Source organism: Pseudomonas sp. 05N433 (genome assembly GCF_056396925.1).
This window is the reverse complement of record NZ_JBFTML010000019.1, coordinates 1-57,671: the sequence shown is the minus strand read 5'-3', so window position 1 is coordinate 57,671 and position 57,671 is coordinate 1. Positions and strand designations below refer to the sequence as shown.

Sequence of the window (57,671 nt, the reverse complement as noted above, 5' to 3'; positions counted from 1 at the left end):
TTGAAATGACTTCTGTTCAGTCCTCGACCCGGTTGCCTTGCGGCAACCGGGTTCTTGATTTGGCCCAGACGCATGTCATGGGCATTCTCAATGTCACTCCCGATTCCTTTTCCGATGGCGGCCGATACAGCCAGCTGGACGCGGCCCTGCGCCACGCCGAGGCGATGGTGGCGGCCGGTGCGACGCTGATCGACGTCGGTGGTGAATCGACCCGGCCCGGTGCCAGGGCCGTTTCGCCGCTTGAAGAGCTAGAGCGCGTAGCGCCTATCGTTGAGCGCATCAGTCGCGAACTGGATGTGATTATCTCGGTCGATACCTCCACGCCTGCCGTCATGCGTGAAACCGCAAGGCTGGGGGCGGGGTTGATCAATGACGTACGCTCGTTGCGTCGAGATGGTGCTCTGGATGCAGCGGCGGCCACCGGTTTGCCGGTGTGCCTGATGCATATGCTCGGCGAGCCGGGCGACATGCAGGACAACCCTCAGTACCAGGATGTTACGAAAGAGGTCGGCGAGTTTCTTGCCGAGCGCATGGTTCAGTGTGCCTCGGTAGGTATCCCTGCTGAGCGGATCATTCTTGATCCGGGCTTCGGCTTCGCGAAAACCCTGCAGCACAATCTAAGTTTGTTTAAGCATATGGAGGCCCTGCATGCTTTGGGGCGGCCTCTGTTGGTCGGTGTTTCGCGAAAGAGCATGATCGGCCAGGCCTTGAATCGACCTGTGGGAGAGCGTCTGCATGGTGGTCTGGCACTTGCGGCGCTGGCTTCGGTCAAAGGTGCGCGTATATTGCGCGTCCATGATGTAGCGGAAACGGTCGACGTGGTGCGGATGATTGCCGCCGTAGAATCAGCTGAATAAGAAAGATGGAGTACTTATGAGTAAGAAATACTTTGGCACCGACGGCATTCGTGGTCGGGTCGGTCAATACCCTATCACTCCTGATTTCATGCTCAAGCTTGGCTGGGCGGCAGGCATGGCATTTCGCAGCATGGGCGCCTGCAAGGTGCTCGTGGGCAAGGACACCCGTATCTCCGGTTACATGTTCGAGTCGGCGCTTGAGGCTGGGCTGACCTCGGCCGGTGCTGATGTGATGCTGTTGGGGCCAATGCCGACTCCGGCCATCGCCTATTTGACGCGGACCTTTCACGCCGAAGCCGGCATCGTGATCAGCGCTTCGCATAACCCTCATGACGACAACGGTATCAAGTTTTTCTCTGGTAAGGGCACCAAGCTCCCGGATGAAGTCGAGCTGATGATCGAAGAGCTGCTGGACACCCCGATGACCGTGGTTGAGTCGAGCAAGATCGGCAAAGTGTCGCGAATCAACGATGCCTCGGGCCGTTATATCGAATYCTGCAAGAGTAGCGTTCCCACCGGCACCAGTTTTGCCGGCCTGAAGATCGTGCTCGATTGTGCTCACGGCGCGACTTATAAAGTGGCGCCTAGCGTGTTCCGTGAGTTGGGGGCTGATGTCGTTGTGCTTTCTGCTCATCCCAACGGCCTGAACATCAATGATAATTGCGGTTCGACCCATATGGCGCCGCTGCAAGCGGCCGTGCTGGCCGAGCGCGCCGATTTGGGTATCGCCTTCGACGGTGACGGTGATCGGGTGCAGATGGTTGATCACACCGGTGCTGTCGTCGATGGTGACGAGCTGCTGTTCATCATCGCTCGCGATCTGCAAGAGCGTGGCAAGTTGCAGGGCGGTGTGGTCGGTACGCTGATGAGTAACCTGGGGCTGGAGTTGGCCCTGGCGGATCTGGCGATTCCTTTTGTGCGGGCCAACGTTGGTGACCGTTACGTCATCTCCGAGTTGCTGGAGCGCGATTGGCTGGTGGGCGGTGAAAACTCGGGGCACATTGTCTGCTTCAGTCACACCACTACCGGGGATGCGATCATTGCTGCGTTGCAGGTCTTGATGGCGCTGAAACGGCGCGCAGAAGGCCTGGCTCAGTCGCGTCAGGCGTTGCGCAAGTGCCCTCAGGTGTTGATCAATGTGCGGTTTGGCGGTGGTGTGAGCCCGCTCGAGCATCCGACCGTCAAGGAGGCCAGTGATCGTGTCACTCAAGCGATGGCGGGCCGCGGGCGCGTGTTGTTGCGCAAGTCCGGGACAGAGCCGCTGGTGCGTGTCATGGTCGAAGGCGAGGACGAAACGCAGGTTCGCGATTACGCCGAAGAGCTGGCAAAACTGGTAACTGAAGTTTCTGCCTGATTTCGGCTTGCCARCCATGATTGTGTTGGGTAACATCTGCGCCCACTTTGACCGACGAGGTACAGCATGCGTCGCCCTATGGTAGCTGGTAACTGGAAGATGCACGGTACCCGCGCCAGCGTCGCTGAGCTGATCGACGGCCTTCGTCATCTGGCCTTGCCGAGCGGTGTTGATGTCGCGGTGTTCCCGCCTTGCTTGTATATCAATCAAGTGATTGATGGTTTGCAAGGGAAGTCGATTTCGGTCGGCGCGCAGAACTCTGCGATTGAATCCGGGCAGGGTGCGTTGACAGGTGAAATTTCACCGAGTCAGTTGGTGGATGCAGGTTGTTCCCTGGTGCTTGTCGGGCACTCTGAGCGCCGCCAGATAATGGGCGAGCTCGACGGGACGCTGAATCGCAAATTTGCGGCAGCACAGGCATGTGGCTTGATTCCGGTGTTGTGTGTAGGGGAAACCCTCGAGCAGCGCGAAGCTGGAAAAACTCTTGAGGTTGTCGGGCGTCAGCTGGGCAGCATCATCGAGGAGCTGGGTGTTGGTGCTTTTGCAAAGGCAGTAATCGCTTACGAGCCGGTCTGGGCCATTGGTACCGGGCTGACTGCTTCGCCGCAACAGGCGCAGGATGTGCATGCAGCCATTCGCGCCCAGTTGGCGGCAGAGAATTCTGAAGTCGCACAAGGTGTGCGGCTTCTATACGGCGGCAGCGTGAAGGCGGCCAATGCGGCCGAACTGTTCGGCATGCCGGATATCGATGGGGGGCTCATTGGTGGGGCTTCCCTGAATGCAGATGAGTTCGGTGCGATTTGTCGCGCCGCGGGAAACTGAAAAAATGCTGGAAACAGTCGTAGTCGTTTTTCATCTGCTGGGTGCGTTGGGCGTAGTTGCTCTGGTATTGCTGCAGCAGGGTAAAGGTGCGGACGCTGGTGCATCTTTCGGAGCAGGTGCTTCAAATACTGTGTTCGGAAGCCAAGGTACCTCTACCTTTCTTAGTAAGTTTACTGCTATACTTGCCGCCGGTTTCTTCATGACCAGCTTGGGGTTAGGTTACTTTGCTAAAGAGAAAGCTCACCAGCTGACTCAAGTAGGTTTGCCAAACCCAGCAGTGTTGGAAGTTCCAAAGCAAAAACCGGCTTCTGATGATGTCCCGGTGCTTCAAGAGCAAAAGTCGGCTACTCCAGCGACTGGCGTGCCTCCAGCTCAAGAGCAGAAGTAAGAAGAGTTTCAAACGTAGTATTGCCGAGGTGGTGGAATTGGTAGACACGCAACCTTGAGGTGGTTGTGCCCATAGGGTGTAGGGGTTCGAGTCCCCTTCTCGGTACCAATTATCAGGAGAGCCCGCTGTTGCGGGCTTTCTTGTAGGTGGAAGGTTACATTGACCCTGTCAGGGATCGGTCGTATACTTCCGCCCCAGCTTTGTCGCGGGGTGGAGCAGTCTGGTAGCTCGTCGGGCTCATAACCCGAAGGTCGTCGGTTCAAATCCGGCCCCCGCAACCAGTTTAAGGAGCCCCTTTTCAGGGGCTTTTTGTTAGCTGGACACTTTCAACGCCGCTATTCGGCGGCGTTTCAAGGATGGGCGTTTCGCCCATTTTTTTATTTTGCATAGCATGCACATACATGCACGAGGGGGTTCAGGTGTCGAGCAAGCTAGAAGAGTTGCAGGCCTTGCTGGCCCCGGTGGTCGTGGCCCTAGGCTATGAATGCTGGGGTATTGAGTTTTCGGCTCAAGGTCGCCACTCAATGTTGCGCGTTTATATCGATAAAGAAGGCGGCGTGCTGGTGGACGATTGTGCCATCGTCAGTCGCCAGATCAGCGGTGTGCTGGATGTTGAAGATCCAATCTCCGTTGAGTACACCCTTGAAGTTTCCTCGCCTGGCATGGAACGCCCACTGTTCACTCTTGAGCAGTTTGCAAAATTTGCCGGTGAACAAGTGAAGATCAAGCTGCGCTCGCCTTTTGAAGGTCGACGCAACTTTCAGGGCCTTCTGCGCGGTGTAGAAGAGCAGGACGTCGTGGTGCAGGTTGAAGACCATGAGTTCCTGTTGCCGATCGATATGATCGACAAGGCCAACATTATTCCCAGTTTTGACTGAGACGCGGATCCCGCGGATCCAATGGCTTGCGAAAGGCGAGGCGTACGATGAGCAAAGAAGTACTGCTGGTTGTTGAGTCGGTATCCAATGAAAAGGGCGTACCGGCAAACGTAATTTTTGAAGCGCTGGAGCTGGCTCTGGCCACTGCTACCAAAAAACGTTTCGAGGACGAAGTCGATCTGCGTGTGGAAATCAATCGCCACACCGGTGCTTATGAGACATTCCGTCGCTGGACGGTCGTCGAAGAAGCAGACCTGGACGATCCGGCTATCGAAACCTGGCCAAGCAAGGTTGCGCAAACGCATCCTGGCGCCAAGGTCGGTGACGTTGTCGAAGAAAAAATCGAATCCATCGAGTTCGGCCGCATTGCTGCACAGACTGCCAAGCAAGTCATCGTGCAGAAAGTTCGCGAAGCCGAGCGTGCTCAAGTCGTTGATGCCTATCGCGAGCGTCTGGGGGAAATCATCTCCGGCACCGTGAAGAAAGTCACCCGCGACAATGTGATCGTCGACCTGGGCAATAACGCAGAAGCGTTGCTGGCCCGTGAAGACATCATCTCTCGCGAAACCTTCCGGGTTGGCGTGCGTCTGCGTGCGCTGCTCAAGGAAATCCGCACCGAGAACCGCGGCCCGCAGCTGATCCTGTCGCGTACCGCGCCGGAAATGCTGATCGAGTTGTTCCGCATCGAAGTGCCGGAAATCGCTGAAGGCCTGATCGAAGTAATGGCTGCATCCCGTGACCCGGGTTCGCGTGCCAAGATCGCGGTCCGCTCCAAAGACAAACGCATCGATCCGCAAGGCGCTTGCATCGGTATGCGCGGTTCGCGCGTCCAGGCAGTGTCCGGCGAGTTGGGCGGTGAGCGTGTGGACATCGTCCTGTGGGACGATAACCCTGCTCAGTTCGTGATCAATGCAATGTCGCCGGCTGAAGTGGCGGCAATTATCGTTGACGAAGATGCCCACGCAATGGACATCGCCGTTGGCGCAGACAATCTGGCTCAGGCCATCGGTCGCGGTGGTCAGAACGTGCGTCTGGCTAGCCAGTTGACTGGCTGGACCCTGAACGTGATGACCGAATCGGACATCCAGGCTAAGCAACAAGCAGAAACTGGCGACATCCTGCGCAACTTTATCGACGAGCTGGAAGTCGACGAAGACCTGGCACAGGTGCTGGTAGATGAAGGTTTCACCAGCCTGGAAGAGATTGCCTACGTACCGTTGGAAGAAATGCTCAACATCGACGGCTTTGACGAAGAAACCGTCAACGAGCTTCGCGCTCGCGCCAAGGATCGTTTGTTGACCAAAGCCATCGCTACTGAGGAAAAGCTGGCAGACGCCCATCCGGCCGAAGACCTGCTCTCGCTTGAGGGCATGGACAAGGATTTGGCGATGGAACTGGCGGTGCGCGGCGTAATTACCCGCGAAGACCTGGCCGAGCAGTCTATTGACGACCTGCTCGACATCGACGGCATTGACGATGATCGTGCCGGCAAGTTGATCATGGCCGCCCGAGCCCACTGGTTCGAGTAATTAGGCGCGGCCTGAGGAGAGAAGTGCATGACGCAAGTCACGGTGAAACAACTGGCCGATGAGGTCAAAACACCGGTAGAGCGCCTGTTGCAGCAGATGCGTGAGGCAGGTCTGCCGCACACCGCCGCCGAAGAACATGTGACTGACAGTGAGAAGCAATCTTTGCTGACTCACTTGAAAAGCAGCCACAAGGCGAAAGTGGAAGAACCACGCAAGATCACGCTGCAGCGTAAAACCACCAGCACCCTGCGTGTTGCTGGCAGCAAAAGCATCAGCGTTGAAGTACGCAAGAAGAAAGTCTTCGTGCAGCGCAGCCCGGAAGAAATCGAAGCCGAGCGCAAACGCGAACTGGAAGAACGTCGCGCAGTAGAAAATGCTGCACGTCAGAAGGCTGAAGAAGAAGCCAAGCGTCGCGCCGAAGAAGAAGCGCGTCGCCAGCCTGCTGCTGCGCAAACCGCTCCTGTCGAAGCTGTCGCAGCGCCTGTTGCAGTTGCCGAACCTGTGCGTGAAAGCGCCCCGGTCGTGGCCGCTGCACCTGCACCGGCAGCCGACACTCGCAAGCGCGACGAGCAGCGTCGTCCGGACAAACCACGTGCCGACGATAGCAATCGTCGTGGCAGTGGTGATGGCGAGCGCAAAAACGCTCCACATCGTGCTTCGGTCAAGGAAAAGGCGCCTGCTCCACGCGTTGCCCCACGTACTACCGACGAAGAAAGCGATGGCTTCCGTCGTGGTGGTCGCGGCAAGGCCAAGCTGAAGAAACGCAACGCCCACGGTTTCCAGAGCCCAACCGGCCCTGTTGTGCGCGAAGTGAAGATCGGCGAGACCATCACTGTTGGCGATCTCGCCCAGCAGATGTCGGTCAAGGCTGCTGAAATCATCAAGTTCATGTTCAAACTGGGTACCCCAGCGACCATCAACCAGGTACTGGATCAGGAAACTGCCCAACTGGTTGCCGAAGAGCTGGGCCACAAAGTGACCCTGGTCAGCGACACCGCCCTGGAAGATTCCCTGGCCGAGTCCCTGAAGTTTGAAGGTGAGACGTTCTCCCGTGCACCGGTTGTGACCGTAATGGGTCACGTTGACCACGGTAAGACCTCGCTGCTCGACTACATCCGTCGTGCCAAGGTAGCTGCTGGCGAAGCCGGTGGTATCACCCAGCACATCGGTGCGTACCACGTTGAAACCGAACGCGGCATGGTCACCTTCCTCGACACCCCTGGTCACGCCGCGTTTACCGCCATGCGTGCCCGTGGTGCCAAGGCGACCGACATCGTGATCCTGGTGGTTGCAGCGGACGACGGCGTAATGCCGCAGACCGTTGAAGCTGTTCAGCACGCTCAGGCGGCTGGCGTACCTCTGGTTGTTGCAGTGAACAAAATCGACAAGCCGGGCGCCGATCTCGATCGCATCCGTAGCGAATTGTCGGTTCACGGCGTGACTTCGGAAGAGTGGGGCGGCGACACCCCGTTCGTATCGGTTTCGGCGAAAGTCGGTACCGGCGTGGACGAGTTGCTCGAAGCTGTTCTGCTGCAAGCTGAAGTTCTCGAACTGAAAGCAACCCCATCGGCCCCTGGTCGTGGTGTTGTGGTTGAATCGCGTCTCGACAAAGGTCGTGGCCCGGTTGCAACCGTTCTGGTTCAAGACGGTACCCTGCGCCAGGGCGACATGGTGCTGGTCGGTTCGAACTATGGCCGCGTTCGCGCCATGCTCGACGAGAACGGCAAGCCAATCAAGGAAGCCGGTCCTTCCATCCCTGTCGAGATCCTCGGCCTGGACGGTACTCCGGACGCTGGCGACGAGATGAGCGTAGTTGCTGACGAGAAGAAAGCCCGTGAAGTGGCTCTGTTCCGTCAAGGCAAGTTCCGCGAAGTCAAACTGGCCCGTGCTCACGCCGGCAAGCTTGAAAACATCTTCGAGAACATGGGTCAGGAAGAGAAGAAGACGCTCAACATCGTCCTCAAATCCGACGTCCGTGGTTCGCTGGAAGCGTTGAACGGTGCCTTGAATGGCCTGGGTAACGACGAAGTGCAAGTGCGTGTGGTCGGTGGCGGTGTCGGTGGTATCACCGAATCCGACGCCAACCTGGCACTGGCCTCCAACGCTGTACTGTTCGGCTTCAACGTGCGTGCCGATGCCGGCGCTCGCAAGATCGTCGAGCAGGAAGGTCTGGATATGCGTTACTACAACGTGATCTATGACATCATCGAAGACGTCAAGAAAGCTCTTACCGGTATGCTGGGCAGCGATGTTCGCGAGAACATCCTGGGTACCGCTGAAGTGCGTGACGTGTTCCGTTCGCCGAAGTTTGGCGCGATCGCCGGTTGCATGGTTATCGAAGGTGTTGTTCACCGTAACCGTCCAATCCGTGTACTGCGTGAAGACATCGTTATCTTCGAAGGCGAGCTGGAATCCCTGCGCCGCTTCAAGGATGACGCTTCCGAAGTACGTGCCGGCATGGAATGCGGTATCGGCGTGAAGAGCTACAACGACGTCAAAGTCGGTGACAAGATCGAAGTCTTCGAGAAGGTTCAGGTTGCTCGCAGCCTCTAACTCGCGCACTTCAAGAGCCGTGATGGCCAGCCGCATGCAATTGCGCGGTGCATCAGTCGGACTCTAAACGCAACGCCCGGTCTGGCTTTTGTCAGGCCGGGCGTTTGCCGCTTTCAGACCCTTCGGGTTTCACCGTGGGGCAGTAACAGGTAACAAGACATGGCAAAAGAATATAGCCGTACCCAACGTATCGGCGATCAGATGCAGCGTGAGCTGGCACAGCTGATCCGTCGTGAAGTCAAAGACCCGCGCGTCGGGCTGGTCACCATTACCGCTGTTGAAGTCAGCCGTGATGTCGGTCACGCCAAGATCTTCATCACCGTGATGGGGCAGGACAGCCGCGACGATATCGCGCAAAGCATCAAGGTGCTCAACTCCGCCGCCGGTTTCCTGCGCATGCAGTTGGCTCGCGAGATGAAATTGCGCAGCGTTCCACAGTTGCACTTCCATTACGACGAAAGTGTCGTGCGTGGTGCGCACCTGTCGGCCCTGATCGAACGCGCGGTGGCTGAAGACAATCAGCACCCGGTAGCGGCTGAACCCGAAGACGCCAAGGAGTAATCGGTGGCTCAGGTCAAACGTATCCGTCGTAACGTCAGCGGTATCATCCTGCTCGACAAGCCGTTGGGGTTCACTTCCAACGCGGCGTTGCAGAAGGTCCGCTGGTTGCTCAATGCCGAGAAGGCCGGGCATACCGGCAGTCTCGATCCGCTGGCCACTGGCGTGTTGCCGTTGTGCTTCGGCGAGGCCACCAAGTTCTCGCAATACCTGCTCGATTCCGACAAAGGTTATGAAACCCTGGCGCAACTGGGCAAGACCACCACCACGGCGGATGCCGAAGGTGAGGTTTTGCTGGAACGTCCGGTGACCGTTGGTCGTGCCGATATCGAAGCTGTGTTGCCGAAATTTCGTGGGCAAATCAGTCAGATACCGCCGATGTACTCGGCACTCAAGCGCGATGGGCAGCCGCTGTACAAGCTGGCCCGTGCAGGTGAAGTAGTGGAGCGCGAACCGCGTTCTGTTACTATTGCGCGCTTGGAATTACTGGCCTTTGAGGGTGATACTGCGCGGCTTGCGGTGGATTGCAGCAAAGGCACCTATATCCGTACCCTGGTGGAGGATATCGGTGAGCAACTCGGTTGTGGCGCTTACGTGGCTGAATTGCGACGTACCCAGGCCGGGCCTTTCACGCTTGCACAGACCGTCACTCTGGAAGAGCTGGAAGCGGTACATGCCGAAGGCGGCAACGAAGCGGTCGACCGCTTCCTGATGCCATCGGACAGCGGCCTGCTGGATTGGCCACTGTTGCAGTTCTCGGAAGCGAGCGCGTTCTACTGGCTCAACGGCCAGCCGGTACGTGCCCCGGATGCACCGAAATTTGGCATGGTACGGGTACAGGATCACAATGGTCGCTTCATCGGTATCGGTGAAGTGAGCGAAGACGGGCGCATCGCGCCACGTCGACTGATTCGGTCAGAATGACCGAACGAGGGTGGCTGTTAACAGGCACGGTCACTACTCATTTTTAGATACAGGGATTTGTCCCTGGCCTGTTGAAACTGTTTTTCTGAAACGGTTTCCTGATAAAAGGATTGCCTCATGGCTCTCGACGTTCAAGAAAAAGCTCAAATCGTAGCTGACTACCAGCAAGCTGTTGGTGACACTGGTTCGCCAGAAGTGCAAGTTGCACTGCTGACCGCCAACATCAACAAACTGCAAGGTCACTTCAAGGCCAACGGTAAAGATCACCACTCCCGTCGTGGTCTGATCCGCATGGTTAACCAGCGTCGTAAGCTGCTGGACTACCTGAAAGGCAAGGACGTGAGCCGTTACAGCGCTCTGATCGCTCGCCTGGGTCTGCGTCGCTAATAAGCGATTGCGCTAGAGGTTGGTTGTTTGCTGTGTGCCAGCGGGTTTCCCGCAGGTACATGGCAGGCTCCCAGCCTCAAGTTTTATCTGGACAATAGTTTTACCCTGGACAATGACAGTCGGGCCGATTCCCGGCGTTGCCCACGAATTTCGCAAGAAGACAAGTTCCCCCAAGAGCCACAAAGAAGGTAGGACACCGTGAACCCGGTAATCAAAAAATTCCAGTTCGGTCAGTCGACCGTTACCCTCGAGACTGGCCGTATCGCCCGTCAGGCCTCCGGCGCAGTATTGGTCACCGTTGACGACGACGTCAGCGTATTGGTGACCGTAGTCGGTGCCAAACAAGCTGATCCAGGCAAGGGCTTCTTCCCTCTGTCTGTTCACTACCAGGAAAAGACTTACGCCGCCGGTAAGATCCCTGGCGGTTTCTTCAAGCGTGAAGGCCGTCCTTCCGAGAAAGAAACCCTGACTTCCCGACTGATCGACCGTCCGATCCGTCCACTGTTCCCTGAAGGTTTCATGAACGAAGTGCAGGTTGTCTGCACCGTCGTTTCCACCAGCAAGAAGACCGATCCGGACATCGCTGCGATGATCGGTACCTCGGCTGCGCTGGCTATCTCCGGCATTCCTTTCGATGGCCCGATCGGCGCTGCCCGCGTTGCGTTCCACGAAAGCACCGGTTACCTGCTGAACCCGACTTACGAACAACTGAAAGCTTCGAGCCTGGACATGGTCGTTGCCGGTACTTCGGAAGCCGTGTTGATGGTTGAATCGGAAGCCAAAGAGCTGACCGAAGACCAGATGCTGGGCGCAGTACTGTTTGCTCACGACGAGTTCCAGGTGGTGATCAACGCCGTTAAAGAACTGGCCGCTGAAGCTGCCAAGCCGACCTGGGCCTGGGCTCCTCAGCCAGAAGCCACTGCTCTGCTGGGTGCTATCCGTGCCGAGTTCGGCGAAGCGATCTCCCAGGCTTACACCATCACCATCAAGGCCGACCGTTACGCTCGTCTGGGCGAACTGAAAGACCAAGTGGTTGCCAAGCTGTCCGGTGAAGAAGGCCAGCCTTCCGCTGCTGACGTCAAAGCTGCTTTCGGCGAAATCGAATACCGCACCGTTCGCGAAAACATCGTTAACGGCAAGCCACGTATCGACGGCCGCGACACCCGCACCGTACGTCCGCTGAACATCGAAGTGGGTGTTCTGCCGAAGACCCACGGTTCGGCACTGTTCACCCGTGGCGAAACCCAGGCTCTGGTCGTCGCGACACTGGGCACCGCCCGTGACGCACAGCTGCTGGACACCCTGGAAGGCGAGAAAAAAGACCCGTTCATGCTGCACTACAACTTCCCTCCGTTCTCGGTGGGCGAGTGTGGTCGCATGGGTGGCGCTGGTCGTCGTGAAATCGGTCACGGCCGTCTGGCTCGTCGTTCGGTTCAGGCCATGCTGCCTGCTGCCGACGTGTTCCCGTACACCATCCGTGTCGTGTCGGAAATCACCGAGTCCAACGGTTCGAGCTCCATGGCTTCGGTCTGCGGCGCTTCCCTGGCTCTGATGGACGCTGGTGTACCGATGAAGGCACCGGTTGCTGGTATCGCCATGGGTCTGGTTAAAGAAGGCGAGAAATTCGCCGTCCTGACTGACATCCTGGGTGACGAAGAYCACCTGGGCGACATGGACTTCAAAGTAGCCGGTACCGCCAAAGGTGTTACCGCGCTGCAGATGGACATCAAGATCAAGGGCATCACCGAAGAAATCATGGAAATCGCTCTGGGCCAAGCCCTGGAAGCGCGCCTGAATATCCTCGGTCAGATGAACCAGATCATTGGCCAGTCGCGTACCGAGCTGTCGGAAAACGCTCCGACCATGATCGCGATGAAAATCGACACCGACAAAATCCGTGATGTCATCGGTAAAGGCGGCGCGACCATTCGTGCGATCTGTGAAGAGACCAAGGCTTCGATCGACATCGAAGACGACGGCTCGATCAAGATCTTCGGCGAAACCAAGGAAGCGGCTGAAGCTGCACGCCAGCGCGTTCTGGGCATCACCGCTGAAGCTGAAATCGGCAAGATCTACGTCGGTAAGGTTGAGCGCATCGTCGACTTCGGCGCATTCGTCAACATCCTGCCGGGCAAGGACGGTCTGGTTCACATCTCGATGCTGAGCGACGCTCGCGTTGAGAAAGTGACCGACATCCTGAAAGAAGGCCAGGAAGTGGAAGTTCTGGTACTGGACGTGGACAACCGCGGCCGTATCAAGCTGTCCATCAAAGACGTAGCAGCGGCCAAGGCTTCGGGCGTTTAATTACCCCCGCGCCTGACCGTTGAACAGCAAAACGCCCCGACTGGTTCGGGGCGTTTTGCTGTGTGCAGGAAAAAGCTGAGCGTGGAATTTGGTGTGGCGAGGGAGCTTGCTCCCTCGCCACAAGTTGCCGGACCTCGAGACCGGTGCTAGGTTTAGCCCACAGCCCGTGTAGCTCAGCCGGTAGAGCAGCGCACTCGTAACGCGAAGGTCGCAGGTTCGATTCCTGTCTCGGGCACCATTTTCCCCGCTTACTTCACCTTTCTGCTCAGCTCCTCGACGGTGCGCTTGAGCTGATCCATCGCGCGATCCTGATCGCTGATTTCCCGTTTAAGACTGGAGATCTCGCTGTTGTTCGAGCTGGAGCTGGAACCGCTGTTGCGCTTGAGCTCTTCCACTTGTTTGGTGAGAGTGTTCAGGTCGCGTTCCTGTTCATTGACCGTGCGCTTGAGATCATCAATCTCCTTGCTGCTGGAGCTGGTGCTGGAACCACTGTTGCGTTTGAGTTCTTCGATCTGACGGGCCTGTTCGCTGATAGTGCGCTTCTGGCTTTCGAGATCGCTGGCATTGGCCTTCACGGTTTTTTGCAGGTTTTCCAGATCATCGATGCTGACACTGGTTCTGACGAGCGTGTCCTTGCCGTATGAATTGTGGAGGGCAGAGATTTTGTCGGAGTACAGCGAAGGGTCAGAGGCGACTTCGACAGCCGCTTGAGCTGCACTGGCCAATGTCAGGCTGCCGAGCAGCAGGGTAGCAGCGGCAAGACGGGTAGACGAAAGCTTCGAAAAACTGCGCATCACTGGGGTTCCTTGTGAAGTGCCGATATGGCACATCGCTATGACTTGGGATTTGAATTTATGTTCCCCGAGGTCTCCAGCGTCTCTTGCACACAGCTTTTTGCGGGATAGATGTAAAGAGCCGTGTAAATCGTCGGCAAAACGTCCTATATTCGTTGCCTGCATGAGCATCGCCCAGCAGTTTTCAGATGATCCCGAATGGTTCTGAAGGCCAGACAAACCGGGCTTCAAACGGTTTTTTTGCGTCAGAGAGATCCTTGATGATCCAGATCCATCTTCCATTCCCCAGATCAGCGAGAACGCCATGACCGTTAAAGAATTGACCCAAGAAGCCAGACACGAAGAAGCCCTGAAAAAGTACGTACTGGATGCACCCCAGTTACTGGAAGAGATCAAGGACTTGCCTGCCGACGATCAGAAGGACCAGATCCAGTGGGCGTTCGAGGATGAGGCAGAAGCCCAGGGCTTGCAGCCGTGGGAGCTGACGCTCAAGTACACCTCAACCCCGGAAGAGTTCGAGGCTGCGCGCCTGGCGCTGCACAAGGAAGCGGCCGAGGTATTGGGTGTCGAGTGGGAAGAGTACTGCGAGATGAACAATCTGGTGGTCTGATACAAAAACGCCAGCCTCATCGGGGCTGGCGTTTTTCTTTATGCGAAGAACTCAGAGGCTCAGTCGCATCGACAGATCCACCGCCTTCACATCCTTGGTCATCGCACCAATCGAAATGTAATCCACCCCGGTTTGCGCAATCGGCAGCAACGTACTTTCGTTGATGCCGCCACTGGCCTCCAGTTTTGCCTTGCCGGCATTCAGGCGCACGGCTTCACGCATGTCATCCAGGCTCAGTTCATCGAGCATGATGATGTCGGCCCCCGCCGCCAGGGCTTCTTTGAGCTCCGTCAGGTTCTCCACTTCGATCTCCACCGGTTTGCCCGGAGCGATCTTGTGCGCGGCAGCAATAGCCTCAGGGATGCCACCGCAGGCGGCGATATGGTTTTCCTTGATCAGGAAGGCGTCATACAGGCCGATGCGGTGGTTGTAGCAGCCGCCGCAGGTCACGGCGTATTTCTGGGCCAGACGCAGCCCCGGCAGGGTTTTGCGGGTATCGAGCAACTTCACTTGGGTTTGGGCGACGAAATCCGCCAGGTACTGCGCGCGCGTGGCCACGCCCGAAAGCAGCTGCAGGAAGTTCAGCGCGCTGCGTTCGCCGGTGAGCAGCGAGCGTGCCGGGCCTTCGAGGTGGAACAGCGCCTGATTGGGTTTCACCCGCTCGCCATCGCTCACCTGCCAGTGCACGGCGACCCGCGGATCCAGCTGCCGAAACACGGCATCGACCCATGCAGTGCCGCTGATGACGGCCGCGTCGCGGGTGATGATGGTGGCTTTGGCCAGACGTTCGGCCGGGATCAGTTGCGCGGTGATGTCGCCGCTGCCGATGTCCTCGAGCAACGCACGGCGCACGTTGGCTTCGATTTCGGCGGTCAAATCGGCGAGACGTAGATTCGGCATAACGGGCTCCACAAACAAAGTGGCCCGATTATAGGGCCATGGCGCGAGGCAACCCAAGGCATCAACAACCATCCCGTCGTTCACGAACCTGCATTTGGTCGATTCGCGTGAGCAATTGACTCTAAGCAAGGGTCTTTCATAAACGTCTGTTTCTTTGGGAGCGCAGAGTCTGCTGGCACAAGAGAGGTCTTTTGCAGATAATTCTGCCTTGCATTTGACGTCATAGCTTTGACGTACCTTTGGATTCCCGATTATTGAATGACAGCGGGTGTGCAATGTTCTCCGCTGAACGCCGGCTGTGTGGCCGGCGTGCTCGATCTTTCTTACCGAACCGAAGAATCACCGTTTCAGGAGGCTTGGATGCACAACGACGGGAATGTAGTGCCTTTGCACAAGGCGACTACCGATCAGGCGACTCATTCGCTGCTCGCCCGCCTGCCCGTGATTCTGCTTCAGGTTCGCGACAAAGCTGCCCAACAGCTCAAGCAGGGTTTGCAGGAGCTGTTCGATAACGCCGACGACACCTTGTTCGAAATGGCCGACCGGGCCCGAAACGATGTCGAGCAAAACATTTTCTTCGAAGCCATGCGCGATTTGCGCCTCAAGCGCAAAAGTATCGAGCGCGGTTTTCTCGAGCAGTTCCTCGAGGCTTTCCTCAGACTCACGCAGTGCGACACCTCACAGGCTGCCTTGCCCCGGGCATTGGCTTTCGATACCTCGGCGTCGCTATCCCATGACGACATGGAGCGTAATGTGGCGGTGGAGATCATGGTCGGCAAAGTGCTGAACCGCGATGGCTTCGCCCTCGACCAACTCACCGCCCGACTGAGCACCCTGTTGGGCAAGAAACTGGTCGAACAGCACAACCCCCTGGGGCCGACGCTGCTCTGCGAGTATTTCCTGCAGGCGGGTCGCAACCTGGGGATGGAGATCAAGGTCAAGCTGATCATCCTCAAGCTGTTTGAGCGCTATGTGCTCAGCAACGCCGATCAGCTCTACGCCGAAGCCAATCAATTGCTGATCGCCACCGGTGTGCTGCCGGACCTCAAGCCCGCCCCGGCGCGGCGTGCCACTGATCGAGCGGCTGCCAGTGCTCACGCCGACCCTGTCGAGGCAGGGAGTCGCAGCAGCAATCCACAGATTGACGAGGGGGTGCAGGAAGTTTTCGCCGCCTTGCAGGAGTTGCTGCTCCATGTGCGCGGCAGCGTTGCGCCGACCCTGGAGGTCAGTGCCCAGACCCAGCCCATTTCCACCCGCGACCTGCTGCGACTGCTCTCGCACTTGCAGCAATATGTGCCGGCGCTGGCGGTTCAGGACGACTTCGACCTGCGTAACCAGCTCGAACTGCTGCTGACCCGGGTCAGCGTCAAAAGTGGCAGGTCGCGGGTGGTCGGGGTGGCTGATGAAGACGTGATCAACCTGATCGCCATGCTCTTCGAATGCATTCTCGATGACCGCAACCTGCCGGACTCCCTCAAGGCGCTGATTGGCCGCTTGCAGATTCCGATGCTGAAAGTCGCAGTGCTCGACAAGAGTTTTTTCAGCCGCAGCAGCCATCCCGCCCGGCGCTTGCTCAACGAAATCGCCGCGGCGGCCATGGGCTGGGGCGAGTGCGATGACCATCAGCGCGACAGTCTGTACCTGCGCATTGAGCAGGTGGTGCAGCGCTTGTTGAACGACTTTGTCGATGACCCGGCGATCTTTTCCGAACTGCTGGCGGATTTCCTCGCCTTCACCCATGACGAGCGTCGTCGCAGTGAATTGCTGGAGCAGCGCACCCGAGACGCCGAAGAAGGACGCGCCAGGACCGAACTGGCCCGTCAGCGCGTCGAGCAGGTGTTGAATCAGGTGTTGGTGGGCAAGGTTTTGCCGCACAGCGTGGTGGTGTTTGTTCAGGAGGCCTGGAGCAAAGTGCTGTTGCTGACCGGCCTCAAGCACGGTGATCAGTCCGCCGAATGGCACGCCGATGTGCAGACCATGGAGCAGTTGATCTGGAGCGTGCAGCGCCATGACGAACCCGATGCGAGCCTGCGCTTGTTGGCGCTGGTGCCAGGGTTGCTCAAGTCATTGCGCGATGGGCTGAACAGCTCGGCATTCGACCCGTTTGCTACCAGCGAGTTTTTCAGCGAGCTGGAAGCCCTGCACGTTCAACTGTTTGAACGTCCGAGCCTGAACAGCACGCCTGTCGAGGGGCCGATAATGGTCGAAGTGCAGGAGGAAATCGTGCTTCGCACTGCTGACGAAGGCCCGGTCGAAACGGCCTCGGTGCGTTTGCCGGAGGATGATGCCGCGCTACTGCAAGTCGATCAACTGCGCCCGGGGGGCTGGGTCGAGTTTCAGGAAGACGAGGAAAACACCCTGCGTTGTAAATTGACGGCAATCATTGAATCCACCGGCAAGTACATCTTTGTCGACCGTACCGGAATGAAAGTGCTGGAGCGCAACCGTACCGGCCTGGCCCTGGAGTTTCGGCGTGGCGCGGTGCGCACGCTGGACGACACCTTGCTGTTCGATCGGGCGCTGGAATCGGTGCTGGGCAACCTGCGGCGTCTCAATCGCGGCAAGTGATCGCGCGCCGAGGGTCTATCGCGGCATACTGGGCGCCAACACAGTCGTCGTTGAAGGAGCCTGTATGCAGTTGGACCCCGCGAGTGGTTGGTGTCAGGGTGTGCGTTTATGCCCTTCGCCCAACTTCAATGCGCGCCCCGAGGGCGAGATTTCCCTGCTGGTGATCCACAACATCAGTCTGCCGCCCGCGCAGTTTCTGACCGGCAAGGTGCAGGAATTTTTCCAGAATCGTCTGGATGTCACGGAACATCCCTACTTTGCAGGGATCGCCGACCTGCGGGTGTCTGCGCACTTTCTGATTGAACGTGACGGCACCGTCACTCAGTTTGTCTCTTGTCTTGAGCGCGCCTGGCACGCCGGCGTTTCGTGTTTTGAGGGACGGGAAACCTGTAACGATTTTTCCGTGGGCATCGAGCTTGAAGGCACGGATGATCTACCGTTTACCGATGCGCAGTATCAGGCGTTGACGACTCTGACCCGACAGCTGCAAAGCGCCTTCACGGGCATCACCGCGCAACGTATCTGTGGGCATAGCGACATTGCACCCGGGCGCAAGACTGATCCGGGACCGGCGTTTGACTGGGCGCGCTATCGTGCGGACCTGGCAAAAGCCGCTCAGGAAGAAGAGGAGCAACAATGAGTTTTCTGGTGCTGCTGTTAGCGGTCTGGATCGAGAAATTCTCGGCCCTGCGCCATCGGGTTCAACGTGATGCGGGTTGGGTGCGTGAGCTGAACAAGCTTGAAGTGAGCCCACGCATGACCAACCGTCCGTGGCTGATACTGGTGGTGCTGGTGTTGTTGCCGGTGGCGCTGCTGGGGTTGCTGTTGGTGGTGCTGGACCCGGTGGCCTATGGCTTGCTGGCGTTGCCCGTGCACCTGTTGGTGGTGATTTACAGTCTGGGGCGTGGCGATCTGCTGGCCGGCCTGGGGCCCTTTCGCGATGCCTGGCGCCGGGAAGACCTGCAGGCTGCCGCCCATGTGGCCAAACGCGACCTGGATATCTGCGCCGACAGTGGCGAGCAACTGCTGGAGCGGGTGCAGGGGCATTTATTGTGGGAGGCCTATCAGAGCTTTTTCGCGGTGATCTTCTGGTACTTCCTGTTGGGCCCGGTCGCGGCCCTGAGCTATCGATTGCTGGCGCTGGCCGAAGAGCATGGGCAGAACCCGGCTGTGGTCGAGCGCGCGACACAACTGCGCCACGCGTTCGATTGGGTGCCGGTGCGGTTGCTGGCGGCGAGCTTCGCGCTGGTCGGCAACTTTGTCGCGGTCAGCCGGGTGATGCTGCATGAACTGCTGAATTGGAACATCAGCGCCGCCCAACTGATCGAGAAGGTCGGGCTGGTGGCCGGTGAAATTCCGGCGCCGGTGGTCGGCCCGGACGGCATCAACAGCCTGGACCGGATCTGGGAACTGCTGCTGCGCGCGGCAGTGCTTTGGTATGCCGGTTTTGCGTTGTGGACTGTTTTGTCCTGACTCCAATCTACGGACGCTTTTGTGGCGAGGGGGCTCGCCACAGGGGCTCATCCGCTCCAACAACGGCGACCTGTCGTTAACCTTAAGTTACAAAACCTCCCTCCGATTTAGGCTATACAGAGGCAGCGCCAATAGTGGCTATCTGCTGTCTCTGCGCGCCTGCCAATAAAAATAAGAAATCAAAGGGAGACTTCACAGTGAAGAGCTTGCTCTATCCCGCCGTCGCGCTGATGAACCGCCTGAGCTTCGGCATGAAGTTCAGCCTGATCAGCGCGCTGTTCCTCGTACCGATGCTGGTGACCAACTTCTATCTGGTGCGCGACTCCTATCGCGAATTCCAGGGCACCCGGATCGAGTTGCAGAGCCTCGACCTGTTGGGCAGCGGCCTGAGCCTGCGTCGGGACCTGGAGACCCTGAACAACCTGGTACAGATCAACGTCACTCTGGGCCAGTCCGGCAAGGCCAATCATGTCGAATCGACGATAAGTGCCCTGGAGCAAAGCGTCCTGAGCCGTTTGCAGGGGCTGGCGGCGATGACCACTGACCCGGAGCAAATCACGTTTTTCGATGGTAAACGCGATGAAATGATCGCCGCGTTCAAGGTCCAGCAAGCGGAAAACTCCCTGCAAAGCAAAAGTGCGCTGATCGGCAAGTTGCTCGGCAGCGCGCAGATTTTCAGCCAGATCATCGCCAGTCAGGCCGGCCTGAGCCGCGACAGCCAGAGCGACATGCGTCAGCTGAGTGAACTCATTACCAACGTCACGCCGGCCGTCACCCAGACACTCGGCGAGGGCCGAGCGATGGGGTCCTACTCGCTGGGGCAGGGTTTTCTCAATTCGGCCTCGAGTACCCGATTTGATGAGTTGCTGGCGCAGATCGAGAAACTTCAGGCCGAATACGGCCTGAAGTTGAAGGACGCTCTGGGCTCCAGTAAAGCCGCGCACGAAACCCTGGCGGCTCAGGCAGAAAGCAGCAAGGCCTCCCTGAAAAAGGCCAGTGAACTGTTCGAAGAACAGGTGGTGATGGCCGACACCCTCGATGCGCCGTGGCAGGCCTTTTTCGATCAGGTCACGGGCCTGATGGACCAGACCTATCAACTCAACGAAGCCACCCTGAAGTTTCTCGGCACCCAGTTGCAGCAGCGGCTGGAGCAGCACCGTACCCACATGGTGTTGCAGGCGGTGGCGCTGGCGCTGGTGTTTGTGTTGATTTTTTACCTCTATGGCGGGTTCTACGCTTCGACTCGCACCACCCTCAAGCGTCTGGGCGCAGTGATGGACAAGGTGGCGGCCGGTGACATGACCGTGACCTTCAGCGCCAACAGCTGCGACGAGCTGGGCGAGTTGGGTGAGGTGTTCACCGGTACCGTGAAGAAAATCCATGACCTGATCGAGCGAGTGGGGCAGACCGTCAGCGAGGTCGAGCGCCAGGCCGGGCARGTCGAAAGCGTGTCCGCCCAGAGCAACCAGGCGGTAGCGGGGCAGCGTACACAGATCGAACAGGTCGCCACCGCGATGAACCAGATGTCGGCCACTTCCCAGGAGGTGGCGCGCAGTGCCTCTGCGGCCGTCAGCAGTGCCCACAGCGTCAATGACGAGACCGTCAGCGGTCGCGGATTGGTGGAGTCCCAGCAGGGCAGCATCGCTGCACTGGCCAGCGAAATCGATCAGTCGGTGCGGGTGATCAATCAACTGGCCAGCGACAGTCAGTCCATCAGTCGTGTGCTGGAGGTGATCAAAAGCATTGCCGAACAGACCAACCTGCTGGCCCTCAACGCCGCCATTGAAGCCGCCCGCGCGGGCGAGCAGGGCCGGGGTTTTGCGGTGGTGGCGGATGAGGTGCGGACCCTGGCCAAGCGCACCCAGCAATCGACCGAAGAAATCGAGCAGATGATCACCAAGTTGCACAGCGGTGTCGGTGCGGCGGTCAAGGCAATGGGCACCAGCCATCAGATGGCCAATGGCACCGTCGGGCAGTCGGAAAAGGTTCAGCAGGCGCTGGAAAACATCCTCGGCGCCGTCGGCATGATCGTCGACCAGAACCAGCAGATTGCCGCTGCGGTAGAGCAGCAGACCGCTGTGGCCCACGACATCGACCAGAACATCGTCGAGATCAACCGCGCCGGCGAGCGCACCGCCGAAGGCGCGCACCAGACCGAGAATGCGAGCCGAGCGCTGTCGGCGCAGGTGGTGGAGCTCAAGCAGTTGATCAGTGCGTTCCGGGTTTGATGCCACGAAGCAGATCAAATGTGGGAATCAACGGATTACCAGTTGAACAGCTCACAGGCGTTGGCCGTGCTGGCGGCGGCCAGTTGTTCGGGGCTGATCGTCATGAGGGTGGCAAGTGCCTCACAGATCTCCGGCAAATGGGCCGGGCTGTTGCGTTGGCCGGGGAACATGGCGGGGGCCATGTCCGGTGAGTCGGTTTCCAGTACCACCGATTCAAGGGGCAAACCGGCAATCACCCGGTGCATGCGCAAGGCTTGTGGCCAGGTCGCRGCGCCGCCGAGGCCGAGTTTGAAACCGAGCTTGATGTATTCGCGAGCCTCTTCCTGGCTGCCGGCGAAGGCATGAATGATCCCCGCCCGTTTCAAGCGAAACCGTTTGAGTGTGGCGATCACCGCTGCGTGGCTGCGTCGCACATGAATCAATGCTGGAAGATTGAAGTCCGCCGCCAGTTGCAGTTGGGCGTCGAACAGCGATTGCTGACGTTCACGATCCAGAGTTTCGATGAAGTAATCCAGACCGATCTCGCCCACCGCGCATAGCTGGCGATGGCCCGCTAACCGCGTCAGCCAGTCACCGAGTTCGGTCAAATCTTCAGGGCGATGGTCATCCAGATACACCGGGTGCAAACCAAACGCCGCGTGCAGATCGGGATCGCTTTGCACCAGCTCCCAGACCCGCTGCCAATTGGCCTGATACACCCCCAGCACCACCATCCGCCGCACGCCGAGGGCGCGGCTCTCGGCCAGCAGCGCCTGACGATCCGGGTCGAAGTCCGGAAAGTCCAGGTGAGTGTGGGTGTCGATCAGTTCCACGGTTCAGTCCTGAAGAATACGCTGCTTGAACGTCCGCGCGATGGCCTGCACGCCGGGCTGGTAATCGGCCTGTTCGATGGCGGTCACTGCCAGTTCCAGGGCTTTGTCGGCGATCAGTTGATGCTGCTGGGCCATGGCGTTGACCGGCAGCGGCAGGAAGTCCAGCAACTGCGTATCACCAAAGGTGCCCAGGCGCAGCGGGCGGCTTTTCAGCGGGAAATCGTGCAAGGCATCGAACACGCCCTGAAGCAGCACGTAGGAGGTGGTCACCAGCGCATCCGGCAAATGGCCCAGGCGTTGGATCAATTCTTCCATCAGTTGTTTGCCGCACTCACGGCTGAACGACTCGCCGTGCTCGATCAGCGCCTCGCCTTTGAAACCGTTCAGCGCTTCCTTGAAGCCCGCTGCCCGCTCCTGGCTGATACTCAATTCAGGGCGTGCGCCGAGCAGCGCGATCTGTTTTGGCAGCGGGGTCAGCAGGCTGCGGGTCAGGTGCAGGCTGGCTTCGCGATCATCGCTGATCACCGAGCAGAAATGCTCGGGCTCCATCACCCGGTCGATGGCGATGATCGGAATGCCTTTGGCCTGCAACTGGCGATAACTGTCGTCACCGGCCGGCAGGCAACTGGCGACGATCAGCGCATCGCAGCGGCGGGCACGGAACAGTTGCAGCAATTGCCGTTCGCTGTCCGGCGCATCGTCGGAGCTGGCGATCAGCAGCTGATAGCCGCGCGCCCGGGCGCCTTGTTCCAGCAGTTTGGCGATTCGCGCGTAACTGGGGTTTTCCAGGTCCGGCAGAATGAAGCCCAGGGTGCGGGTGTGCCGACTGCGCAGCCCGGCGGCCTGCGGGTTGGGCGTGAAGCCATGTTGTTCGACCACTGCCCGCACGCGCTCGACAGTGGCGCTGCTGATGCGTTGCTGTTCGGCCTTGCCATTGATGACGTAACTGGCGGTGGTCACGGAGACACCAGCCAATTGTGCAATATCACTGAGTTTCAACCCGGTATTCCTTGTTTTTAGAGCGTGCCCCGACATTTTCGCCAATCCTACCCGATTGAGGCAGGCGACCATTGTCGCAGCACATCCGATAATTGGACTTCAAGGATGAGACATTATCGAGTAACGTGCCTAAGATTCTAGATTAAACGTTTCAGCAGGCGTATTTTCTACGTTATAGGTCGCTTTGGCCGGTTCTGCCGCGAAACCGCCAAAACTGCGTCTGAAAAGGTGTTCTCAAAACGCCTAAGCTGAATCAATCAAAACAATACCTGGCGTCACACGGCGCCAAAAAGGAGAAAGCATGCTCGAGCTCACCATAGAGCAGATATCCATGGGCCAGTCGGCTGTGGATAAAGCCACCGCCTTGCAATTGCTCGCTGACCGACTCGTGACCGATGGCCTGGTGGCCGACGGTTACCTCGCAGGCTTGCAGGCCCGGGAAGCCCAGGGCTCGACCTTTCTCGGCCAAGGTATTGCCATCCCCCATGGCACTCCCGAAACCCGCGATCAGGTATTCGCCACTGGCGTGCGGCTGATGCAGTTTCCTGACGGAGTGGACTGGGGCAATGGCCAGATCGTTTATCTGGCCATCGGTATCGCCGCCAAATCCGATGAACACCTGCGCCTGCTGCAACTGCTGACCCGTGCCCTCGGTGAAACCGACCTGGGCCAGGCCCTGCGTCGCGCCAGTTCCGCCGAAGCCTTGTTGAAATTGCTGCAAGGCGCGCCACAAGAGCTGGCACTGGACGCACAGATGATCGGCCTCGGTGTGTCCGCCGATGACTTCGAAGAGCTGGTTTGGCGCGGTGCCCGTTTGCTGCGTCAGGCCGATTGCGTGAGCAACGGTTTTGCCGGCGTCTTGCAGCAGGTCGAAGCGCTGCCGCTGGGCGATGGCCTGTGGTGGCTGCACAGCGAACAAACGGTGAAGCGTCCCGGCCTGGCGTTCGTTACCCCGGACAAACCCATCCGCTACCTCGGTCAGCCGCTGAGCGGGCTGTTCTGCCTGGCCAGCCTCGGTGAAGCCCATCAGGCGCTGCTCGAACGTCTTTGCGCGTTGCTGATTGAAGGTCGCGGCCATGAATTGGGCCGTGCCACCAGTAGCCGCGCGGTGCTGGAGGTCCTTGGCGGTGAAGTGCCGGCGGACTGGCCGAGCGCACGCATTGCCCTGGCCAACGCCCACGGTTTGCATGCGCGCCCGGCGAAGATCCTCGCGCAACTGGCGAAAAGTTTTGAAGGCGAGATCCGTATACGCATCGTCGATGGTCACGACAGCGCGGTGTCGGTGAAGAGTTTGAGCAAACTGCTCAGCCTTGGCGCCCGTCGCGGTCAGGTGCTGGAACTCATCGCCGAACCGGTCATCGCCGCCGACGCCTTGCCGGCCTTGCTGGCGGCCATCGAAGAAGGCCTCGGTGAAGAAGTCGAGCCGCTGCCCGTGGTAAGCCAGCAGCGCGAAGTGCTCGTGGAGGTGGAGGTCGCCGAAACACTGCTCGCGCCAGCGTCCGGCAGCCTGATTCAGGCGATTGCCGCGGCACCGGGGATCGCCATCGGCCCGGCGCATATTCAAGTGCTGCAAGTCATCGATTACCCGCTGCGCGGTGAGTCCGCGGCCATCGAGCGCGAGCGTCTCAAGCAAGCGCTGGCCGATGTGCGTCGTGACATCGAAGGCCTGATCGAGCGCAGCAAGGCCAAAGCGATTCGCGAGATTTTCATCACCCATCAGGAAATGCTCGACGATCCGGAATTGACCGACGAAGTCGAAACCCGCCTCAAGCAAGGTGAAAGCGCCGAAGCGGCGTGGATGACGGTGATCGAAGCCGCCGCCAAACAACAGGAAGCGCTGCAGGACGCGTTGCTCGCCGAACGTGCCGCCGACTTGCGCGACATTGGCCGTCGGGTGCTGGCGCATTTGTGTGGCGTCGAAACGCCTGCGGAGCCTGCGCAACCGTACATTCTGGTGATGGACGAAGTCGGCCCGTCGGATGTGGCGCGTCTTGATCCGACGCGCGTCGCCGGCATTCTCACCGCTCGCGGTGGTGCCACGGCCCACAGTGCGATTGTCGCCCGGGCCCTGGGTATTCCGGCACTGGTGGGCGCCGGCGCCGCCGTGTTGCTGCTGAAACCGGGCACGCCGCTGTTGATCGATGGCCAACGCGGCCGCCTGCACGTGGACGCCGATGCCGCGACCTTGCAGCGCGCCACCGAAGAGCGCGACACCCGCGAACTGCGCCTCAAAGCCGCCGCCGAACAACGCCATCAACCGGCGCTGACCACCGACGGCCACCCCGTGGAAGTGTTCGCCAATATCGGTGAAAGCGCTGGCGTCACCAGCGCGGTGGAGCAGGGCGCCGAAGGCATTGGCCTGTTGCGCACCGAACTGATTTTCATGGCTCATTCACAAGCACCGGACGAGGCCACCCAGGAAGTCGAATACCGTCGTGTACTCGATGGCCTGGCCGGGCGACCGCTGGTGGTGCGCACCCTCGACGTCGGTGGCGACAAACCGCTGCCGTACTGGCCGATCGCCAAAGAAGAGAACCCGTTCCTCGGTGTGCGTGGCATTCGCCTGACCCTGCAACGTCCGCAGGTCATGGAAGCGCAATTGCGCGCCTTGCTGCGTGCGGCGGATAACCGTCCCTTGCGGATCATGTTCCCGATGGTCGGCAGCGTCGATGAGTGGCGCCAGGCTCGGGACATRACCGAACGTCTGCGTCTGGAAATCCCGGTCGCCGATCTGCAACTGGGGATCATGATCGAAGTGCCGTCGGCCGCCTTGCTGGCGCCGGTCTTGGCCAAGGAAGTGGACTTCTTCAGCGTCGGCACCAACGACCTGACCCAGTACACCCTGGCCATCGACCGTGGTCACCCGACTTTGTCGGCCCAGGCTGACGGCTTGCACCCGGCGGTGCTGCAACTGATCGACATCACCGTGCGTGCGGCTCATGCTCATGGCAAGTGGGTCGGCGTGTGCGGTGAACTGGCGGCCGATCCGCTGGCGGTGCCGGTGCTGGTGGGCCTGGGTGTGGATGAGTTGAGCGTGTCGGGCCGCAGCATTGCCGAGGTCAAGGCGCGCATTCGCGAACTCAGCCTGACCCAGACTCAAACCCTTGCCCAACAGGCCCTGGCCGTGGGCAGCGCGAACGAAGTCCGCGCATTAGTGGAGGCGCTGTAATGGCCAAGATCTTAACCCTGACCCTCAACCCGGCGCTGGACCTTACCGTTCAATTGCCGATGCTTGTGCCCGGTCAGGTCAATCGCAGCGACGAAATGCACACCCACGCCGCCGGCAAAGGGGTGAACGTGGCGCAGGTGCTGGCCGACCTCGGGCATCAGCTGACTGTCAGCGGGTTTCTCGGGGAAGATAACCTTCAGGCGTTCGAAACCCTGTTCGCCAAACGCGGCTTCACCGACGCGTTTATCCGCGTCCCCGGCGAGACCCGCAGCAATATCAAACTGGCGGAAAACGATGGGCGCATCACCGATATCAACGGCCCGGGGCCGCGGGTCAGTGAAGCGGCGCAGCAGGCTTTGCTTGATCGGCTCGACCAGATTGCACCAGGGCATGACGCCGTCGTGGTGGCCGGCAGTTTGCCCCGTGGCGTGAGTGCTCAATGGTTGCGGGAGTTGATCCTGCGCTTGAAAAAACGCGGCTTGAACGTTGCGCTCGACACCAGCGGTGAAGCCTTGCGCGCCGGCCTGTCGGCTGGCCCGTGGCTGATCAAGCCCAACACTGAAGAGCTGGCTGAAGCACTGGATTGCGAAGTGGTTTCCGTGGGCGCCCAAGCCGAGGCCGCAAGCCGTTTGCACGCTCATGGCATCGAGCACGTGGTGATTTCCCACGGTGCCGACGGGGTGAACTGGTTCAGTGTCGGCTCGGCGATGCATGCCACACCGCCCAAGGTCAGCGTGGTCAGCACCGTCGGTGCGGGGGATTCGCTGCTGGCGGGCATGCTGCACGGTTTGCTCAGTGCCGATACGCCTGAACAGACCTTGCGCACCGCCACTGCGATTGCAGCCATGGCCGTCACCCAGATCGGTTTTGGCATCGGCGACGCCGCGCAACTGGCGCAGCTCGAACAGGGCGTGCGCGTGCGCCCCCTGACAGAACAATAAGAGGGTTTGCAATGAAATTAGCCATTGTTACGGCCTGCCCGAACGGCATGGTCACCAGTGTGCTGTGTGCTCGTCTGCTCGATGCAGCGGCCCAGCGTCAGGGCTGGAGCACCAGTGTCGAAGTCGTGGATGCAGCCCATCCGGAACGTCAATTGTCGGCGGCGATCATCGAGGCCGCCGAGTGGGTGTTGCTGGTCACCAGCGCGCCGGTGGATATGTCGCGGTTTATCGGCAAACGGGTGTTCCAGAGCACCCCGGCCCAGGCTCTGCAAGATGTCGAAGCGGTGCTGCGCCGTGGGGTAGAGGAAGCCGAGGTTTACGTCGCGCCCGCAGCCACCGCTGAACCTGCCGCGGTTGCTAAACAGGCGCCACGCCTGGTGGCCGTCACCGCGTGCCCGACCGGTGTCGCCCACACCTTCATGGCCGCCGAAGCCTTGCAGCAAGCGGCCAAGCGTCTGGGTTACGACCTGCAAGTGGAAACCCAGGGCTCGGTCGGCGCACGCAATCCGCTTAGTGCAGAGGCGATTGCCAATGCCGACGTGGTGCTGCTGGCGGCAGACATCGAAGTTGCCACCGAGCGTTTCGCCGGCAAGAAAATCTACCGCTGCGGCACAGGCATCGCCCTGAAACAGGCCGAAGCGACGCTGAACAAAGCCCTGGCCGAAGGCAAGCAGGAAAGCGCTGCGACCGGCGCCAAAGGCCCGGCCAAGCAAGAGAAGACCGGTATCTACAAACACCTGCTGACCGGTGTCTCGTACATGTTGCCGATGGTGGTGGCGGGCGGTCTGATGATTGCCTTGTCCTTCGTGTTCGGCATCACCGCGTTCAAGGAGCAAGGCACGCTCGCGGCGGCGCTGATGCAGATCGGCGGCGAGAGCGCGTTCAAACTGATGGTGCCGCTGCTGGCGGGTTATATCGCCTACTCGATCGCTGACCGTCCGGGCCTGGCGCCGGGGATGATCGGTGGTTTGCTGGCGAGCACGCTCGGTGCCGGTTTCATCGGCGGGATCATTGCTGGTTTTATCGCCGGCTATGCGGCCCAGGCGATCAACCGTTATGCGCGCTTGCCGCAAAGTCTTGAGGCGCTGAAGCCGATCCTGATCATTCCGTTGCTGGCGAGCCTGTTTACCGGTCTGGTGATGATCTACGTGGTTGGCAAACCGGTGGCCGGGATGCTTGCGGGGCTTACCCATTTCCTCGACAGCATGGGCACCACCAACGCAATTCTGCTCGGTGTGCTGCTGGGCGGCATGATGTGCGTCGACCTTGGTGGGCCGATCAACAAGGCGGCTTACGCGTTTTCGGTGGGGCTGCTGGCATCGCAGAGTTATGCACCGATGGCCGCGACCATGGCCGCCGGCATGGTGCCGCCGATTGGCCTGGGCATCGCCACGTTGATTGCCCGGCGCAAGTTCGCCCAGACGGAACGCGAGGCCGGTAAAGCGGCGCTGGTGCTGGGGCTGTGCTTTATCTCCGAAGGGGCGATTCCGTTCGCGGCCAAAGACCCGCTGCGGGTGATTCCGGCGAGCATCGCCGGCGGTGCGCTGACCGGCGCGTTGTCGATGTACTTCGGCTGCAAACTCATGGCGCCGCACGGTGGATTGTTTGTGATGCTGATTCCGAATGCGATCAACCATGCGCTGTTGTATCTGCTGGCGATCGTGGCCGGGAGTCTGCTGACGGCGGTGGTGTATTCGGTGCTCAAGCGACCGGAAACAGTGGAACTGGCGCTGGAGCCGGCTAACGCTTAACAGCCAAAGATCGCAGCCTTTGGCAGCTCCCGGCCAGAACAGTGTTCGACCGCGATATGGCGGCGTACATCGAGCCTGGAGCTGCTGGAGGGTGCGATCTTTTTTGTGTCATACCTGATTCATGCGGCCATGCTTTAGTTTTCCTTTTTCAGGGAGAGCACCATGAGCGAATTCGACCTCGGCCGCCGTCGTGTCATACAAGCTGTCGGAGCCGGGCTGTTGCTGCCCGGCCTGGCGCCGGCGGTGATTGCATCGGTCAAGGATCGGCCGCAACTCACCGATGGTGTGCAGTCCGGCGACCTGTTGGGCGACCGGGCGATGATCTGGAGCCGTAGCGATCGTGCGGCGCGGATGGTGGTGGAATGGGACACGCGCAGCCTGTTCAGCAACCCTCGTCGATTCGTCTCGCCATTGGCCGATGCCGGCACCGATTTCACCGCTCGGGTCGAACTCACCGGCCTGCCTGCCGATCAGGCAATTTTCTACCGCGTGACGTTCGAAGACGCTCAGAGCGGTGTCGCCAGCGAACCGTGGTTCGGCCATCTGCGCAGTGTGCCCAGCGCTCGGCGGAATATTCGTTTCGTCTGGAGTGGCGACACGGTTGGCCAAGGCTTCGGCATCAACCCGGACATCGGCGGTATGCGCATCTACGAAGCCATGCGTCTGCGCCTGCCGGATTTTTTTATCCACAGCGGCGACACCATCTACGCTGATGGCCCGGTGCCGGCGCAACTGACCACCGAAAGCGGCCGGGTGTGGCGCAACGTCACCAGCGAAGCCAAGAGCAAAGTCGCCGAAACCCTCGACGAGTATCGCGGCAATTACCGCTACAACCTGATGGACGAAAACGTCCGTCGTTTCAACGCCGAAGTGCCGCAGATCTGGCAGTGGGACGACCACGAAGTGGTGAACAACTGGTCGCCGGGCAAGCAACTGGATGATCGCTACAAGAGCAAAGATATCCACAGCCTGGTGGGCCGCGCACGGCAGGCCTGGCTGGAATATGCGCCGATGCGTTTGCAGAGCGCCGACGGTGGCGGGCGGATTTATCGCAAGCTGAGTTATGGGCCGATGCTCGATGTGTTCGTGCTCGACATGCGCAGCTACCGGGGTGCCAATGACGACAACCTTGGTGCCGCCAAACCGTTCCTCGGTCGAGAGCAATTGGATTGGCTCAAACGTGAATTGAAAGGCTCCCAGGCTCAATGGAAAGTCATCGCCGCCGACATGCCTATCGGCCTCGGCGTCCCGGACGGCGAAGTCAGCCCCGGTGTGGCGCGTTGGGAGGCGGTGGCCAACGGTGATCCGGGCCCGGCTCAGGGCCGTGAACTGGAGATCGCTGAATTACTGGGCTTTCTGCGGGCGCAGCAGGTGCGCAATTTCGTTTGGCTGACGGCGGATGTGCATTACTGTGCGGCGCACCATTACCATCCTGATCGCGCGGCGTTCCAGGACTTCGAGCCGTTCTGGGAATTTGTCGCGGGGCCGCTGAATGCGGGCAGTTTCGGGCCGAATGCGCTGGATAAAACCTTCGGCCCCGAGGTGGTATTCCAGAAGGCTCCCGCAGCGCAGAACACCTCGCCGTTTGCCGGGTTTCAGTTTTTTGGCGAGGTGAACATCGATGGGCAGTCGGGGGAGTTGAGTGTCGTGCTGCGGGATCTGGATGGGGTGGGGGTGTTCGAGCGTAAGTTGCAGCCGGTTTGAGGGCAGCATGATTGTTCCCACGCTTTGCGTGGGAACAATCATCAACGGTGTCAGTAAACGTCGCGGCGGTAGCGGCCCTGTTCGATCAGGCGCTCGACTTCATCCGCACCCAGCACGTCGTTAAGCACTTGGTCCACCCCTGACGCCATCCCCTGCAAACTGCCGCAGATGTAAATCACGGCGCCATCGGCCAGCCATTTCTTCAGCTCGCCGGCAGACTCGCGCAGGCGATCCTGCACATAGATTTTCTCGGCCTGATCGCGGGAAAACGCCAGGTCCAGACGCGCCAGATCACCGTTGATCAACCACTCTTCCAGCTCCGCACGGCACAGGTAATCGTGTTCCCGATTGCGCTCGCCAAACAGCAGCCAGTGGTGCTGTTGCCCGTCGGCAATCCGTGCCTTGAGCAAACTGCGCAACCCGGCCAGGCCGGTGCCGTTGCCCAGCAGGATCATCGGCACCGGTTCGTTCGGCATATGGAAACCACTGTTGCGCCGCACCCGCAGGTTGACGTGGCTGCCCACAGGCACGTGTTCGGTCAACCAGCCGGAGCCGATGCCCAGGCTGCCGTCTGGGTGCCGCTCCTGACGCAGGATCAATTCCAGCACGCCGTCGGCGGCGATCGAGGCGATGGAGTATTCACGCAGGGCCAGTGGCACCAACGCATTCACCAGCGCTTGCGCGTGCAGGCCGACCAGATGAGCGCGGTTCTCGGGCAGTTGGCGGCTGGCCAGGGCTTGTTCCAGAGGCTGCGACAGGCCATCGAGTTCAACCGTGGCCCGACCGTCAATTCCCAGGCCCTCGAGGAAATGCTCGATCGCCCACGCACCATTGCGCGGCAGCACTTCCACCAGATCACCGGCCAGCCAACTGCTGGTGCTGGGAGCGGTGAGGCCGAGCAAGTACACGGGAGCACCGCTGCTGTCCGGGTTCATCAATTCGCGGCGGGTCAGGGTCCAGTTGTCGTAGCTGGGCGCTTGCCAGGTGTCGACCGGTGCCTGACCCGTCAGCAGACCGAGTTGCTGTTGCCAGTGACGCAGGGCGTAAGGGTCGCCACCGTCGACTTCAACCGGGGCGAACAAGGTCTTGCCGCCGTGCTCGCCCAGCCAGGTGTGCAAGCGACGGGCGAAGCCGCAGAAGTGTTGATACTGGCGGTCACCGAGGCCGAGCACGGCATAGTTCAGGCGTTTAAGACTCGGTGCACGCCCCAGCACTTTACGTTCGAAACCGCGGGCGCTGTCCGGCGCTTCGCCGTCGCCGAAGGTGCTGACCACAAACAGCGCGTTGCTGGAATCTCGCAGGTCCTGTTCGCTGACATCGGCCAACGGTTGAACTTTCACCGGTAATCCGGCGGCCTGCAATTGCCCGGCAGTCTGCCAGGCGAGCTGCTCGGCAAACCCGCTCTGGCTGGCGAAGCCGATCAGCCATGCCGGTGCGTCGCTACCCGGTTGCTCAAGGCCTTTACGGGCATCCTTGATCTGACGTTTCTTGCGTCGGCGGTCCAGGTACAGCAACCAGCCCGTGACGAAAAACAGCGGCATGCTCAGCGCGGTGATGGTCAGGATGATCCGCCCGACCAGCCCGAAATAACTGCCGACGTGCAGTGCATAAATACTGGTCAGCAACTGCGCCTTGAGGCTCTTGTCGCTGTAGCGGTCATGACGGCTGACGGCGCCGGTCACCGGATCGAGGGTGATCTGGTTCCGTGCCTGGTCGTGGGGTGAATCCTTCAGCAGGTAGAACACGGTTGCCGGTTGCCCGGCCACTGGCGGCATCCGAACGTTGTAGGACGAAAGACCAGGGCCGGCGGCGCTGTAGATGCTGCTCCACATCGCGGCGTAATCGGCGGTGGGGGCCGGGCCGCTTGGCGCAGGGCCGCGACCACTGCGAACCCGCTCGTTTTGCGGCGAGTCGGACAGCAGCCTGGTCAGCCCTTTGTTGTACCACTCGTACGACCAGGACAACCCGGTCAGTGCCGCCAAAAGGTAGAACACCAGGCACCAGGTACCGGCCACCGAGTGCAGGTCCCAATTGAAGCTGCGACCCTTTTTCTTCCAGTCCAGCGTCAGCCAGGCGCGCCAGCTTTTCCACTGGCGCGGCCAGCGCAGGTACAGGCCGGACAGGCAGAAGAACACCAGAATCAGCGTGCAGGCGCCGGTGATCTGCCGGCCGGTATCACCCATGGCGAGGAAGCGGTGCAGTTGCAGCATCAGGCCGAAGAAGTCCTGGCCGGTGACGTCGCCCATGAACTCGGCGGTGTACGGGTCGAAATAACGCATCTGCCCGCGACGTTCGCCGGGCGGCGCCGTGAAGATCACCCGCGCAGCATTGCCGCTGTCGGTCTCGACCCAGAGCATAGAGACGATCTTGCCCGAAGCGCTTTCGATTTTCTCCACCAGTTCGGCCGGTGGCAGCACGCCGGCGATCTGCTTCTCGACGTGCAGCACGGAGGGGTTCAGCGTTCGCAGGATTTCATCCTGAAACGATACTGCCGCCCCGGTAATGCCCATCAGGGCCAGGACCAGTCCGGCGCTGATGCCGAAAAACCAGTGCAACTGGAACAGGGATTTCTTCAACACGTCACTCGCCTTGTTCGTTCAAAAGTCATCATCACGGCGCGCATTATGCCGTGAGTTGTCGAGAAGCATTCTTTTTTACACGTAAAAGCCCCGTTCACTTTGATGAACGGGGCTTTTGTCCAAGCGCTTTGGTCTTCACGCTTCTGTTATCAGAAGTGGAAGTTGGCACTCAACAGAGCAGTGCGGCCCGGCGCCACGTGGGCGTAGTGCGTCTGGAATACCTGGTCGAAGTAACGCTTGTCGGTCAGGTTTTGTACGTTGAGTTGCAGGTCGACGTTCTTGGTCAGGCGGTAGCTGGCCATCGCGTCGTAACGCCAGTAGGACGGAATCTCCACCGAGTTGGCGACGTTGCCGAACTGGGAATCGACGAAGGTCGCACCGGCACCGACGGTCAACTTGTCCGGCACCAGGTCGTAGGTCGACCAGAACGTGAAGTTGTTCCGTGGGGTGCTTGGCATGTGGTTGCCTTCATCGGCGGCGAGGGTGGTTTTGACCACTTCGCTGTCCATGTAGGTGTAGCCGCCGAAGACTCGCCAGTTACGGGTCAGCTTGCCGGTGTAGGTCAGTTCCAGGCCATTGACCTGCTGTTCGCCGTCCAGCACTTGGGTGGTGCCGCCGTCCGGATCGTTGATACGCGCGTTGGTTTTCTCGGTGCGGAACAGTGCGGCGGTCAGCGACAGGTCGTCACCGAAGAAGTCCCACTTGGTGCCGACCTCGTAGTTGCGGTTCTTTTCCGGGTCCAGACTGCTGTTGTTCGCCGCCAGTTCCAGGCCACCGTTGCCGCTGGTTTCGCCGGCCGGGTTGCTGGACGTCGAGTAGGCGGCATAGAGGCTGCCGTTTGGCAGTGGGTTGTAGACCACGCCGATCTGGTAGTTCACCAGGTCACTGGTGTTCTGACGGGAGAAACTGCCCGCTGGAGCCGTGCTGCTGGCGTTGGCGAAACCGCTGGATTCGACTTGGTAGTTGTCATAGCGCAGGCCCAGGTTCAGGGACCATTGCTCGTTGAACTTCAGGGTGTCGAACACGTAGGCCGCGGCGGTCTTGGTGTCGGTGTCGGTGAAGGCGTTGCTGTCGGTGATCGTGCCGTTCCAGTTATCCCCAGGCGTCGGGTTGTACAGGCTGGTGCAGTCGCCGGAGTTGAACAGGGCACGGTTGCACTGGGTACCGCTGGCGCTGGAAGTCAGGAGGTACGGGCGGTTGTGGGTGTCCTGATAGGAAAACTCCAGACCGCTCACCAGGCTGTGCTCGATGGCGCCGGTGTTGAATTTGGCACTCAGGTCGGTCTGGTTGATCCAGCCGCTGGACGTCGAGTTACGGCTCTTCGCGCCACGGTAGACACTGCCGTTGGCCACGTTGCCCTTGCTGTCGTCAGGGTTGGTGACGATGTAGTCCAGGGTTGAACGGGACATGCGAAAGCTGTTCGACACGGTCAGGCTATCGTTCAGATCGTGCTCGAGCTTGATCGTGCCGCTGTCGTTGCTGGTCTGGCGATAGTCGCGGCCGGTGAGGCCGTAGAAGTTGTCGCGGTTGACGTTGGCCGGCTTGTCGACGTTGTACTTGCTGCGGTTGGAGCTCAGGGTCAACGGGATGCCGTAGTCGGGCATGTCGTCGGTTTCGACGTGGTAGTAGCCGACGGTCAAGCGGGTGTCGGTGCCCAGGCCGAAGGCGAAGGACGGTGCCACGCCCCAGCGACTGACGTCCACGGCATCACGCCCGGCGACGTTGGCTTCGTGCTTCATCAGGTTCAGCCGGAACGCCGAGGTGTCGGTCATTTGCTGGTTCAGGTCGAGGGTGGTGCGCTTGGTCTGGTCCGAACCCCAGGTGAAGCCGCCGTTGTAGGCATTGCCCAGCTTGGCGGTCTTGCTCACCAGGTTCAGGCTGCCACCGGTGGAACCGGCGCCGGTGAAGGCCGACCCTGGGCCCTTGCTGACTTCGATCGATTCAACGTTGAAGATCTCGCGGCTCTGGGACGCCACGTCGCGCATGCCGTCGATGAACACGTCGCTTTCGGCGTTGAAGCCGCGAATGATCGGACGATCACCGGCCGGGTTGCCACCCTCGCCGGCACCAAAAGTGATGCCCGGCGTGGTGCGCAGGGCGTCGACCAGGCTGGTGGCGCCGGTGTCGCGAATCACTTGTTGCGGGATCACGGTGACGCTTTTCGGCGTCTCGCGCAGTGGCGCGGTGTACTTCTTGGAGGCCGAGGTATCGGTCTTGTAGGAGGTGTCATCCTGCTCGCCTACAACGCTGGTGGCGTCCAGGGATATGGCATTGCCGGGTGCTTTTTCGTCGGTCTTCTCGGCCGCGAAAACCATGTGGCCCGCAGAGCCGGCGGTGATCGCCACGCCAATTGCAGACGCGAGCAAACGCGGTGAACTGACCGTTGATTGTGGTTGTTGGCGTGACATGTGAATTCCCCTCCCCAAGGATTTGAGGTCGCGGAATGTAGAGTAAATACGTATCTGTATCAATTGCGAAACGTTGCTATTCGCAGCGAATTTACATTCTTTACAATTTGCCTTTACGGTTTTTGCGGTTTCATTCGTCTCTTGGGTTTTACATAAGTAATAAGAATCAATACCATTAACGTCCCTTTGCTTTCAGGTGTCTTTCCATGTTGTTGCACATTCCCGGCGTGTTCGCGAAAGAAGAAGTGCAGCGCATTCGCGAGGCCCTGGCGCAGGCGGATTGGGCCGATGGCAAAATTACCGCCGGTTATCAGTCGGCGAAGGCCAAGCACAATCTGCAATTGCCTGAAGGACATCCGTTGACCAAGGAAATCGGTGCGGCGATGCTCGAGCGGTTGTGGAAAAATCCGCAGTTCATGTCAGCGGCATTACCGCACAAGGTCTTCCCTCCGTTGTTGAACTGTTACACGGCCGGTGGCAGTTTCGACTTCCATATCGACAATGCCGTGCGTCAGCCCAAGGGCAGCATCGAGCGGGTGCGCACCGACCTGTCGGCGACGCTGTTCTTCAGTGACCCGGAGGATTACGACGGCGGCGAACTGGAAATCCAGGACACCTTCGGCACTCAGCGCGTGAAATTGCCGGCCGGCGATATGGTCCTGTATCCCGGCACCAGCCTGCACAAGGTCAACGCCGTCACGCGTGGAACCCGCTACGCATCGTTTTTCTGGACGCAAAGCCTGGTGCGTGAAGACAACCAGCGCGCTTTGCTGTTCGAGATGGACGGGGCGATTCAGCAACTGACCCAGGACATGCCCGACCATCCTTCATTGATCCGCCTGACCGGTACTTACCACAACCTGTTGCGTCGCTGGGTCGAGGTATGAGTTATCAATTGCGCCGCGAGGAAGTCCTCGACGGTGATCGCCTCAAGGCCATGCTGGAGGAAAGCCCGGCGCGCGCAGCCCAGGCGATTCTGATCGCCGCCCGTGAAGGTGTGCTGGATGCCCAGGCCTTGCTGGGACAGATTTTGCTGGACGGGCGGGGTATCGAGCGGGATCAGCCGCTGGCGCTGCGCTGGTTCGAGATTGCGGCTCAGCGCGGGCACTTGATGGCGCGCAACATGCTTGGTCGTTGCCATGAACATGGCTGGGGGTGCACCGCCAACGCCACGAGCGCCGCGGGGCATTATCGCCTCGCCGCCGAGGCAGGACTGGATTGGGCGATGTACAACTACGCCAATCTGCTGGCTACCGGGCGCGGGGTGGTCGAGGATCAGGCGCAAGCGCTGAATCTCTATCGGCATGCCGCTGAATTGGGCCACGCAAAGTCGATGAACCTGCTGGGGCGATACCTGGAAGAGGGGCGCGATTGCCCGGCAGATCCGCACGCTGCCCGTGACTGGTATCGACGCTCGGCTGAAGGAGGGGATTTTCGCGGTCAGTTCAGTTATGCGGCGATGTTGGCGGATGAAGGTAAGGTCGACGAGGCGTTGGTCTGGTTACGCAAGGCCTTGGACGGCGGGAATTTGAATTTCTTGCGGGTGGCGAACAAGGCGCTATTGACGTCGACCGATCCAAGAATTCATGGGCTGGCTACCGAGTATCAACAGCGTGCTCGAGAGCTGACGCCAGGATAGATCGTTCCCACGCCCCCGTGTGGGAGCGATCAGCGCAGGCACAAAAAAGCCCATGACACGTCATGGGCTTTTTGATTTCTGCGTGCAGTGCTTACACGTAGAACGATTTCAGCGGCGGGAAGCCATTGAACTCGACGGCGCTGTAGCTGGTGGTGTACGCACCGGTCGACAGCCAGTACAAACGATCACCAATGGCCAGGTTCAGCGGCAAACCGTACTTGTAGTTTTCGTACATGATGTCGGCGCTGTCGCAGGTCGGGCCGGCGATGACCACTTCTTCCATCTCGCCTTTCTTCTCGGTCCAGATCGGGAACTTGATGGCTTCGTCCATGGTTTCGATCAGGCCGGAGAACTTGCCCACATCCGTGTACACCCAACGCTCTACAGCGGTACGGGATTTACGCGCCACCAGCACCACTTCGCTGACCAGAATGCCGGCGTTGGCGATCAGCGAACGGCCCGGCTCCAGGATGATTTCCGGCAGGTCGTCGCCGAAGTCTTCCTTCAGGAAGCGGATGATTTCTTCAGCGTAGGTTTCCAGGCTGTTGGTGCGGGTGATGTAGTTGGCCGGGAAGCCGCCACCCATGTTGATCAGCTTCAGGTGGATGCCGTCTTCTTCTTTCAGGCGTTCGAAGATCACTTTGACCTTGGCGATTGCCGCGTCCCAGACGCTGATGTCGCGCTGCTGCGAACCGACGTGGAACGAGATGCCGTATGGCACCAGGCCCAGGTCACGAGCCAGGATCAGCAGGTCCATGGCCATGTCGGTCTGGCAGCCGAATTTGCGCGACAAAGGCCAGTCGGCAGTGGTCGAGCCTTCAGTCAGGATACGCACGTAGACTTTCGAGCCCGGAGCGGCCTTGGCGATGTTGCGCAGGTCGGCTTCGGAGTCGGTCGCGTACAGGCGCACGCCCTTGTCGTAGAAGTAGCGAATGTCTTTGGATTTCTTGATGGTGTTGCCGTAGCTGATCTGGTCGGCGCTGACGCCACGGCTCAGCACTTTGTCCAGCTCATAGATCGAGGCGATGTCGAAGCTCGAGCCTTTCTCTTTGAGCAGGTCGATGATTTCCACGGCCGGGTTGGCCTTGACCGCGTAGTAGACCTTGGCGAATTCGAAACCGGCACGCAGGTCGTCATAGGCCTGGGCGATCATCGCGGTGTCGATCACCACGAACGGGGTTTCTTGTTTGTCGGCGAAGGCCTTCATTTTCTGGAAGGTTTCGCGCGCGAAATAGTCTTCGACGTTGATCGACATGCTGGGAACTCCTACTGGCAAACTGAAATTATCAATGGGTGCAAATGAACGCCCTCCGTATCCCCACTTTGGTTCGCCTACTTCCCAAGGCATGTCGCCGAAAGCAAAAAGGCCATGGGAGGCGGTGCTTCCCTTGGCCTTGCTGTCTCGTCGTCAGTACTTGAGCCGGATGGATCGTTTCCAGCATGGACGTTCGGCGCGAACTTTAGGGCGTGAGGGGCTTGAGATCAACAAAAAATGTCGCGTTTTTGCACGCTTCCGTCGTGCGGTCCCTGACAGCTACTGATGTAACCGACCTGCGTGACAGTGTGATGTTCCCAAGACAAGGATTTTAGAAGGGAGCTTGCTTGGCTTTTGTGGCGAGGGAGCTTGCTCCCGCTGGGGCGCGTAGCGCCCCCAAAATCAGGCAATGCGGTTATTCAGAAGGATCGCATCGGCTGACTTCACGACTGCTTCGCGGCCGGACGGGAGCAAGCTCCCTCGCCACAAAAGCACTAGAACCTCATACAAGTCAGGCCAACGCAGTTTCCGCTGGCGAAACAATGCTGGTCTTGCCCCCACGGGACTTGCCGGAGCTCAAATATTCCGCAATCGATTCCTGAGTCACTTCCCCCAGAAACACCCGCTCGGCATCCATCACCGGCAGCCACGAGCGGTTGAACTCGTACATGCGCGACAGCAGGATGCGCAAATGCTCGTCGTACGCCGCGGTGGCGTTGAACTCGCGCAGGTATTGCGCGCAGGTGCCTGTCTGGCGATGCAGGTCGCGACGGCGCACGTAGCCCAAGGCCTTGTTCTCGGCACAGGTCACCACTACGTAGCGCCGGTCCAGTTCGTCCATCAATTCCAGGGCTTCGGCCACCGGGGTTTCCGGGCTCACCGACGGCGCGTTGTCCGCCGCATCTTCAGCCTTCACCAGCAGCAAGCGTTTGAGCGTGCTGTCCTGGCCGACGAAGTTGCTGACAAAATCGTCCGCCGGATGCGCGAGCAAGGTGTCCGGGTGGTCGATCTGCAACAGCTTGCCGGCGCGGAAAATCGCGATTTTGTCACCGAGCTTGATGGCTTCGTCGATGTCATGGCTGACCATGATCACGGTCTTGTTCAGCGCCCGTTGCATTTCGAAGAACTCGTTCTGGATCATTTCGCGGTTGATCGGGTCGACCGCGCCGAACGGTTCGTCCATCAACAACAGCGGCGCATCCGCCGCCAGCGCTCGAATCACACCGATCCGCTGTTGTTGGCCGCCGGACAATTCACGGGGGTAGCGAGTCAGGTATTGCTTGGGTTCAAGCTTGATCATGCTCATCAACTCGCGGGCGCGGTCGTGGCATTTCTGTTTGTCCCAGCCGAGCAGGCGCGGAACGATGGTGATGTTTTCCTCAATGGTCATGTTCGGGAACAGACCGATCTGCTGGATCACATAACCGATGTTGCGGCGCAGGGTCACTTCGTCGAGGTCGGTGGTGTCTTCGCCGTTGATCAGGATCTTGCCCGAAGTCGGTTTGATCAACCGGTTGATCATTTTCAGCGTGGTGCTCTTGCCGCAGCCCGATGGCCCGAGGAACACGCAGATCTCGCCTTCATTGACGGTCAGACTCACCGAGTCCACGGCTTTCACATCTTTGCCGTTGCTTTGGAAGGTCTTGCTGAGGTTTTGAAGTTCGATCATTTGAGCAGTCCTTTTGGAGTCAGCGTGCGTTGCAGCCATTGCAGAAGCAGGTCGGCGAAGATGGCCAGGAGACTGACCAGCACCGCGCCGACGATCAGCATCGACATGTCGCTGCGGCTGATGGAAGCGAGGATGAGTACACCGAGGCCACCGGCGCCGATGGTGGCGGCGATGGTCATCACGCCGATGTTCATCACTACGGCGGTGCGGACACCGGCGAGGATCACCGGCACGGCAATCGGCAGTTCGACCATGCGCAGGCGCTGACCGAAGGTCATGCCGATACCCCGGGCGGCTTCGCGAATGCCGGGTTCCACGCCGGTCAGCGCCAGGTAGGTGTTACGCATGATCGGCAGCAGCGAATAGAGAAACACGGCGGTGATTGCCGGCATCGGGCCCAGGCCCTGGCCGAACCTGGAATAGAACGGCAACAGCAGGCCGAATAGCGCAATCGACGGCACGGTCAGCAAAACCGTGGCGCTGGCTTGCAACGGGCCGGCCAATGTCGGGAAGCGGGTCATCAGGATGCCCAGCGGCACGCCGACCAGAATCGCCAGCGTTACCGCGATGCCAACCAGGGTGATGTGCTGCCAGGTCAGGTGCAGCACTAGCGGCCAATCGAGATGGGAAAAGGCGTTGAGAAATTCCATGTCTTTTTCTCCTCTGCCTTATTGAACAGACAGCAGTGGATGCTGGCGCAGGAAATCGGCGGCAACGGATGAAGGGCTTTCGTGATCGACATCGACCCGTGCGTTGAGCTGGCGCATGGTGGCGTCGTCGAACAGTTCGGCCAGTGGCTTGAGCTCTTCGGCGAGTTTCGGGTGGGCTTCGAGGTAGGCCTGGCGCACCACCGGCGCGGCGGTGTAATCGGGGAAGTAATGCTTGTCGTCTTCGAGCAGCTTGAGTTTGAAGGCGTTCAAGCGACCGTCGGTGGTGTAGACCAGGCCGGCGAACACCTGGCCGTTGCGCAGGGCGGTGTAGACCAGCCCGGCATCCATCTGGCGAATGTTATTGCGGGTCAGGTTCATGCCATAGAGATCAACCATGCCGCCCAGACCGTCGGAACGGTTGGCGAATTCGGTGTCCAAAGCGACGAGGTGATTAGTCTTCGCCTCGGCTTGCAACACCTCGTTCAACTGGCTGATGGTGTTGATCTGCGGGTAAGCCTTCGCGGTTTTTTCCGGCAGGGCCAGGGCGTAGGTGTTGCTGAATTTCGACGGAGTCAGCCAGATCAGGCCTTTTTTCTCGTCGAGTTCTTTCACCCGGGCGTAGGACTGCGCGCTGTCGAGTTTTTCAGTGACATGGTTGTAAGCCACCAGCGAGACGCCGGTGTATTCCCAGAGCATGTCCAGTTGGCCGCTTTCGTGAGCACTGCGGGCCAGATTGCTGCCCAGGCCGCCGGTTACCTGGGTGTCGTAACCCTTGGTGCGCAGGTATTGGGAGGTGATTTCCGCCAGCAGGGTTTGTTCGGTGAACACCCGGGCGCCAATGCGGATCACGGGTTTTTCAGCGGCTTGGGCGATTCCTGCGAACAGCAGAACGCAGCCTAGTAAAAAGCTTGATGTCTTCATGAGAATTCCTTTGCCGAGGCTTAAGACGGGCGCAGGCCGCGTTCGAGCCAGAGGCGGCTGGCGAGTGTCACCAGTCCGTCGAGCAGCAAGGCCAGCAGGGCGGTGCAGGCCGCGCCGAGCAGCAGTTGCGGCTGATTGTTCAGGGCGATGCCGGGGAAAATCAGGCTGCCCAGGCTGTTGGCGCCAATCAGGAACGCCAGCGGCGCGGTCCCGACGTTGATCGCCAATGCCACGCGCACTCCACCGATGATGATTGGCACGGCGTTCGGCAGTTCGACCCGGCACAGCACCTGAGTCGGGGTCATGCCGATGCCGACGGCGGCTTCCTTGAGCGAACCCTGAACGTTTTTCAGCCCTTCATAGGTGTTGCGCACGATCGGCAACAGCGAAGCCAGGAACAGAGCGAAGATTGCCGGACCGCTGCCGATGCCGAGGATGCCCAGGGCGATGGCCAGTACGGCGAGCGGCGGCACGGTGTTGCCGATGTTGAAGATCTGCATGAAGCGTTCGGCGCGTCCCACCAGGGGCGGGCGGCTTAAAACGATGCCGGCGGGGATGCCCACAACGAGGGCAGCCAGCATGGAAGCGAGGACAAGAATCAGATGAGCTTGCAGGTAAAACAACAAATCGTCGCGGTACTGTTCGATCGTGTTGATGCCAATCCAGTGGACCAGCAGGGCCAGAAGAGCGACGACAACCGCACCTCCTGTCAGCCCTTTGCCATAGCGAATAGCCACAGGCAGACTCCTTTTTTCAGTCGGCGAACGCAGTCCCGTGTGGCATGCCATTCCTGGCTGCCGGGAAAATAACGTTCGCGAGAAGCAGCTCTTCATGCTGATGAAACCGCATGAGATAGAGCCATAAGCGCAGCCTCGTCAGGCTAACTTGCTGATTTTTCAGCCCCTGACGATGGGTCGTAACAGGGGAGTGGACGTCTCCAGCTTTTAAAAGGTTCCATAATCAGCAGCATTTAGCCACCAAGAAGGAGCTGCCCGCGCTGATTACGGCCATCGGCAGCTCCTGTGCGTGGTGGTCCGTAGATCACTTTTTAAGCTATACTCGCCGCCCTTTTTTGAATCACCGCCAGGCGATTTCCCATGACCAAACAGGCCGCCGAAGTCGCGAAACGCCGCACTTTCGCCATTATTTCCCACCCCGATGCCGGTAAGACCACCATCACCGAGAAGCTCTTGCTGATGGGCAAGGCGATTGCGGTTGCCGGCACGGTGAAATCTCGCAAGTCCGACCGCCATGCCACCTCCGACTGGATGGAAATGGAAAAACAACGGGGTATTTCCATTACCACGTCGGTCATGCAGTTCCCGTATCGCGACCACATGATCAACCTGCTCGACACCCCGGGCCACGAAGACTTCTCCGAAGATACTTACCGCACCCTGACTGCGGTGGACTCGGCATTGATGGTCCTCGACGGCGGTAAGGGTGTAGAACCACGGACCATCGCCCTGATGGACGTCTGCCGTCTGCGTGACACGCCGATCGTCAGCTTCATCAACAAACTCGACCGTGACATCCGCGACCCGATCGAACTGCTCGACGAAATCGAAGCGGTCCTGAAGATCAAGGCCGCGCCGATCACCTGGCCGATCGGTTGCTACCGCGACTTCAAGGGTGTTTATCACCTCGCCGACGACTACATCATCGTCTACACCGCCGGCCACGGTCATGAGCGCACCGAAACCAAAATCATCGAGAAGCTCGATTCCGATGAAGCGCGCGCGCACTTGGGTGACGAGTACGAGCGTTTCATCGAGCAGCTGGAACTGGTGCAGGGCGCCTGCCACGAATTCAATCAACAGGAATTCCTCGACGGCCAACTGACCCCGGTGTTCTTTGGTACCGCGCTGGGCAACTTCGGTGTCGATCACGTGCTCGACGCTGTGGTCGACTGGGCACCGCAACCATTGGCCCGTGTCGCCAACGAGCGCACCGTCGAGCCGGTGGAAGAGAAGTTCAGTGGTTTCGTGTTCAAGATCCAGGCGAACATGGACCCCAAACACCGCGACCGCATCGCCTTCATGCGCATTTGCTCCGGCAAATACGAAAAGGGCATGAAGATGCGCCATGTGCGCACCGGCAAGGACGTGCGGATCGGCGACGCGCTGACCTTCTTCTCCTCCGAGCGTGAGCAACTGGAAGAAGCGTTCGCCGGCGACATCATCGGCCTACACAACCACGGTACCATCCAGATCGGCGATACCTTCACCGAAGGCGAAACCCTGGGTTTCACCGGCATCCCGCACTTCGCCCCGGAACTGTTCCGTCGCGTACGCCTGCGCGATCCACTGAAATCCAAGCAACTGCGTCAAGGCTTGCAGCAACTGGCCGAAGAAGGCGCCACCCAGGTGTTCTTCCCCGAGCGCAGCAACGACATCATTCTCGGCGCCGTCGGTGTGCTGCAGTTCGATGTGGTCGCCAGCCGTTTGAAAGAGGAATACAAGGTCGAGTGCTCCTACGAGCCGATCACCGTGTATTCCGCGCGCTGGATCGAGTCCGGCGACAAGAAGAAGCTTGAGGAATTCACCAACAAGGCCGTGGAAAACCTCGCCCTCGACGGCGGCGGTCACCTGACTTACCTGGCCCCGACCCGGGTCAACCTGGCACTGATGGAAGAGCGCTGGCCGGACGTGAAATTCCGTGCGACGCGTGAGCATCACTAAGCGCTGAGTTGCAAACCCCAAAGCCCCGATGCGCGAGTCTCGGGGCTTTTTATTGTCTGGGCTGTGTACCGCACTGAAGCGACTCGGTTGTCCGGGTGCGACAGGGTTCTTCCTTCCGTGCTCGGCGAGCCCGCATCACTTAGTTGATCTGGTTATAGGCATTATTCGAAACCAATCTCCCTTCTCACGGCATTTCCCGACCTTCGTTAGCGTCCTATCTGGAGAATCGCGCTAAATTTCTCTCTGCGCCATTCCGGCACCCATGCTTCACCCAAGAAAGGATGGAATCGGCTATGAGCATTATTCAACGCATAGTGTTGCTGCTGAAGGTTTTGGTGATGCTATCCCTCGGCACGTCAGCGGCGTGGGCGGAGTGCACGAACCATGATGAACAGGCCTGGAGCGGGCAAGGCGTGCACAGCGAGCTGATGCTCGCCGCATCGGAATCGGGTAGCTCGAACGATGATGACTCGACCGACGACCCGGACAGCAACGAAGACGACACTTGAGCCTGAATGACAGGCAAAAGAAAACCCCTTCTGCCTGACTGATGCGCAGTCGGGGCAGAAGGGGTTTGGTTAACTCAGCAAAAGCGCGCCCCGGCACCGGGGCGCGTTTTTTTCAGGCCGCGCCGTCGAGGAATTGCTCGGCGTAGTGGCAAGCCACCTGGCGAGTGTTGAGCAGACGCAGGGCCGGCTCTTCGATGGCACAGCGCTCGGTCGCGTACGGGCAGCGCTTGTGGAAGGCGCAGCCGGACGGCGGGTTCAGCGGGTTTGGCAGTTCGCCGACGATCTTGATTTTCGGCTTGTCCGGATCCGGGTGAATGGTCGGCGTCGCCGACAACAACGCCTGGGTGTACGGGTGCAGGGGACGGGTGTAGATGTCCTCTTTCGGGCCCATTTCCACCGGACGGCCGAGGTACATCACCATCACGTGATCGGCAACGTGGCGTACCACCGCCAGGTTGTGGGAGATGAACACGTAGGCGGTGTTGAACTCTTGCTGCAAATCCATGAACAGGTTGAGTACCTGCGCCTGAATCGACACGTCCAGCGCCGAGGTCGGTTCGTCCGCCACCAGCACTTTCGGCTGCAACATCATCGCGCGGGCCAGGGCGATCCGCTGGCGCTGACCGCCGGAGAACATGTGCGGATAGCGCTGGTAGTGCTCGGGACGCAAGCCCACCTGCTTCATCATCGCCTGGACTTTCTCGCGACGTTCGGCGGCACTGAGGTTGGTGTTGATCAATAGCGGTTCAGCCAGTTGATCACCGATTTTCTGCCGTGGATTCAACGACGCGTACGGGCTCTGGAACACCATCTGTACATCTTTGCGCAGTTGCTTGCGCTGAGCCTTGTCGGCGCCGGCGACTTCCTGCCCGGCGATTTTCAATGAGCCGGAGGATGGCTCTTCGATCAACGTCAGGGCACGGGCCAGGGTGGATTTGCCGCAACCGGACTCACCCACGACAGCGAGGGTCTTGCCGGCTTCCAGTTCGAACGACACACCGTTGAGGGCGCGTACGGTCGCATGACCCTTGAACAGGCCGCGAGACACTTCGTAGTGACGGGTCAGGTTGCGGGCGGTAAGTACGACGGCCATTACGCCACCTCCTGGTTCAACGGGTAGAAGCAGCGGGCGAGGCTGTTGCTTTTCTGGTCAAGGGCTGGACGCTGGGTGCGGCAATTGTCTTGCACGTACGGGCAGCGCGGCGACAGCAGGCAACCTTGCGGACGGTCGTAACGACCGGGAACGATGCCCGGTAGCGTCGACAGGCGCGCAGCACCCAGGCTGTGTTCTGGAATGGCCTTGAGCAGCGCTTCGCTGTACGGGTGCGCCGGAATGTCGAACAGTTGTGGCACCTGACCGACTTCAACCGCTTGGCCGGCGTACATCACGCACACGCGCTGGGCGGTTTCGGCCACGACCGCGAGGTCGTGAGTAATCAGCACCAGGCCCATGTTCTGCTCTTTCTGCAGGGCCAGCAGCAGGTCCATGATCTGCGCCTGAATCGTTACGTCGAGTGCGGTGGTCGGTTCGTCGGCGATCAGCAGTTTTGGTTCGCCGGCAATCGCCATGGCGATTGCAACACGCTGGCTCATGCCGCCGGAGAGTTGATGCGGGTAGGCATCCATACGGCTGGCGGCGCCGGGGATTTCCACTTTTTCCAGCAGTTCGATGGCGCGCTTGCGAGCGTCCTTCCTGGACATTTTCAGGTGCAGGCGCAGCACTTCTTCGATCTGGAAGCCCACGGTGTAGCTCGGGTTCAGCGCGGTCATCGGGTCCTGGAAGACCATGGCCAGGTCTTTGCCGACGATCTGTCGACGCTGACGGTTGCTGAGCGCGAGCATGTTCTTGCCGTCGAAATTCAGGGCGTCGGCGGTGACGATCCCCGGACGCTCGATCAGGCCCATCAGCGCCATCATGGTCACGGACTTGCCGGAACCCGACTCGCCAACGATGGCCAGCACTTCGCCCTTTTCCACGGATATGTCGAGACCATCGACCACCGGAACGGCGTTGGCGTCGCCGAAGCGAACGTTGAGATTCTTGATTTCTAACAGTGACATTTGAATCTCCTCAGGCGGCGTTCTTGAGTTTCGGGTCCAGCGCATCGCGCAGGCCGTCGCCCATCAAGTTGATTGCCAGCACGCTGAGCAAAATGGTCAAACCAGGCAAGCTCACCACCCACCAGGCGCGTTCGATGTAGTCGCGAGCCGAAGCCAGCATGGTGCCCCACTCAGGGGTTGGCGGTTGTACGCCAAGGCCGAGGAAGCCCAGTGCCGCGGCATCGAGAATCGCCGAGGAGAAACTCAAGGTGGCCTGAACGATCAGCGGCGCCATGCAGTTGGGCAGCACGGTGACGAACATCAGGCGAGGCAGACCGGCACCGGCCAGGCGCGCGGCGGTCACGTAGTCGCGGTTCAATTCGCCCATCACCGCGGCGCGGGTCAGACGAACATAGGACGGCAACGAAACCACGGCGATGGCAATAATGGTGTTGATCAGGCCAGGGCCGAGGATGGCGACAATTGCCACCGCCAGCAGCAGGGACGGCAGGGCCAGCATGATGTCCATCAGACGCATGATGGTCGGGCCGAGCACGCGCGGGAAGAACCCGGCGAACAGTCCCATCAGGATGCCTGGAATCAGCGACATCACCACCGATGACAAGCCGATCAGCAGGGACAGGCGCGAGCCGTGAATCAAACGCGACAGCAGGTCACGACCGAGTTCATCGGTACCCAGCAGGAACTGGATATGCCCGCTTTCCAGCCAGGAGGGCGGGGTCAGCAGGAAGTCGCGGTACTGTTCGCTCGGGTTATGCGGTGCGACCCATGGGGCGAAGATCGCGCAGAAAATCACCAGCAGCATGAACATCAGGCCGGCGACAGCGCCTTTGTTCCTGGAGAACGCATGCCAGAATTCTTTGTAGGGCGACGGATACAGCAGGCTTTGATCGACTGCTACCGGTGTAGTGAGAGTGGTCATGGTCATTGATCTCAGCGCTGATGACGGATGCGTGGGTTGGCAAAGCCGTAGAGGATGTCCACTACGAAGTTGACCAGAATCACCAGGCAGGCGATTAACAGGATGCCGTTTTGCACCACGGGATAGTCCCGTGCGCCAATGGCTTCGATCAGCCATTTGCCGATGCCGGGCCAGGAGAAGATGGTTTCGGTCAGGACCGCGCCGGCCAGCAGCGTGCCGACTTGCAGGCCGACCACGGTCAGTACTGGAATCAGCGCATTGCGCAGACCGTGCACGAATACCACGCGCGATGGCGACAGGCCTTTGGCGCGGGCGGTGCGGATGTAGTCTTCACGCAGCACTTCGAGCATCGACGAGCGGGTCATCCGCGCAATCACCGCCAGCGGGATGGTGCCGAGCACGATGGCTGGCAGGATCAGGTGATGCAGGGCATCGAAGAACGCTCCGACGTCATCGGCCAGCAACGTATCGATGAGCATGAAACCGGTGCGTGGCTCGATGTCGTAGAGCAGGTCGATCCGCCCGGATACCGGGGTCCAGCCCAGGCTCACCGAGAAGAACATGATCAGGATCAGGCCCCACCAGAAGATCGGCATCGAGTATCCCGCCAGGGAGACACCCATTACCCCATGGTCGAACAGGGACCCTCGCTTGAGTGCCGCGATCACCCCGGCCAGAAGGCCCAGGATGCCGGCGAACAACATGGCGGCCGAGGCCAGTTCCAGGGTCGCGGGGAATAGAGAGCTGAACTCGGTCCAGACGCTTTCACGGGTACGCAGGGATTCGCCGAGATCGCCGTGGGCCAGTTTGCCAATGTAATCCAGGTATTGGGCATACAGCGGTTTGTTCAGACCTAGGCGTTCCATTGCCTGAGCATGCATTTCGGGGTCGACCCGACGTTCGCCCATCATCACTTCCACGGGGTCGCCAGGAATCATGCGGATCAACGCGAAAGTCAACAAGGTGATGCCGAAGAACGTGGGGATCAGTAACCCCAATCGGCGGGCAATAAAACTAAACATCTTGTGTGGTACCTCATCAGCCGGTTAGGCATGCCCGGTATCGCTGGGGTCAGCGATGCCGGGCGTTTCTTATCTACTTCACCTGGGTGGTGGCGAAGTTGTTAGTGGTGAGGGGGCTAATGTGATAACCCTCTACGTTGGTGCGCATTGCAGTGAACATGCGGGTGTGCGCCATGCTGATCCATGGCTGGTCCTGATTGAAAACGTCCTGGGCCTGTTCGTAGAGCGCCGTGCGTTCAGCCGGGTTCACTTTGGCCCGTGCTTCGTCGATCAGCGCCTGGAACTTTTCATTGCACCAGCGAGCGTAGTTTTCGCCGTTCTTGGCGGCCTCACAACTGAGCATAGGCGTCAGGAAGTTATCCGGGTCGCCGTTATCGCCTGCCCAACCGGCGGACACCATATCGTGTTCGCCGTTCTTCGCGCGCTTGAGCATCTCGCCCCATTCCATGACACGAATATCGACCTTGATGCCGACCTTGGCCAGATCTGCCTGCATCATTTGTGCGCCGAGCATCGGATTAGGGTTGGTCGGGCCGCCGCCGTTACGGGTGAACAGGGTGAACACGGTGCCCTCCGGTACCCCGGCTTCCTTGAGCAGGGCACGAGCCTTGTCGAGGTCGCGAGGCGGGTTGGTCAGTTTATGGTTGTAGCCCAGCAGGGTGTCCGGGTACGGGTTGACCGCCACCGTCGCATTGCCTTTGCCGAACAGCGCGTTGACATAGGCCTCTTTGTCGAACGCGATGTCGATGGCTTTGCGCACCCGCACGTCGCTCATGTACTTGCGGGAGGTGTTCATGGCGACATAGGAGACGGTCATCGCGTTCAGTTCATCAACCTTCAGGTTGGTGTCTTTCTTGATGCTCGGGATGTCATCCGGTTTTGGATACAGCGCGATCTGGCACTCGTTGGCCTTGAGCTTTTGCAGGCGCACGTTGTTGTCGGTGGCAATCGCCAGGACCAGCGCATCAGCCGGTGGCTTGCCACGGAAGTAGTCCGGGTTGGCCTTGAAGCGCACCTGGGCGTCCTTGGCGTAACGCTGGAAGATGAACGGGCCGGTACCGACCGGTTTGTTGTTCAGGTCGCCGGTCTTGTTGGCCTTGAGCAGTTGATCGGCGTACTCGGCGGAGTAGATCGAGGAGAAGGCCATGGCAATGTCGGCCAGGAACGGCGCTTCGCGGCGGGTCAGGGTGAACTTGACCGTGTTGTCGTCGACTTTCTCTACGCTTTTGAGCAGTTCCTTGAAGCCCATGCTCTCAAAGTACGGGAAGCCCACGCTCGACAGCTTGTGCCATGGGTGATTCGGGTCCAGCTGACGCTGGAAGCTCCAGACCACGTCGTCGGCGTTCATGTCGCGGGTCGGCTTGAAGTAATCGGTGGTGTGAAACTTGACGCCTTTGCGCAGGTGGAACGTGTAGGTCAGGCCGTCTTCACTGATGTCCCAGGATTCGGCCAGCGCCGGAATCACTTCAGTGGTGCCGGGCTTGAAGTCCGCCAGGCGATTGAAGATGGTTTCGGCCACTGCGTCGGCTGTGACTGCAGTCGTGTACTGGGCCATATCGAAGCCTTCCGGGCTGGCTTCGGTACAGACCACCAAGGGTTTGGCCGAGACGCCAACAGCGACACTCAGCAATGCGGCAGCGATGGCCGCTCGTAGGGGAAGCATTTTCATCAAGAACCCTCTGCAATCGGTTGAACAGGAAAAAACCGGACGGCCGACTCGTCATGAGTCAGCCGTCGGCGTGCGTTTTACAAAATGTTGAACGGGATGGTGGTCACGAGACGGAACTCGTTGATGCTGCCATCCGCCTGGTTTTCGCTGGCACGGTGCGCGGTGTAGGTTGCGCGAACAGTGGTGGCCTTCAGCGGGCCGCTCTGCAGGGCGTAGGTCGCACCGATACCGTATTCGTAATGGGTTTCGCCATCCTGGGCCTGGATACCGTCGTAACCCTTGCCTGCTACGCCTTCATTGCCGGTGTAGTGAGTACCGTCGATGCCCCAGCCACGTGCCTGGTAGATGTTGAACTTCAGACCTGGCACGCCGTATTCGGCCATGTTCAGACCGTAGGCAATCTGGAAGGACTTCTCGTTCGGGCCGTTGAAGTCCGACAGCAGGGAGTTGGCCAGGTAGATGCCGTTGGTTTCGTGCAGGTAGTCGAAGTACTCGTTACCGTTCACTTCCTGGTAGGAGAAGGTCAGGCTGTGGGCCTGGTGGGTCAGGCCGAACGACAGGGAGTAGGTGTCGTTGTCGATTTTGCCTATGAGGGCTTTACCTTCTTCCTGGGTTTTGTAGTAGTTCAGGCTGGTGGTCAGGCTCAGGACCTGGCTGTCGCCCAGCACATGACTGGCGCCGAAGTAGTACTGGTTCCAGATGTCTTCGGCTTGGGTCGCCCAGAGGCTGGTGGTCAGGCTGGCGAATGGGGTGTAGGTGATACCGCCGGTGTAGATGTGATCGGTTTCAACGATGCCGTTGGCGTATTCGGTGCGGAATTTACGCTGGCTTTCTTCGGTACGCGGAGAGTTGCGATCGAAGGTGGCCAGGTCGAAAGCCAGGTTGTTCAGCTCTTCGCTGTGGATGGCCACACCTTCGAAGCTCGAAGGCAGCGCACGGTTACCGATGACATCGACCATCGGGCTGCTGAAGTTCATGCGGCCAGCGGTCAGGGTAGTGTTGGAGACACGGGCCTTGACGTTGGCCAGGCCCAGTTTGCTCCACTGGCCGACGGCGTCACCACCTTCTTCGGTCAGGGTACGGTTGTTGCCCGCGCCAGGACGGGTTCCCGGTGCGCCGCCGTTGTTGGACGCCAGATCCTTGCGATCACGATCCAGAGCGATGGCGTTGTAGGCCGCCACTTCGGTGCTGAAACCTACGGTGCCTTGAGTGAAGCCGGAGTTGTACTTGAGGATGGTGCCCTGAACCCAGTTGATACGACGATCAGTCGGGGTTGATACACCGTCTTTCTTGTAGCTGAACGTGCCGCCACGTTTCAGTTGCTCGTTGGCATACCAGTTACGCGTGCTACCGGTGATCGACTGCCCTTCGACGAAGCCAGTGGCTTCACTCTGAGCACTTTTCTCATTCACGGTAACCGGGGTGAACGCCTGGCTCTGGGACTCTGCGTAAGCCGTGGCGGTCACGCTGCTGATGGCCAAGGCCAATAACGCGGTGCTGCTCAGTTTCATGTGTGAAGCTCCTTTCTTTCTTTTTTTAATGCCGGTCTTTTTTGGTGATCCGGCTATTTGGTTTAGAACTCATTCAGGCTTCGCAAACGTTTGCTGCAGGCCGATTTGACGAATTACGGCAATACGCTTGCGTGAGGGCGGAATCCGCCCCCCAGCGTTTCTGGCTAATTGGTTATTGGTCGATACTGACGCCCGAGAACACGTTGCGACCGAAGGGGCTGACCTTGAATCCTTCGACTTTGGCGCTCAACGGCTGGTTGACCGTCGAGTGGGCGACCGGCGTGATCGGCACCTGCTGCTTGAGGTACTGCTGCGCCTGTTTGTAGAGCACGGTGCGCTGGTCGCGATCGGTGACGACCTTGGCCTGCTTGATCAGCTTGTCGTAGGTCGGATCACACCACATGGAGTAGTTATTGCCGCCAATGGCGTCGCAGCTGTACAGCGTACCGAGCCAGTTGTCCGGGTCGCCGTTGTCACCGGTCCAGCCGATCAGGCTGATGTCGTGCTCGCCGTTCTTGGTGCGCTTGATGTACTCGCCCCATTCGTAGCTGACGATCTTGACCTTGAGGCCGATCTTCGCCCAGTCCGCCTGGAGCATTTCGGCCATCAGCTTGGCGTTGGGGTTGTACGGACGCTGGACCGGCATGGCCCAGAGGGTGATTTCGGTGCCTTCCTTCACGCCGGCGGCCTTGAGCAGTTCCTTGGCTCTTTCCGGGTTGTAGGTGGCGTCTTTTATGGTGTCGTCATAGGACCACTGGGTCGGTGGCATGGCATTGACCGCCAGTTGACCGGCGCCTTGATAGACGGCGTTGAGAATGCCTTGCTTGTTCACCGCCATGTCCAGCGCCTGGCGCACTTCGAGCTGGTCGAAAGGTTTGTGCCGGACGTTATAGGCGATGTAACCAAGGTTGAAGCCGGGTTTCTCGATCAGCTGCAGTTTCGGATCATTCTTCAGTGCGGTTACGTCGGCGGGGCGCGGGTGCAGGGTGATCTGGCATTCATTGGCCTTGAGCTTTTGCACGCGCACCGAGGCGTCGGTATTGATGGCGAAAATCAGGTTGTCGAGCTTGACCCGGCTCGGGTCCCAGTACTGCTTGTTGCCGCTGTAACGGATGTTGGAGTCTTTCTGGTAGCTCTTGAACACGAACGGCCCGGTGCCGATCGGCTTCTGGTTGATCTCGCTCGGCTTGCCGGCCGCCAGCAACTGGTCGGCGTATTCGGCCGAAAGGATGGCGGCGAAGCTCATGGCGATGTTCTGGATGAACGCGGCGTCGACGTTGTTGAGCGTCATCACCACGGTCAGCGGCCCGGTCTTTTCGACCTTGGCAATATTCTTGTTCAGGCTCATCCCGTTGAAATACGGGAACTCGGTCGGATAAGCCTTACGGAACGGGTGCTGCGGATCGAGCATGCGATTAAACGTGAACAGCACGTCGTCGGCGTTGAAATCGCGAGTCGGCGTGAAGTATTTGGTCGTGTGAAACTTCACCCCTTCACGCAGATGAAACGTGTATTTGAGGCCGTCCTCGGAAATATCCCAGCGGGTTGCCAGGCCTGGCACGACATTGGTGGCGCCTTTTTCAAACTCTGCCAAACGGTTGTACAGCGGCTCGGCGGCGTCGTTATCGGTCGCAGTGGTGTACTGCGCGGTGTCGAAACCGGCGGGGCTGCCTTCGGAGCAGAACACCAGGCTGTTATTGGCGGCCTGGCTGATGGAAGTGGCGGCCAGCAGGCCGGTGCCCAGCAATGCGGATAAAACCAAGGAATGGCGCATGACGCTCCCTCTTTTTGTAGTGTTATTCAATGCGCCGCGATCCCGTCCGGGGACGTTGTGGCGGCATTGAGCTCAAACCAATACGGGCAGCAAACCGATAGCCCACACAGTCACTGGTCAGAACCCGACGGTAGGTGCCGTGGGTCTGGCAGTAAATGCGCTGAGTCCTAAAGACTCGTAGGAAAAGGCAACGCGTCCTAACCCCTGGCTGCGTCAGACAGCGGATTTGGATGTAGGCAAATTCCTAACTTCTCGGCAGAAAAAAGCAGCGGCGACACTGAAAACGTCGCCGCTGCCTTTTCTTATTTGCTGACGCTGACGCCGTAGAAGGAGTTCAAGCCAAATGGGCTGATCTTGAAGTCCTGCACGTTGGCGCGCATGGGTTGGAACACCGTCGAGTGAGCGATAGGTGTCATTGGAACAGCATCTTTGAGGACGTGTTGCGCCTGTTTGTACAGTTCGGTGCGCTTGGCCTGATCGGTGGTGCGTTTGGCTTCCTTGACGAGGCCGTCGAATTTCTTGTCGCACCATTTGGAGAAGTTGTTGCCACTCAGCGAGTCGCAGCCGAACAGCACGTTGAGCCAGTTGTCCGGATCACCATTGTCGCCGCTCCAGCCGATGATCATCGCCTGGTTCTCGCCGCCTTTGGAGCGCTTGATGTACTCGCCCCATTCGTAGCTGGTGATCTTCACGTTCAGGCCGATCTTCTTCCAGTCGGACTGCAGCATTTCAGCCATCAGCTTGGCGTTCGGGTTGTACGGACGCTGTACCGGCATCGCCCACAGAACGATTTCGGTGCCTTCCTTGACGCCGGCTTCCTTGAGCAGCTGCTTGGCTTTCTCAGGATCGTACTTGGCATCCTTGATGGTGGTGTCGTAGGACCATTGGGTCGGCGGCATGGCGTTGACGGCCAGTTGGCCTGCGCCCTGATAAACCGAGTCGATGATCTGCGGCTTGTTGACGGCCATGTCCAGCGCCTGACGAACGCGCAGGTCGGCCAGCGGGTTCGGCTCGTTGCTGCCCTTGACCTTGTCCATCACGTTATAGGCGATGTAGCCCAGGTTGAAACCAGCCTGCTCAGGCATCTTCAAAGTTTTATCTTCTTTGAGCGCCTTCAGGTCGGCTGGACGCGGGAACAGAGTGATCTGGCACTCGTTCTTCTTCAGCTTCTGGATGCGTACCGACGGGTCGGTGGTGATGGCGAAGATCAGGTTGTCGATCTTCACGTCATCAGGCTTCCAGTAGTCCTTGTTCCCGGTGTAGCGGATGTTGGAGTCTTTCTGGTAGCTCTTGAACACGAACGGGCCGGTGCCGATCGGTTTCTGGTTGATGTCGGCAGCCTTGCCTTCCTTGAGCAGCTGGGCAGCGTACTCGGCGGACTGGATCGAGGCGAAGCTCATGGCCATGTTCTGGATGAACGCGGCGTCTACGTCTTTGAGGGTGAACTTGACGGTGTGGTCGTCGACTTTATCGATCTTGGTGATGTTGGTATCCATCCCCATGTCGGTGAAGTACGGGAATTCGGTCGGGTACGCCTTACGGAACGGGTCATCCTTGTTAATCATGCGATTGAAGGTGAACAGCACGTCGTCGGCGTTGAACTCACGCGTCGGCTTGAAATACGGGGTGGTGTGGAACTTGACGCCTTCACGCAGGTGGAAAGTGTAAGTCAGGCCGTCACTGGAAATGTCCCACTTGGTCGCCAGGCCAGGAATCACGGCGGTGCCGCCGCGCTCGAACTGGGTCAGGCGGTTGAACATGGTTTCTGCAGAGGCGTCGAAGTCGGTTCCGGTGGTGTATTGACCTGGGTCGAAACCGGCCGGGCTTCCTTCGGAGCAGAACACCAGGTTAGACGCCGCTTGGGCGAAAGGTGCACTGGCTAACAGGCTTGCGCCGACTAAAAACGGAATGACCGCGTGTTTAAGCATGGTGGCCTCATGATTTGTTGTCATTTTTGGATTAGAGGACGACCTCGTGAGTCGACCTGCGGATACTTATGCAGGGGCCGTACCCAATGCAAGATCCGGAATGGCCACAAGTCCTAAAGAGTGGCACGAACGTACCTTAATGTCGCATATGTGTAAAAACTGATGTATTTGACCGTTTGCGCAGGTTTTTTACGGTGCAAGTCGTGCACCGATAAGGGGCGACCGGGGCGGTTGACGCACCCGGTTGGAGCCTGGTGTTACTTATTTATACCCACGCCATAGAACGGTGTGAGGCCAAACGGACTGATCTTGAAGTCGGTGACTTCCTTGCGCAGTGGCTGGAACACCGTCGAGTTGGCAATGGGTGTGATAGGTACTTGTTGTTTAAGGATTTGCTGGGCCTGTTGGTACAGTTTGACCCGCTGTTGTTTGTCCGTGGACACCTTGGCTTGCTGCACCAGTTTGTCGTAGACCGGGTCACACCATTTGGCGTAGTTGCTACCTTTCACCGCAGCGCAGCTGTAGAGCACGCCGAGCCAGTTATCCGGGTCACCGTTGTCGCCGGTCCAGCCGTAGATCATTGCGTCATGCTCACCGTTCTTGGCGCGCTTGATGTATTCGCCCCATTCATAGCTGACGATGTTGGCCTTGATCCCGACTTTCTCCCAATCCTGCTGGATCATCTGTGCCGACATCCGCGCATTGGGGTTGGAGGCGCGCTGCACGGTCATGGCCCACAGATTAATTGTGGTGCCGGGAGCAACTCCCGCTTCTTTCAGTAGCGCGCGGGCTTTGGTCGGGTCGTGCGGGGCGTCCTTGATGCTCGGGTCATACGACCATTGCGCCGGTGGCAAGGCGTTTTGCGCCAGTTGCCCGGCACTCTGGTAGACAGCCTTGATGATCGCCGGCTTGTCGATGGCCATGTCCAGCGCCTGACGCACCTTGAGCTGGTCCAGCGGTGGGTGGGTCACGTTGTAGGCAAGGAAGCCGAGGTTGAAACCGGCTTGCTTGAGCACCCTCAGATTCGGGTCTTGCTCCATCACTTCGATGTCTGCCGGGCGTGGGTAGCCGCTGACCTGGCACTCGCCGGCCTTGAGTTTTTGCAAGCGCACGGCGGCGTCCGGGGTGATCGAGAAAATCAGGTTGTCGAGTTTCACGTCCTCGGGTTTCCAGTAGGCCTTGTTGGCGGCGTAGCGGATTTGCGAGTCCTTTTGGTAGCGCTTGAACACGAACGGGCCGGTACCGACGGGTTTCTGGTTGAGGTCGGCGGCTTTGCCTTCCTTTAACAGTTGGGCGGCGTATTCGGCGGATTGCACCGAGGCGAAGCTCATGGCGAGGTTTTGCACGAACGCGGCGTCGACGTTGTTCAGGCTGAAGCGCACGGTGTGGTCGTCGATCTTGTCGATGCTTTTGATCGTGGTGTTCAGGCCCATGTCGGTGAAGTACGGCGACTCGGCGGGGTAGGCCTTGCGGAAGGCGTTGTCCGGGTCGAGCAGGCGCTGGAAGGTGAACAGCACGTCGTCGGCGTTGAAGTCGCGGGTGGGGGTGAAGTAGTCGGTGGTGTGGAATTTCACGCCGTCGCGCAGGTGGAAGGTGTAGGTGAGGCCGTCCTCGGATACGTCCCATTTTGTTGCCAGGCCGGGTTCGATTTCGGTGCCGCCGCGTTTGAATTGGGTGAGGCGGTTGAAGACGGTTTCGGCCGAGGCATCGAAGTCGGTGCCGCTGGTGTATTGGCTGGGGTCGAATCCGGCAGGGCTGGCTTCGGAGCAGTAGACCAGGGTGGTGGCGGCTTGGGCGGCTTGTGCGAGTGATGCGGTTGTGGCGAGGGCGAGTGCGAGCAGAAGTGGTTTGACGGTGGTTCTTTCCATGGAGTCCCCGGGATTTGAGCAGCGATATTTTCCTGAGAGTAGCGTTGTTGGCGGGGAGGGCGGAAATATCGTTTTTTGAGGGGGACCCCTCTATCCGGGCAT

General features: G+C 59.5%; 44 protein-coding genes, 3 tRNA genes and 1 pseudogene. 28 read left to right on the top strand and 20 right to left on the bottom strand.

Features of this window, described 5'->3' with window-relative positions; genetic code table 11:
- Positions 1-5: 5 nt before the first annotated feature.
- The 14 genes from folP to AC1DIS_RS12785 all read left to right on the top strand — a co-directional run bounded on the left by folP (position 6) and on the right by AC1DIS_RS12785 (position 12,792).
- Positions 6-857 (top strand): dihydropteroate synthase, encoded by an 852-nt coding sequence (gene folP / locus AC1DIS_RS12850; RefSeq protein WP_019582454.1) that lies wholly within the window; start codon positions 6-8, stop codon positions 855-857.
- Between the two features lie 16 nt (positions 858-873).
- Complete coding sequence (glmM, locus tag AC1DIS_RS12845; RefSeq protein ID WP_477780903.1) at positions 874-2,211, top strand: phosphoglucosamine mutase; 1,338 nt, start codon at positions 874-876, stop codon at positions 2,209-2,211.
- 66 nt (positions 2,212-2,277) lie between these two features.
- Positions 2,278-3,033 carry a triose-phosphate isomerase gene (gene tpiA, locus AC1DIS_RS12840; RefSeq protein ID WP_007933541.1) on the top strand — a complete coding sequence of 252 codons (756 nt, stop codon included), beginning with the start codon at positions 2,278-2,280 and terminating at the stop codon, positions 3,031-3,033.
- Positions 3,034-3,037: 4 nt separating this feature from the next.
- Positions 3,038-3,421, top strand: a complete 384-nt coding sequence (gene secG / locus AC1DIS_RS12835; protein WP_477744048.1) for a preprotein translocase subunit SecG — start codon at positions 3,038-3,040, stop codon at positions 3,419-3,421.
- A 22-nt stretch (positions 3,422-3,443) separates the two neighbouring features.
- Positions 3,444-3,529 (top strand) — tRNA-Leu (locus tag AC1DIS_RS12830).
- A 96-nt stretch (positions 3,530-3,625) separates the two neighbouring features.
- Positions 3,626-3,702, top strand: a tRNA-Met gene (locus AC1DIS_RS12825).
- A 138-nt stretch (positions 3,703-3,840) separates the two neighbouring features.
- Positions 3,841-4,299: a ribosome maturation factor RimP gene (gene rimP / locus AC1DIS_RS12820; protein WP_007973115.1), complete on the top strand. Its 459-nt coding sequence runs from the start codon at positions 3,841-3,843 to the stop codon at positions 4,297-4,299.
- 47 nt (positions 4,300-4,346) lie between these two features.
- Positions 4,347-5,828 (top strand): transcription termination factor NusA, encoded by a 1,482-nt coding sequence (gene nusA, locus AC1DIS_RS12815; protein WP_007933547.1) that lies wholly within the window; start codon positions 4,347-4,349, stop codon positions 5,826-5,828.
- Positions 5,829-5,855: 27 nt separating this feature from the next.
- On the top strand, positions 5,856-8,381 hold the full coding sequence (gene infB, locus AC1DIS_RS12810; RefSeq protein WP_086945987.1) for a translation initiation factor IF-2: 2,526 nt from the start codon (positions 5,856-5,858) through the stop codon (positions 8,379-8,381).
- Between the two features lie 159 nt (positions 8,382-8,540).
- Positions 8,541-8,942: a 30S ribosome-binding factor RbfA gene (gene rbfA / locus AC1DIS_RS12805; protein ID WP_007900467.1), complete on the top strand. Its 402-nt coding sequence runs from the start codon at positions 8,541-8,543 to the stop codon at positions 8,940-8,942.
- A gap of 3 nt (positions 8,943-8,945) precedes the next feature.
- The gene (gene truB, locus AC1DIS_RS12800; RefSeq protein ID WP_007933551.1) at positions 8,946-9,863 is read left to right on the top strand and encodes a tRNA pseudouridine(55) synthase TruB; all 918 of its coding nucleotides are present in this window, start codon (positions 8,946-8,948) and stop codon (positions 9,861-9,863) included.
- A gap of 117 nt (positions 9,864-9,980) precedes the next feature.
- Positions 9,981-10,250: a 30S ribosomal protein S15 gene (gene rpsO, locus AC1DIS_RS12795; RefSeq protein ID WP_011332409.1), complete on the top strand. Its 270-nt coding sequence runs from the start codon at positions 9,981-9,983 to the stop codon at positions 10,248-10,250.
- Positions 10,251-10,448: 198 nt separating this feature from the next.
- Positions 10,449-12,554, top strand: a complete 2,106-nt coding sequence (pnp, locus tag AC1DIS_RS12790) for a polyribonucleotide nucleotidyltransferase (protein ID WP_018929489.1) — start codon at positions 10,449-10,451, stop codon at positions 12,552-12,554.
- A 162-nt stretch (positions 12,555-12,716) separates the two neighbouring features.
- A tRNA-Thr gene (locus tag AC1DIS_RS12785) sits at positions 12,717-12,792 on the top strand.
- Positions 12,793-12,802: 10 nt separating this feature from the next.
- On the opposite strand, the gene AC1DIS_RS12780 is transcribed toward AC1DIS_RS12785, so the two are convergent.
- Positions 12,803-13,348, bottom strand: a complete 546-nt coding sequence (locus tag AC1DIS_RS12780; protein ID WP_018929490.1) for a hypothetical protein — start codon at positions 13,346-13,348, stop codon at positions 12,803-12,805.
- Positions 13,349-13,652: 304 nt separating this feature from the next.
- Between AC1DIS_RS12780 and AC1DIS_RS12775 the strand changes: the two genes are divergently transcribed.
- Positions 13,653-13,958 (top strand): DUF6388 family protein, encoded by a 306-nt coding sequence (locus AC1DIS_RS12775; protein ID WP_018929491.1) that lies wholly within the window; start codon positions 13,653-13,655, stop codon positions 13,956-13,958.
- Between the two features lie 51 nt (positions 13,959-14,009).
- Here AC1DIS_RS12775 and nadC read toward each other — a convergent pair whose 3' ends face one another.
- On the bottom strand, positions 14,010-14,858 hold the full coding sequence (nadC, locus tag AC1DIS_RS12770) for a carboxylating nicotinate-nucleotide diphosphorylase (RefSeq protein ID WP_019582448.1): 849 nt from the start codon (positions 14,856-14,858) through the stop codon (positions 14,010-14,012).
- A gap of 360 nt (positions 14,859-15,218) precedes the next feature.
- Between nadC and AC1DIS_RS12765 the strand changes: the two genes are divergently transcribed.
- The 5 genes and pseudogenes from AC1DIS_RS12765 to AC1DIS_RS12745 all read left to right on the top strand — a co-directional run bounded on the left by AC1DIS_RS12765 (position 15,219) and on the right by AC1DIS_RS12745 (position 21,127).
- Positions 15,219-17,426: a DUF1631 domain-containing protein gene (locus AC1DIS_RS12765; protein WP_477744047.1), complete on the top strand. Its 2,208-nt coding sequence runs from the start codon at positions 15,219-15,221 to the stop codon at positions 17,424-17,426.
- 64 nt (positions 17,427-17,490) lie between these two features.
- Positions 17,491-18,066, top strand: a complete 576-nt coding sequence (gene ampD, locus AC1DIS_RS12760) for a 1,6-anhydro-N-acetylmuramyl-L-alanine amidase AmpD (protein ID WP_018929494.1) — start codon at positions 17,491-17,493, stop codon at positions 18,064-18,066.
- Entirely contained in the window at positions 18,063-18,899 is an 837-nt protein-coding gene (gene ampE, locus AC1DIS_RS12755) for a regulatory signaling modulator protein AmpE (protein ID WP_086945991.1), read from the top strand. The genes ampD and ampE overlap by 4 nt, the downstream gene beginning before the upstream one ends.
- A 230-nt stretch (positions 18,900-19,129) precedes the next feature.
- Positions 19,130-20,221, top strand: a pseudogene (locus AC1DIS_RS12750) (methyl-accepting chemotaxis protein); the annotation flags it as partial.
- Positions 20,198-21,127: a methyl-accepting chemotaxis protein gene (locus AC1DIS_RS12745; protein WP_477744072.1), complete on the top strand. Its 930-nt coding sequence runs from the start codon at positions 20,198-20,200 to the stop codon at positions 21,125-21,127. The pseudogene AC1DIS_RS12750 and the gene AC1DIS_RS12745, both read left to right, overlap by 24 nt.
- A gap of 35 nt (positions 21,128-21,162) precedes the next feature.
- Here AC1DIS_RS12745 and AC1DIS_RS12740 read toward each other — a convergent pair whose 3' ends face one another.
- Both AC1DIS_RS12740 and cra read right to left on the bottom strand, forming a co-directional pair.
- Complete coding sequence (locus AC1DIS_RS12740) at positions 21,163-21,939, bottom strand: TatD family hydrolase (protein ID WP_477744046.1); 777 nt, start codon at positions 21,937-21,939, stop codon at positions 21,163-21,165.
- A gap of 3 nt (positions 21,940-21,942) precedes the next feature.
- Complete coding sequence (gene cra / locus AC1DIS_RS12735) at positions 21,943-22,938, bottom strand: catabolite repressor/activator (protein WP_018929498.1); 996 nt, start codon at positions 22,936-22,938, stop codon at positions 21,943-21,945.
- Positions 22,939-23,239: 301 nt separating this feature from the next.
- On the opposite strand from cra, the gene ptsP reads away from it, so the two are divergent.
- From ptsP to AC1DIS_RS12715, 4 genes are all read left to right on the top strand, one after another.
- Entirely contained in the window at positions 23,240-26,107 is a 2,868-nt protein-coding gene (ptsP, locus tag AC1DIS_RS12730; RefSeq protein WP_477780902.1) for a phosphoenolpyruvate--protein phosphotransferase, read from the top strand.
- Positions 26,107-27,048 (top strand): 1-phosphofructokinase, encoded by a 942-nt coding sequence (pfkB, locus tag AC1DIS_RS12725; protein WP_018929500.1) that lies wholly within the window; start codon positions 26,107-26,109, stop codon positions 27,046-27,048. Before ptsP ends, pfkB begins: the two co-directional genes overlap by 1 nt.
- Before the next feature lie 11 nt (positions 27,049-27,059).
- Entirely contained in the window at positions 27,060-28,799 is a 1,740-nt protein-coding gene (locus AC1DIS_RS12720; protein ID WP_018929501.1) for a PTS fructose-like transporter subunit IIB, read from the top strand.
- A gap of 162 nt (positions 28,800-28,961) precedes the next feature.
- On the top strand, positions 28,962-30,503 hold the full coding sequence (locus AC1DIS_RS12715) for an alkaline phosphatase D family protein (protein WP_477744045.1): 1,542 nt from the start codon (positions 28,962-28,964) through the stop codon (positions 30,501-30,503).
- 50 nt (positions 30,504-30,553) lie between these two features.
- On the opposite strand, the gene AC1DIS_RS12710 is transcribed toward AC1DIS_RS12715, so the two are convergent.
- Both AC1DIS_RS12710 and AC1DIS_RS12705 read right to left on the bottom strand, forming a co-directional pair.
- A complete protein-coding gene (locus tag AC1DIS_RS12710) occupies positions 30,554-33,082 on the bottom strand; it encodes a PepSY domain-containing protein (protein ID WP_477744044.1) in 2,529 nt (842 codons plus the stop codon).
- A gap of 149 nt (positions 33,083-33,231) precedes the next feature.
- The gene (locus AC1DIS_RS12705) at positions 33,232-35,490 is read right to left on the bottom strand and encodes a TonB-dependent receptor (RefSeq protein ID WP_477744043.1); all 2,259 of its coding nucleotides are present in this window, start codon (positions 35,488-35,490) and stop codon (positions 33,232-33,234) included.
- A 206-nt stretch (positions 35,491-35,696) separates the two neighbouring features.
- Between AC1DIS_RS12705 and AC1DIS_RS12700 the strand changes: the two genes are divergently transcribed.
- Both AC1DIS_RS12700 and AC1DIS_RS12695 read left to right on the top strand, forming a co-directional pair.
- Positions 35,697-36,377 (top strand): Fe2+-dependent dioxygenase, encoded by a 681-nt coding sequence (locus AC1DIS_RS12700; RefSeq protein WP_018929505.1) that lies wholly within the window; start codon positions 35,697-35,699, stop codon positions 36,375-36,377.
- Positions 36,374-37,129 carry a tetratricopeptide repeat protein gene (locus AC1DIS_RS12695; RefSeq protein ID WP_018929506.1) on the top strand — a complete coding sequence of 252 codons (756 nt, stop codon included), beginning with the start codon at positions 36,374-36,376 and terminating at the stop codon, positions 37,127-37,129. The genes AC1DIS_RS12700 and AC1DIS_RS12695 overlap by 4 nt, the downstream gene beginning before the upstream one ends.
- A 91-nt stretch (positions 37,130-37,220) precedes the next feature.
- Here AC1DIS_RS12695 and AC1DIS_RS12690 read toward each other — a convergent pair whose 3' ends face one another.
- The 5 genes from AC1DIS_RS12690 to AC1DIS_RS12670 form a co-directional block, all read right to left on the bottom strand.
- On the bottom strand, positions 37,221-38,384 hold the full coding sequence (locus AC1DIS_RS12690) for a type III PLP-dependent enzyme (RefSeq protein WP_018929507.1): 1,164 nt from the start codon (positions 38,382-38,384) through the stop codon (positions 37,221-37,223).
- Between the two features lie 511 nt (positions 38,385-38,895).
- The gene (locus AC1DIS_RS12685; RefSeq protein WP_018929508.1) at positions 38,896-40,053 is read right to left on the bottom strand and encodes an osmoprotectant ABC transporter ATP-binding protein OsmV; all 1,158 of its coding nucleotides are present in this window, start codon (positions 40,051-40,053) and stop codon (positions 38,896-38,898) included.
- A complete protein-coding gene (locus tag AC1DIS_RS12680) occupies positions 40,050-40,703 on the bottom strand; it encodes an ABC transporter permease (RefSeq protein ID WP_018929509.1) in 654 nt (217 codons plus the stop codon). Before AC1DIS_RS12680 ends, AC1DIS_RS12685 begins: the two co-directional genes overlap by 4 nt.
- 18 nt (positions 40,704-40,721) lie before the next feature.
- Positions 40,722-41,624 carry a glycine betaine ABC transporter substrate-binding protein gene (locus AC1DIS_RS12675; RefSeq protein WP_477744041.1) on the bottom strand — a complete coding sequence of 301 codons (903 nt, stop codon included), beginning with the start codon at positions 41,622-41,624 and terminating at the stop codon, positions 40,722-40,724.
- A gap of 20 nt (positions 41,625-41,644) precedes the next feature.
- Entirely contained in the window at positions 41,645-42,361 is a 717-nt protein-coding gene (locus AC1DIS_RS12670; RefSeq protein ID WP_086946000.1) for an ABC transporter permease, read from the bottom strand.
- Between the two features lie 360 nt (positions 42,362-42,721).
- Between AC1DIS_RS12670 and AC1DIS_RS12665 the strand changes: the two genes are divergently transcribed.
- Positions 42,722-44,305: a peptide chain release factor 3 gene (locus AC1DIS_RS12665; RefSeq protein ID WP_064616153.1), complete on the top strand. Its 1,584-nt coding sequence runs from the start codon at positions 42,722-42,724 to the stop codon at positions 44,303-44,305.
- A 293-nt stretch (positions 44,306-44,598) separates the two neighbouring features.
- Positions 44,599-44,814: a hypothetical protein gene (locus tag AC1DIS_RS12660; protein ID WP_018929513.1), complete on the top strand. Its 216-nt coding sequence runs from the start codon at positions 44,599-44,601 to the stop codon at positions 44,812-44,814.
- Between the two features lie 112 nt (positions 44,815-44,926).
- Here AC1DIS_RS12660 and AC1DIS_RS12655 read toward each other — a convergent pair whose 3' ends face one another.
- The 9 genes from AC1DIS_RS12655 to AC1DIS_RS12615 all read right to left on the bottom strand — a co-directional run bounded on the left by AC1DIS_RS12655 (position 44,927) and on the right by AC1DIS_RS12615 (position 57,569).
- Positions 44,927-45,907 carry a peptide ABC transporter ATP-binding protein gene (locus AC1DIS_RS12655; RefSeq protein WP_477744040.1) on the bottom strand — a complete coding sequence of 327 codons (981 nt, stop codon included), beginning with the start codon at positions 45,905-45,907 and terminating at the stop codon, positions 44,927-44,929.
- On the bottom strand, positions 45,907-46,875 hold the full coding sequence (locus tag AC1DIS_RS12650) for an ABC transporter ATP-binding protein (protein WP_064616156.1): 969 nt from the start codon (positions 46,873-46,875) through the stop codon (positions 45,907-45,909). The genes AC1DIS_RS12655 and AC1DIS_RS12650 overlap by 1 nt, the downstream gene beginning before the upstream one ends.
- Before the next feature lie 10 nt (positions 46,876-46,885).
- Complete coding sequence (locus AC1DIS_RS12645) at positions 46,886-47,797, bottom strand: ABC transporter permease subunit (RefSeq protein WP_064621194.1); 912 nt, start codon at positions 47,795-47,797, stop codon at positions 46,886-46,888.
- 11 nt (positions 47,798-47,808) lie between these two features.
- Positions 47,809-48,819 carry an ABC transporter permease subunit gene (locus AC1DIS_RS12640; protein WP_018929516.1) on the bottom strand — a complete coding sequence of 337 codons (1,011 nt, stop codon included), beginning with the start codon at positions 48,817-48,819 and terminating at the stop codon, positions 47,809-47,811.
- A 73-nt stretch (positions 48,820-48,892) separates the two neighbouring features.
- Positions 48,893-50,488, bottom strand: a complete 1,596-nt coding sequence (locus AC1DIS_RS12635; RefSeq protein WP_018929517.1) for an ABC transporter substrate-binding protein — start codon at positions 50,486-50,488, stop codon at positions 48,893-48,895.
- A gap of 77 nt (positions 50,489-50,565) precedes the next feature.
- Positions 50,566-51,999 carry an OprD family porin gene (locus AC1DIS_RS12630; RefSeq protein ID WP_477744039.1) on the bottom strand — a complete coding sequence of 478 codons (1,434 nt, stop codon included), beginning with the start codon at positions 51,997-51,999 and terminating at the stop codon, positions 50,566-50,568.
- A 172-nt stretch (positions 52,000-52,171) separates the two neighbouring features.
- Positions 52,172-53,773 carry an ABC transporter substrate-binding protein gene (locus AC1DIS_RS12625; RefSeq protein ID WP_258613114.1) on the bottom strand — a complete coding sequence of 534 codons (1,602 nt, stop codon included), beginning with the start codon at positions 53,771-53,773 and terminating at the stop codon, positions 52,172-52,174.
- A gap of 302 nt (positions 53,774-54,075) precedes the next feature.
- Entirely contained in the window at positions 54,076-55,701 is a 1,626-nt protein-coding gene (locus AC1DIS_RS12620; protein WP_018929520.1) for an ABC transporter substrate-binding protein, read from the bottom strand.
- A 257-nt stretch (positions 55,702-55,958) separates the two neighbouring features.
- Complete coding sequence (locus AC1DIS_RS12615; protein WP_477744038.1) at positions 55,959-57,569, bottom strand: ABC transporter substrate-binding protein; 1,611 nt, start codon at positions 57,567-57,569, stop codon at positions 55,959-55,961.
- Positions 57,570-57,671: the final 102 nt, after the last annotated feature.

Coding starts and splice junctions, on each gene's coding strand:
- folP (WP_019582454.1), top strand. CDS start 6: ATGACTTCTGTTCAGTCCTCGACCCGGTTGCCTTGCGGCAACCGGGTT.
- tpiA (WP_007933541.1), top strand. CDS start 2,278: ATGCGTCGCCCTATGGTAGCTGGTAACTGGAAGATGCACGGTACCCGC.
- secG (WP_477744048.1), top strand. CDS start 3,038: ATGCTGGAAACAGTCGTAGTCGTTTTTCATCTGCTGGGTGCGTTGGGC.
- nusA (WP_007933547.1), top strand. CDS start 4,347: ATGAGCAAAGAAGTACTGCTGGTTGTTGAGTCGGTATCCAATGAAAAG.
- infB (WP_086945987.1), top strand. CDS start 5,856: ATGACGCAAGTCACGGTGAAACAACTGGCCGATGAGGTCAAAACACCG.
- rbfA (WP_007900467.1), top strand. CDS start 8,541: ATGGCAAAAGAATATAGCCGTACCCAACGTATCGGCGATCAGATGCAG.
- rpsO (WP_011332409.1), top strand. CDS start 9,981: ATGGCTCTCGACGTTCAAGAAAAAGCTCAAATCGTAGCTGACTACCAG.
- AC1DIS_RS12780 (WP_018929490.1), bottom strand. CDS start 13,348: ATGCGCAGTTTTTCGAAGCTTTCGTCTACCCGTCTTGCCGCTGCTACC.
- AC1DIS_RS12775 (WP_018929491.1), top strand. CDS start 13,653: ATGACCGTTAAAGAATTGACCCAAGAAGCCAGACACGAAGAAGCCCTG.
- nadC (WP_019582448.1), bottom strand. CDS start 14,858: ATGCCGAATCTACGTCTCGCCGATTTGACCGCCGAAATCGAAGCCAAC.
- AC1DIS_RS12765 (WP_477744047.1), top strand. CDS start 15,219: ATGCACAACGACGGGAATGTAGTGCCTTTGCACAAGGCGACTACCGAT.
- ampD (WP_018929494.1), top strand. CDS start 17,491: ATGCAGTTGGACCCCGCGAGTGGTTGGTGTCAGGGTGTGCGTTTATGC.
- ampE (WP_086945991.1), top strand. CDS start 18,063: ATGAGTTTTCTGGTGCTGCTGTTAGCGGTCTGGATCGAGAAATTCTCG.
- pfkB (WP_018929500.1), top strand. CDS start 26,107: ATGGCCAAGATCTTAACCCTGACCCTCAACCCGGCGCTGGACCTTACC.
- AC1DIS_RS12720 (WP_018929501.1), top strand. CDS start 27,060: ATGAAATTAGCCATTGTTACGGCCTGCCCGAACGGCATGGTCACCAGT.
- AC1DIS_RS12715 (WP_477744045.1), top strand. CDS start 28,962: ATGAGCGAATTCGACCTCGGCCGCCGTCGTGTCATACAAGCTGTCGGA.
- AC1DIS_RS12705 (WP_477744043.1), bottom strand. CDS start 35,490: ATGTCACGCCAACAACCACAATCAACGGTCAGTTCACCGCGTTTGCTC.
- AC1DIS_RS12700 (WP_018929505.1), top strand. CDS start 35,697: ATGTTGTTGCACATTCCCGGCGTGTTCGCGAAAGAAGAAGTGCAGCGC.
- AC1DIS_RS12695 (WP_018929506.1), top strand. CDS start 36,374: ATGAGTTATCAATTGCGCCGCGAGGAAGTCCTCGACGGTGATCGCCTC.
- AC1DIS_RS12690 (WP_018929507.1), bottom strand. CDS start 38,384: ATGTCGATCAACGTCGAAGACTATTTCGCGCGCGAAACCTTCCAGAAA.
- AC1DIS_RS12685 (WP_018929508.1), bottom strand. CDS start 40,053: ATGATCGAACTTCAAAACCTCAGCAAGACCTTCCAAAGCAACGGCAAA.
- AC1DIS_RS12680 (WP_018929509.1), bottom strand. CDS start 40,703: ATGGAATTTCTCAACGCCTTTTCCCATCTCGATTGGCCGCTAGTGCTG.
- AC1DIS_RS12675 (WP_477744041.1), bottom strand. CDS start 41,624: ATGAAGACATCAAGCTTTTTACTAGGCTGCGTTCTGCTGTTCGCAGGA.
- AC1DIS_RS12665 (WP_064616153.1), top strand. CDS start 42,722: ATGACCAAACAGGCCGCCGAAGTCGCGAAACGCCGCACTTTCGCCATT.
- AC1DIS_RS12660 (WP_018929513.1), top strand. CDS start 44,599: ATGAGCATTATTCAACGCATAGTGTTGCTGCTGAAGGTTTTGGTGATG.
- AC1DIS_RS12655 (WP_477744040.1), bottom strand. CDS start 45,907: ATGGCCGTCGTACTTACCGCCCGCAACCTGACCCGTCACTACGAAGTG.
- AC1DIS_RS12650 (WP_064616156.1), bottom strand. CDS start 46,875: ATGTCACTGTTAGAAATCAAGAATCTCAACGTTCGCTTCGGCGACGCC.
- AC1DIS_RS12645 (WP_064621194.1), bottom strand. CDS start 47,797: ATGACCACTCTCACTACACCGGTAGCAGTCGATCAAAGCCTGCTGTAT.
- AC1DIS_RS12640 (WP_018929516.1), bottom strand. CDS start 48,819: ATGTTTAGTTTTATTGCCCGCCGATTGGGGTTACTGATCCCCACGTTC.
- AC1DIS_RS12635 (WP_018929517.1), bottom strand. CDS start 50,488: ATGAAAATGCTTCCCCTACGAGCGGCCATCGCTGCCGCATTGCTGAGT.
- AC1DIS_RS12630 (WP_477744039.1), bottom strand. CDS start 51,999: ATGAAACTGAGCAGCACCGCGTTATTGGCCTTGGCCATCAGCAGCGTG.
- AC1DIS_RS12625 (WP_258613114.1), bottom strand. CDS start 53,773: ATGCGCCATTCCTTGGTTTTATCCGCATTGCTGGGCACCGGCCTGCTG.
- AC1DIS_RS12620 (WP_018929520.1), bottom strand. CDS start 55,701: ATGCTTAAACACGCGGTCATTCCGTTTTTAGTCGGCGCAAGCCTGTTA.
- AC1DIS_RS12615 (WP_477744038.1), bottom strand. CDS start 57,569: ATGGAAAGAACCACCGTCAAACCACTTCTGCTCGCACTCGCCCTCGCC.